Source organism: Enterococcus sp. HMSC061C05 (genome assembly GCF_001814765.1).
Taxonomy (GTDB): Bacteria; Bacillota; Bacilli; order Lactobacillales; family Enterococcaceae; genus Enterococcus_B; species Enterococcus_B lactis.
Genome location: NZ_KV817736.1, coordinates 43,441 through 101,111, shown reverse-complemented (window position 1 = coordinate 101,111; position 57,671 = coordinate 43,441). Strand labels below are relative to the sequence as shown.

The 57,671-nt window shown below is 38.2% G+C and carries 54 protein-coding genes, 1 riboswitch and 1 other annotated feature (1 of these 56 running past the window's edge); of the genes, 40 read left to right on the top strand and 14 right to left on the bottom strand.

Features of this window, described 5'->3' with window-relative positions:
* The 3 genes from aspS to HMPREF2988_RS05565 all read left to right on the top strand — a co-directional run.
* Positions 1–332 carry the final stretch of an aspartate--tRNA ligase gene (gene aspS / locus HMPREF2988_RS05575; protein ID WP_002315647.1) on the top strand. The gene continues 1,438 nt to the left of window position 1, outside the view, so the window shows 332 of its 1,770 coding nt (coding positions 1,439–1,770); its start codon lies off the left edge, out of view; its stop codon occupies positions 330–332.
* Positions 333–440: 108 nt separating this feature from the next.
* Positions 441–1,316 (top strand): YitT family protein, encoded by an 876-nt coding sequence (locus tag HMPREF2988_RS05570; RefSeq protein ID WP_002291388.1) that lies wholly within the window; start codon positions 441–443, stop codon positions 1,314–1,316.
* A gap of 266 nt (positions 1,317–1,582) precedes the next feature.
* Positions 1,583–3,466 (top strand): acyltransferase family protein, encoded by a 1,884-nt coding sequence (locus tag HMPREF2988_RS05565; protein WP_002314148.1) that lies wholly within the window; start codon positions 1,583–1,585, stop codon positions 3,464–3,466.
* Positions 3,467–3,534: 68 nt separating this feature from the next.
* Here HMPREF2988_RS05565 and HMPREF2988_RS05560 read toward each other — a convergent pair whose 3' ends face one another.
* Positions 3,535–3,819, bottom strand: coding sequence for a GIY-YIG nuclease family protein (locus HMPREF2988_RS05560; protein WP_070770148.1), 285 nt, complete (start codon positions 3,817–3,819; stop codon positions 3,535–3,537).
* Entirely contained in the window at positions 3,809–4,543 is a 735-nt protein-coding gene (locus tag HMPREF2988_RS05555; RefSeq protein ID WP_002328908.1) for a tRNA1(Val) (adenine(37)-N6)-methyltransferase, read from the bottom strand. The genes HMPREF2988_RS05560 and HMPREF2988_RS05555 overlap by 11 nt, the downstream gene beginning before the upstream one ends.
* A gap of 128 nt (positions 4,544–4,671) precedes the next feature.
* Here HMPREF2988_RS05555 and HMPREF2988_RS05550 point away from each other — a divergent pair, with 128 nt between their 5' ends.
* The 4 genes from HMPREF2988_RS05550 (at position 4,672) to HMPREF2988_RS05535 (ending at position 12,952) form a co-directional block, all read left to right on the top strand.
* Complete coding sequence (locus tag HMPREF2988_RS05550) at positions 4,672–5,295, top strand: lysophospholipid acyltransferase family protein (protein WP_002309961.1); 624 nt, start codon at positions 4,672–4,674, stop codon at positions 5,293–5,295.
* A 187-nt stretch (positions 5,296–5,482) separates the two neighbouring features.
* Complete coding sequence (locus HMPREF2988_RS05545) at positions 5,483–6,604, top strand: exonuclease SbcCD subunit D (protein WP_002315649.1); 1,122 nt, start codon at positions 5,483–5,485, stop codon at positions 6,602–6,604.
* A gap of 6 nt (positions 6,605–6,610) precedes the next feature.
* Positions 6,611–9,739 (top strand): AAA family ATPase, encoded by a 3,129-nt coding sequence (locus HMPREF2988_RS05540; protein ID WP_070770147.1) that lies wholly within the window; start codon positions 6,611–6,613, stop codon positions 9,737–9,739.
* 18 nt (positions 9,740–9,757) lie between these two features.
* Positions 9,758–12,952, top strand: coding sequence for a DEAD/DEAH box helicase (locus HMPREF2988_RS05535; RefSeq protein WP_024635137.1), 3,195 nt, complete (start codon positions 9,758–9,760; stop codon positions 12,950–12,952).
* Between the two features lie 145 nt (positions 12,953–13,097).
* Here the strand turns inward: HMPREF2988_RS05535 and HMPREF2988_RS05530 are convergent, their stop codons facing one another.
* Entirely contained in the window at positions 13,098–13,805 is a 708-nt protein-coding gene (locus HMPREF2988_RS05530; RefSeq protein ID WP_002309968.1) for an HAD family hydrolase, read from the bottom strand.
* Positions 13,806–14,569: 764 nt separating this feature from the next.
* Between HMPREF2988_RS05530 and spxA the strand changes: the two genes are divergently transcribed.
* The 4 genes from spxA (at position 14,570) to pepF (ending at position 19,035) form a co-directional block, all read left to right on the top strand.
* Positions 14,570–14,968: a transcriptional regulator SpxA gene (gene spxA, locus HMPREF2988_RS05525; protein WP_002296384.1), complete on the top strand. Its 399-nt coding sequence runs from the start codon at positions 14,570–14,572 to the stop codon at positions 14,966–14,968.
* A 330-nt stretch (positions 14,969–15,298) separates the two neighbouring features.
* The gene (locus HMPREF2988_RS05520) at positions 15,299–15,952 is read left to right on the top strand and encodes an adaptor protein MecA (RefSeq protein ID WP_002315653.1); all 654 of its coding nucleotides are present in this window, start codon (positions 15,299–15,301) and stop codon (positions 15,950–15,952) included.
* Positions 15,953–16,049: 97 nt separating this feature from the next.
* Positions 16,050–17,048, top strand: a complete 999-nt coding sequence (locus tag HMPREF2988_RS05515) for a competence protein CoiA (RefSeq protein ID WP_070770146.1) — start codon at positions 16,050–16,052, stop codon at positions 17,046–17,048.
* A gap of 178 nt (positions 17,049–17,226) precedes the next feature.
* Complete coding sequence (pepF, locus tag HMPREF2988_RS05510; RefSeq protein ID WP_002315655.1) at positions 17,227–19,035, top strand: oligoendopeptidase F; 1,809 nt, start codon at positions 17,227–17,229, stop codon at positions 19,033–19,035.
* A gap of 71 nt (positions 19,036–19,106) precedes the next feature.
* On the opposite strand, the gene HMPREF2988_RS05505 is transcribed toward pepF, so the two are convergent.
* Positions 19,107–19,784 (bottom strand): ClpXP adapter SpxH family protein, encoded by a 678-nt coding sequence (locus HMPREF2988_RS05505; protein WP_002315656.1) that lies wholly within the window; start codon positions 19,782–19,784, stop codon positions 19,107–19,109.
* A gap of 117 nt (positions 19,785–19,901) precedes the next feature.
* A complete protein-coding gene (locus HMPREF2988_RS05500; protein WP_002315657.1) occupies positions 19,902–20,477 on the bottom strand; it encodes a CYTH domain-containing protein in 576 nt (191 codons plus the stop codon).
* A gap of 130 nt (positions 20,478–20,607) precedes the next feature.
* On the opposite strand from HMPREF2988_RS05500, the gene HMPREF2988_RS05495 reads away from it, so the two are divergent.
* From HMPREF2988_RS05495 to mgtE, 4 genes are read left to right on the top strand one after another with little or no spacing between them, the layout of a single operon-like run.
* Positions 20,608–21,315, top strand: coding sequence for a GTP diphosphokinase (locus HMPREF2988_RS05495; protein WP_002309982.1), 708 nt, complete (start codon positions 20,608–20,610; stop codon positions 21,313–21,315).
* Positions 21,290–22,087, top strand: a complete 798-nt coding sequence (locus tag HMPREF2988_RS05490; RefSeq protein WP_002315658.1) for an NAD kinase — start codon at positions 21,290–21,292, stop codon at positions 22,085–22,087. Before HMPREF2988_RS05495 ends, HMPREF2988_RS05490 begins: the two co-directional genes overlap by 26 nt.
* A 1-nt stretch (position 22,088) precedes the next feature.
* Entirely contained in the window at positions 22,089–22,988 is a 900-nt protein-coding gene (locus HMPREF2988_RS05485) for an RluA family pseudouridine synthase (protein WP_002315659.1), read from the top strand.
* Between the two features lie 17 nt (positions 22,989–23,005).
* Positions 23,006–24,367: a magnesium transporter gene (gene mgtE, locus HMPREF2988_RS05480; protein WP_002315660.1), complete on the top strand. Its 1,362-nt coding sequence runs from the start codon at positions 23,006–23,008 to the stop codon at positions 24,365–24,367.
* A 59-nt stretch (positions 24,368–24,426) separates the two neighbouring features.
* On the opposite strand, the gene HMPREF2988_RS05475 is transcribed toward mgtE, so the two are convergent.
* Positions 24,427–25,068 carry a copper homeostasis protein CutC gene (locus tag HMPREF2988_RS05475; RefSeq protein ID WP_002309986.1) on the bottom strand — a complete coding sequence of 214 codons (642 nt, stop codon included), beginning with the start codon at positions 25,066–25,068 and terminating at the stop codon, positions 24,427–24,429.
* 108 nt (positions 25,069–25,176) lie between these two features.
* On the opposite strand from HMPREF2988_RS05475, the gene HMPREF2988_RS05470 reads away from it, so the two are divergent.
* The 4 genes from HMPREF2988_RS05470 (at position 25,177) to HMPREF2988_RS05455 (ending at position 30,065) form a co-directional block, all read left to right on the top strand.
* Positions 25,177–26,043, top strand: a complete 867-nt coding sequence (locus tag HMPREF2988_RS05470) for a methyltransferase domain-containing protein (RefSeq protein ID WP_002315661.1) — start codon at positions 25,177–25,179, stop codon at positions 26,041–26,043.
* 220 nt (positions 26,044–26,263) lie between these two features.
* Positions 26,264–26,767 (top strand): tRNA (uridine(34)/cytosine(34)/5-carboxymethylaminomethyluridine(34)-2'-O)-methyltransferase TrmL, encoded by a 504-nt coding sequence (trmL, locus tag HMPREF2988_RS05465; RefSeq protein WP_002328916.1) that lies wholly within the window; start codon positions 26,264–26,266, stop codon positions 26,765–26,767.
* 48 nt (positions 26,768–26,815) lie between these two features.
* Positions 26,816–27,475: a histidine phosphatase family protein gene (locus HMPREF2988_RS05460; protein WP_024635131.1), complete on the top strand. Its 660-nt coding sequence runs from the start codon at positions 26,816–26,818 to the stop codon at positions 27,473–27,475.
* A gap of 19 nt (positions 27,476–27,494) precedes the next feature.
* A complete protein-coding gene (locus tag HMPREF2988_RS05455; RefSeq protein WP_070770145.1) occupies positions 27,495–30,065 on the top strand; it encodes an SF1B family DNA helicase RecD2 in 2,571 nt (856 codons plus the stop codon).
* Positions 30,066–30,296: 231 nt separating this feature from the next.
* On the opposite strand, the gene HMPREF2988_RS05450 is transcribed toward HMPREF2988_RS05455, so the two are convergent.
* Complete coding sequence (locus tag HMPREF2988_RS05450; protein ID WP_070770144.1) at positions 30,297–31,259, bottom strand: diacylglycerol/lipid kinase family protein; 963 nt, start codon at positions 31,257–31,259, stop codon at positions 30,297–30,299.
* Positions 31,260–31,798: 539 nt separating this feature from the next.
* A riboswitch (PreQ1 riboswitch) is annotated at positions 31,799–31,845 on the top strand.
* A gap of 12 nt (positions 31,846–31,857) precedes the next feature.
* On the opposite strand from HMPREF2988_RS05450, the gene HMPREF2988_RS05445 reads away from it, so the two are divergent.
* Positions 31,858–32,361 carry a QueT transporter family protein gene (locus tag HMPREF2988_RS05445; protein ID WP_002315666.1) on the top strand — a complete coding sequence of 168 codons (504 nt, stop codon included), beginning with the start codon at positions 31,858–31,860 and terminating at the stop codon, positions 32,359–32,361.
* 55 nt (positions 32,362–32,416) lie between these two features.
* On the opposite strand, the gene cbpA is transcribed toward HMPREF2988_RS05445, so the two are convergent.
* Positions 32,417–33,061, bottom strand: coding sequence for a cyclic di-AMP binding protein CbpA (gene cbpA / locus HMPREF2988_RS05440; protein ID WP_002315667.1), 645 nt, complete (start codon positions 33,059–33,061; stop codon positions 32,417–32,419).
* 161 nt (positions 33,062–33,222) lie between these two features.
* Between cbpA and rpmG the strand changes: the two genes are divergently transcribed.
* The 5 genes from rpmG to HMPREF2988_RS05415 all read left to right on the top strand — a co-directional run bounded on the left by rpmG (position 33,223) and on the right by HMPREF2988_RS05415 (position 36,375).
* Entirely contained in the window at positions 33,223–33,375 is a 153-nt protein-coding gene (gene rpmG, locus HMPREF2988_RS05435; protein ID WP_002294578.1) for a 50S ribosomal protein L33, read from the top strand.
* 20 nt (positions 33,376–33,395) lie between these two features.
* On the top strand, positions 33,396–33,566 hold the full coding sequence (gene secE, locus HMPREF2988_RS05430) for a preprotein translocase subunit SecE (RefSeq protein WP_002309994.1): 171 nt from the start codon (positions 33,396–33,398) through the stop codon (positions 33,564–33,566).
* Between the two features lie 100 nt (positions 33,567–33,666).
* Positions 33,667–34,212: a transcription termination/antitermination protein NusG gene (gene nusG / locus HMPREF2988_RS05425; RefSeq protein ID WP_002294580.1), complete on the top strand. Its 546-nt coding sequence runs from the start codon at positions 33,667–33,669 to the stop codon at positions 34,210–34,212.
* A gap of 65 nt (positions 34,213–34,277) precedes the next feature.
* Positions 34,278–35,183 carry an alpha/beta fold hydrolase gene (locus tag HMPREF2988_RS05420; protein ID WP_083314604.1) on the top strand — a complete coding sequence of 302 codons (906 nt, stop codon included), beginning with the start codon at positions 34,278–34,280 and terminating at the stop codon, positions 35,181–35,183.
* Between the two features lie 91 nt (positions 35,184–35,274).
* Complete coding sequence (locus HMPREF2988_RS05415) at positions 35,275–36,375, top strand: lactate oxidase (protein ID WP_070770142.1); 1,101 nt, start codon at positions 35,275–35,277, stop codon at positions 36,373–36,375.
* A gap of 92 nt (positions 36,376–36,467) precedes the next feature.
* Here the strand turns inward: HMPREF2988_RS05415 and sdaAA are convergent, their stop codons facing one another.
* Both sdaAA and sdaAB read right to left on the bottom strand, forming a co-directional pair.
* Positions 36,468–37,340: an L-serine ammonia-lyase, iron-sulfur-dependent, subunit alpha gene (gene sdaAA / locus HMPREF2988_RS05410; RefSeq protein WP_002309997.1), complete on the bottom strand. Its 873-nt coding sequence runs from the start codon at positions 37,338–37,340 to the stop codon at positions 36,468–36,470.
* Positions 37,341–37,352: 12 nt separating this feature from the next.
* Positions 37,353–38,021 carry an L-serine ammonia-lyase, iron-sulfur-dependent subunit beta gene (sdaAB, locus tag HMPREF2988_RS05405; RefSeq protein ID WP_002315670.1) on the bottom strand — a complete coding sequence of 223 codons (669 nt, stop codon included), beginning with the start codon at positions 38,019–38,021 and terminating at the stop codon, positions 37,353–37,355.
* 343 nt (positions 38,022–38,364) lie between these two features.
* Here sdaAB and rplK point away from each other — a divergent pair, with 343 nt between their 5' ends.
* The 6 genes from rplK to HMPREF2988_RS05375 all read left to right on the top strand — a co-directional run bounded on the left by rplK (position 38,365) and on the right by HMPREF2988_RS05375 (position 42,982).
* Positions 38,365–38,787 (top strand): 50S ribosomal protein L11, encoded by a 423-nt coding sequence (gene rplK, locus HMPREF2988_RS05400; protein WP_002291638.1) that lies wholly within the window; start codon positions 38,365–38,367, stop codon positions 38,785–38,787.
* Positions 38,788–38,890: 103 nt separating this feature from the next.
* Positions 38,891–39,580, top strand: coding sequence for a 50S ribosomal protein L1 (rplA, locus tag HMPREF2988_RS05395; protein ID WP_002291636.1), 690 nt, complete (start codon positions 38,891–38,893; stop codon positions 39,578–39,580).
* A gap of 78 nt (positions 39,581–39,658) precedes the next feature.
* Positions 39,659–39,786 (top strand) — a sequence feature (ribosomal protein L10 leader region).
* A 203-nt stretch (positions 39,787–39,989) separates the two neighbouring features.
* Entirely contained in the window at positions 39,990–40,493 is a 504-nt protein-coding gene (rplJ, locus tag HMPREF2988_RS05390; protein ID WP_002291634.1) for a 50S ribosomal protein L10, read from the top strand.
* A gap of 52 nt (positions 40,494–40,545) precedes the next feature.
* Entirely contained in the window at positions 40,546–40,914 is a 369-nt protein-coding gene (gene rplL, locus HMPREF2988_RS05385; protein ID WP_002291633.1) for a 50S ribosomal protein L7/L12, read from the top strand.
* A 106-nt stretch (positions 40,915–41,020) separates the two neighbouring features.
* Positions 41,021–41,710, top strand: a complete 690-nt coding sequence (locus HMPREF2988_RS05380; RefSeq protein ID WP_002291632.1) for a TVP38/TMEM64 family protein — start codon at positions 41,021–41,023, stop codon at positions 41,708–41,710.
* A gap of 81 nt (positions 41,711–41,791) precedes the next feature.
* Complete coding sequence (locus HMPREF2988_RS05375) at positions 41,792–42,982, top strand: MFS transporter (RefSeq protein WP_024635125.1); 1,191 nt, start codon at positions 41,792–41,794, stop codon at positions 42,980–42,982.
* Between the two features lie 55 nt (positions 42,983–43,037).
* Here HMPREF2988_RS05375 and HMPREF2988_RS05370 read toward each other — a convergent pair whose 3' ends face one another.
* Positions 43,038–44,570 carry an ABC-F family ATP-binding cassette domain-containing protein gene (locus HMPREF2988_RS05370; RefSeq protein ID WP_070770141.1) on the bottom strand — a complete coding sequence of 511 codons (1,533 nt, stop codon included), beginning with the start codon at positions 44,568–44,570 and terminating at the stop codon, positions 43,038–43,040.
* 233 nt (positions 44,571–44,803) lie between these two features.
* On the opposite strand from HMPREF2988_RS05370, the gene nagB reads away from it, so the two are divergent.
* The 5 genes from nagB to HMPREF2988_RS05345 all read left to right on the top strand — a co-directional run bounded on the left by nagB (position 44,804) and on the right by HMPREF2988_RS05345 (position 50,732).
* Entirely contained in the window at positions 44,804–45,505 is a 702-nt protein-coding gene (nagB, locus tag HMPREF2988_RS05365) for a glucosamine-6-phosphate deaminase (RefSeq protein WP_002287787.1), read from the top strand.
* Positions 45,506–45,763: 258 nt separating this feature from the next.
* On the top strand, positions 45,764–46,477 hold the full coding sequence (locus tag HMPREF2988_RS05360) for an MgtC/SapB family protein (RefSeq protein ID WP_002290559.1): 714 nt from the start codon (positions 45,764–45,766) through the stop codon (positions 46,475–46,477).
* Between the two features lie 178 nt (positions 46,478–46,655).
* Entirely contained in the window at positions 46,656–47,795 is a 1,140-nt protein-coding gene (locus HMPREF2988_RS05355; protein WP_002290560.1) for an AI-2E family transporter, read from the top strand.
* Positions 47,796–48,175: 380 nt separating this feature from the next.
* Positions 48,176–49,912: a DUF2264 domain-containing protein gene (locus HMPREF2988_RS05350; protein ID WP_070770140.1), complete on the top strand. Its 1,737-nt coding sequence runs from the start codon at positions 48,176–48,178 to the stop codon at positions 49,910–49,912.
* On the top strand, positions 49,899–50,732 hold the full coding sequence (locus HMPREF2988_RS05345) for a hypothetical protein (protein ID WP_070770139.1): 834 nt from the start codon (positions 49,899–49,901) through the stop codon (positions 50,730–50,732). Before HMPREF2988_RS05350 ends, HMPREF2988_RS05345 begins: the two co-directional genes overlap by 14 nt.
* 126 nt (positions 50,733–50,858) lie before the next feature.
* Here HMPREF2988_RS05345 and HMPREF2988_RS05340 read toward each other — a convergent pair whose 3' ends face one another.
* The 3 genes from HMPREF2988_RS05340 to HMPREF2988_RS05330 form a co-directional block, all read right to left on the bottom strand.
* Positions 50,859–52,646: a glycoside hydrolase family 35 protein gene (locus tag HMPREF2988_RS05340; RefSeq protein WP_070770138.1), complete on the bottom strand. Its 1,788-nt coding sequence runs from the start codon at positions 52,644–52,646 to the stop codon at positions 50,859–50,861.
* Positions 52,647–52,661: 15 nt separating this feature from the next.
* Positions 52,662–53,825, bottom strand: a complete 1,164-nt coding sequence (locus HMPREF2988_RS05335; protein WP_024635121.1) for a glycoside hydrolase family 88 protein — start codon at positions 53,823–53,825, stop codon at positions 52,662–52,664.
* 126 nt (positions 53,826–53,951) lie between these two features.
* Entirely contained in the window at positions 53,952–54,659 is a 708-nt protein-coding gene (locus HMPREF2988_RS05330; RefSeq protein ID WP_002315678.1) for a GntR family transcriptional regulator, read from the bottom strand.
* A gap of 278 nt (positions 54,660–54,937) precedes the next feature.
* On the opposite strand from HMPREF2988_RS05330, the gene HMPREF2988_RS05325 reads away from it, so the two are divergent.
* The 4 genes from HMPREF2988_RS05325 to HMPREF2988_RS05310 are packed head-to-tail and all read left to right on the top strand — an operon-like array spanning position 54,938 to position 57,598.
* Positions 54,938–56,422: a BglG family transcription antiterminator gene (locus HMPREF2988_RS05325; RefSeq protein WP_070770137.1), complete on the top strand. Its 1,485-nt coding sequence runs from the start codon at positions 54,938–54,940 to the stop codon at positions 56,420–56,422.
* Positions 56,412–56,819 (top strand): PTS sugar transporter subunit IIA, encoded by a 408-nt coding sequence (locus HMPREF2988_RS05320; protein WP_024635120.1) that lies wholly within the window; start codon positions 56,412–56,414, stop codon positions 56,817–56,819. Before HMPREF2988_RS05325 ends, HMPREF2988_RS05320 begins: the two co-directional genes overlap by 11 nt.
* Positions 56,816–57,130, top strand: coding sequence for a PTS fructose transporter subunit IIB (locus HMPREF2988_RS05315; protein WP_070770136.1), 315 nt, complete (start codon positions 56,816–56,818; stop codon positions 57,128–57,130). Before HMPREF2988_RS05320 ends, HMPREF2988_RS05315 begins: the two co-directional genes overlap by 4 nt.
* A gap of 15 nt (positions 57,131–57,145) precedes the next feature.
* Positions 57,146–57,598: a PTS sugar transporter subunit IIA gene (locus tag HMPREF2988_RS05310; RefSeq protein WP_002290571.1), complete on the top strand. Its 453-nt coding sequence runs from the start codon at positions 57,146–57,148 to the stop codon at positions 57,596–57,598.
* The last annotated feature ends 73 nt before the right edge of the window (positions 57,599–57,671 follow it).

Genomic DNA, 57,671 nt, shown 5'->3' with positions numbered 1-57,671 from the left:
ACGGTTATGAACTAGGTGGAGGTTCTATCCGGATCCATACTCGGGAACTTCAAGAAAAAGTGTTGAAAACTTTAGGCTTTACAAAAGAACAAATGGAAGAACAATTTGGTTTCTTGCTAACAGCTTTAGATTACGGATTCCCTCCACATGGCGGCATTGCATTAGGATTGGATCGTTTTGCAATGTTATTAGCAGGGGAAGACAATATTCGTGAAGTCATTGCCTTTCCTAAAAACGGAAAAGCAGCCGATGTGATGAGTGATGCACCAAGTATGGTTTCACCTTTACAATTGTTCGAATTGAATATTGATGTAACCAATATAGAAGAATAGCCGATAAAAAGGCAAAAAGGATTTGTCGAATCTGCTTCTTTTGGCAACCTTGATTTAATTGAAAAACACTTTATAATGAAGCCATAACATATAAAGCGGGGCTTTTCCATGAAAAAAACATTCGAAAATTGGGCTTACCATGATTACACGACCAAACTTTCGGTATCAATCGTTTATGCGTTGATCGCATCTGTCGCATTGAATTTCTTTTATCAACCAGGACATATTTATTCAAGTGGTATTACTGGCCTGGCTCAGATTTTGACGACTTTGTCAAAATCACTGATAGGGTTCGAGGTGCCGGTATCAACCACTTTGTATTTACTGAATATACCTTTGTTCGTCTTGGCGTGGTTCAAAATCGGGAAGAAGTTTACAATTTTCACTTTTATCACAGTCACTTTGACCTCCCTTTGTATCCATATTTTACCGGAAACAGTCTTATCTACCGATCCAATCATTTGTGCGTTGTTTGGTGGGGCTGTGATGGGACTAGGGATTGGGTTAGCGTTGAGAAATGGCCTATCATCGGGTGGTCTAGATATCGTGAGTATCACGATTCGTAAAAAAACAGGAAAGTCGATTGGTTCTATCTCGATCTACTTCAATGCATTGATCGTTTTTGTTGCTGGGATTCTATTTGGCTGGCAATATATGTTTTACAGTACGTTGTCTATTTTCGTCAGTGGAAAAGTAACTGATGTCGTTTATACTAAACAAAAGAAAATGCAGGTAATGATCGTAACGAAACATCCAGAAAAAGTAGTGAATGAAATCCAAAACTGTATGCGTAGAGGAATCACGATCATCAATGAAGCAGAAGGTGCTTATAAACATGATAAGCAGACAGTATTGATGACGATCGTTACACGTTACGAACTGCCTCTACTCAGAGAAGCGATGAAAGCTTCTGATCCGCAAGCTTTTGTAAGTATCGCGGAAAATGTCCAGATACTTGGGCGTTTCTACGAGGATGGCATTTAGATCGAGTTTGACAAAAATTCATGAAATACTACTGTAGACAGACATTCGTTTGTCTGCAGTTTTTTTCTACCAAAGGACGGATCAGCAAATAGAAACTACTTTTTTATTTGAAATTTTCTTAAAGTTGAAAAAAAGCATGTTTATTTTTTAAAATTTATGGGATGATAGAAAAAAATAGTAGAGAAAGGACACGATTCTACTTGCTATTTTCACTTAATACCCGTATATTACGAATGAAAAAAGTTTATGAAAAGTTGGAATATTGAATGGAAAAACAAAAAAGGTTAAAAAACAGCCGCTACATCACTGGGTTTGATGGGCTCCGTTCATTAGCTGTGGTTGGTGTTATATTCTATCACCTTCTGCCAACTAGTATGAAAGGCGGCTATTTGGGCGTTCCGATTTTTTTCGTCGTATCTGGTTATCTGATCACGGATCTGCTAAGGCAGGAATGGGAACAAAATGGAAAAATCAATATTTGGCAATTTTATGTCAGAAGAATGAAGAGACTCTATCCGGCACTCGTTTTTATGCTTGTTACAGCTTCGGCTTATATCACCTTGTTCCAGCGAGGATTGTTGAATAATCTTCGAGGAGTTGTCGTCAGCAGCTTACTGTATGTCAACAATTGGTGGCAAATCAATAACGGTTTATCTTATTTCGACCGATTTGCTAATGAATCACCGTTTACACATATCTGGTCTTTAGCGGTAGAAGGTCAAAACTATTTGGTTTGGCCAATCTTGTTTGTATTGTTGATGGTATTTGTTCGTAAAAGAAAATGGATCTTTTATACCGTGTTAGGTACATCTTTCCTCTCTGCGATCTTGATGATGATTTTGTATACACCAGGGGGCGATCCAACCCGTGTTTATTATGGAACGGACACCCGGCTGTTTTCTATATGGTTGGGAAGTGCGCTCGCTTTTGTTTGGCCAAGTACTCGTTTGAAGAAAAACATCCCGAAACAAGCAAAAAGTATCCTGAATATCGCTGGAGGAATCTCACTGCTGGCACTGATTCTTTGCTTCTTCTTTTTAGATGATCATTACAATTTCATCTATTATGGAGGGATGCTCCTAGTGAGTCTGTTATGCGTAGTACTAGTTGCAGTGACAGCACATCCTGGAGCAAGCTTGAATCGTTGGCTGACAAATCCAGTATTTACTTGGATTGGCAAACGAAGCTACGGGATTTATCTGTATCAGTTTCCAGTTATGATTTTTTATGAAGCAAAAGTGACTGATATTGCTGATCATGTTCTGTTCCATACTTTAGTGGAAATTACATTGATTTTAATCATCAGTGAACTTTCTTATCGATATGTGGAACGTCCGCTAGCACGTTTTGACTATGGTCGTACATTCCAAGTGATGAAAGGATGGTTCAGCAAACCGATCATCAGTAAGAGCAAACCATGGGTCGTTCCAGGCACATTACTTGTAGCAATTGCATTCGTTGGTTTCGTTACGGCACCGAAAAATGCTGTAACGGCCGATCAAAAACAATTGCAGGCAAAGATCGCTGAAAGTAAAAAATTAGCAGAAGAAACCAGAAACAATTCAGAAAATACCACTAGTTCAGTTGACCAAGCGATTCTTGATAAGTACGAGTTGTCTAAGGCCCAAGGAAACAAGGCACAAAAATTAGAGCTAACGGCATTTGGTGATTCAGTTATGCTAGATGCTGCAACTGATCTACAAGAGCTTTATCCAAAAGTAGTGGTAGATGGCGATGTGGGGCGACAATTATACGCCAGTGTACCGTATATTGAAAAATTAAAGGAACAAGATTTATTGAAAGACACTGTTCTAATTGGATTAGGAACGAATGGCTCATTCTCTGAAGCTCAGTTTGATAGCGTGATGGATGCAATCGGTGATCGAAAAGTATACTGGGTCAATGTCCGAGTACCGACGAAACGTTGGCAAAATGACGTGAATGCGATGCTTGAACAGATGACGAAAAAATACGACAATATGACGCTGATTGATTGGTATAGCTACAGTAATGACCATAGTGACTGGTTTTATGATGATCAAGTCCATCCAAATCCTGAAGGGATGACACATTACATTCACTTAGTCAGTGAAGCCTTGCTAGGAGGAAGTTCAAGTACGAACAGCAGCGAGACAAACGTATCAGAATAATAGCTACAAAAAACTTCAGGCAAAAACAGTTGTTTTTGCCTGAAGTTTTTTTATCGTGTTTTTAACAGTTATCTATTTTCAGGAAGCAAAACGGTTGAGTGTGTCTTCAAATAATGTTCTTTTTGTTTTCGGGTGAGTTTTTTGAATGCAGCTTCTGCTTTTGTTGCTTCGCTTCTTGAAGAAAATACTTCTGCATGGATCATCTTAACAGGTCTTCTTTTTTGATGACGTGTATATTTAGCGCCAGTACCATTGTTATGTTCCCCTAGTCTCCTAGAAAGGTCTGTTGTGTACCCACCGTAAAATGTCTGATCTTTACAGAATAATACGTAAAAATAATGTTTATTTGCCATAGAGCATCTCACGAATCTCTGCTGTGTATTCCCCGTCTGCATCGTAAGTGATCAATGGCGGAGCGACTTTGAATCCATCTAATTTACCATCTTTGATTCCTTCAACTAACAAAATATTTGCCTCTTTTCCAGCTTTTGGGTAAACAAATTGGATCCGTTTAGGTGCAATCCGATGATTTTGCATAATTTGGATGATCTCTAAGAATCGTTCAGGTCGATGGACCATAGCGAAACGCCCATTTGTTTTTAGTAACTTACTTGAATTGTCGATCACTTCTTCTAATGTTGTATGGATTTCATGACGGGCGATTGCTAGGTGTTTATTAGGGTTCGTTTTATTTGTTGGCAGCCCTTTGAAATAAGGTGGATTGCAGACGACTAAGTCACAAGAATTATGCCGAACGACGGATAAGCTGTCTTTCAGATCGATGGTGTGGACTGTCATCTGTTCATCTAGATGGTTCAGCGCGATGCTGCGTCTTGCCATGTCTGCTAGGCGAGGCTGAAGTTCGATAGCATCAATAGCTGCTTGAGTTCGTTTGCTTAAAAACAGGCCAACTGCACCATTACCTGCGCAAAGGTCAACAATCTGTCCTTTTTTAGGCACACGAGAGAAATGAGCAAGTAGCACAGCATCTAAAGAAAAAGAAAATACTTGGGAACTTTGGATAATTTTGATATCTTCTGCGTATAATTGGTCGATTCGTTCGTCTTCGTGAAGCATGGATTCCCTCCAAAATGAAAAAAATAGTCGTTTGTATTATACTATTTTTATTAAAAAGAACCAAGGTGGCTTGTCAAACCTCTGTTTTTTATGCATACTATGACCATAAGAAGGGAAAGGAAGAGACTATGTTTTATCGATTTATGCGAGGGGTAGTTCGAGTACTATTAGCTTTAGTCAATGGAAATGCCCGTTATGAGAATAAAGAAGTATTACCGCAAGATGAGAATTACATACTAGTTGCCCCCCATCGTACTTGGTGGGACCCATTATATCTAGCGGTAGCTGCAGCACCGAAGGAATTCAGCTTTATGGCAAAAGAAGAACTGTTCAAAAATCCGGTTCTGCGATTTATATTAACTCGATCCAATGCTTTTCCAGTTAAAAGAGAGAATCCAGGACCAAGTGTCATTAAAACACCTGTAAAGATTTTAAAATCGACAAATTTGAGTTTAATCATGTTCCCCAGTGGGACAAGGCATGCTACAGAACTTAAAGGCGGGATGGCGTTGATTTCCAGAATGTCTAAAGCGAAAATCGTGCCAGCCGTATACCAAGGTCCACTGACACTTGGGGATTTGTTCAAGCGTAAGAGAGTGACAGTGCGTTTCGGTGAACCAATCGACCTATCAGATATCAAGAAAACGGATAAAGAAGGAATGGCGGAGATCGAACGACGAACACAAGCGGCTTTTGATAAATTGGACAAAGAAGTGAACCCAGATTTCAAATATGAAATCAAAAAAAAATAAAGTGATAAGTTTAGGAGTGGGCGGTCTTTTTGAATCTCCTGTTCTGTTCAGACTTTTCGATGAAAAACGAGGGAGAGACGTCAAGTCTGCCCTCTTTTTGCTTTCCAACGTGCAAAATAGAAGACGGGTGTCATGTAATGGATCAAAGTGTTATAATGATTAGAAGGACATTTTTTGGGGTGATTGGATGCGTTTTTTACATACAGCCGATTGGCATATCGGAAAAAAACTACAAGGTTATGACTTGATTGAAGACCAACGTCATGTATTATCTTCTATACTGAATATCGCGAAAGAAGAAAAAGTAGAGGCAATCGTGATTGCAGGAGACTTATATGATAGGAGTGTGCCGGCTGTCGATGCCGTAGCATTATACAATGAATTGATGGTTGATTGGAATTTAAAGGAAAGAATCCCAATTTTTGCTATATCAGGAAATCACGATAGCAGTACGCGACTTTCAGCTGGTACGCCATGGTTCAGTTATTCAAACTATTTTTTGCGAACGCAGCTAGCAGAAGCTTTCGAACCAGTCGAGTTTAACAACATACAATTTTTCTTTCTTCCTTACTTTGAACCAATTGCAGCCAGATTATATTTTGAAGATGACAGTATCCGCACGATCCAGCAAGCGGTAGCAAAAGTGATAGATAAAATGGAAGAGCTGTTCGATTCAGGGAAAAAACACGTATTGATTAGCCATTTTTTTGTAATGGGAAGTGTAAAATCTGATTCGGAAACGAAAATCGAAGTAGGGGGTCTGGATTCGATCCCAGGCGAACTGCTTGCACCGTTTGATTATGTAGCACTAGGACATTTGCATAATCAAGCTGCTTTAAGGCAAGATAATGCTCGCTACAGTGGCTCGCCGTTGAAATTTTCTCTATCTGAGATCAACCAGAAAAAAGGCGTATGGATCGTTGATCTGGCAACAGACCTAGAGTTGAATTTTAGGGAGATCGAACCACTGCATGATATTGAAGAAATAACAGCAAGTTTTAAAGAATTGTTGGATCCTGCCTTCTATCAGTCCGTCAATCGGGAGAATTATATCCATATCTATCTCACGGACAGAACGATCATCCCGAATATGATGAACCAGCTTCGGCAAATATATCCACGTATTTTGGGGATTGAACGGGCAAACGGCCGAGCAGAACAAACAAAGCGCAAACGAAAAGTACTAGAAATGAAAGATCCTCAAAAATTAGCAGAAGCATTTTTTAGTGAAATGACGGAAGAACAGCTAACGGCAAACCAAGAAAAATGGCTCGGAGAAACGTTGCAAGAAATCATGGAAATGGAATGATCAAGAATGAAACCGAAAAAATTAAAACTTAAAAATTTTGGTCCTTTTATCAATGAGACCGTTGATTTTTCACGATTGACAGAAGCACCGCTTTTTTTGATCAGCGGGAAGACTGGAGCAGGAAAAACGACGATTTTTGATGGGATCACTTTCGCACTTTTTGGTGAAACTTCCGGAAGACTTCGTTCTGGAAAAGAGATGCGTTCCTTGTTTGCTACACCAGAAGAAGAAACAAGCGTGACTTTTTCTTTTGAACATCAGCAGATGAACTATGAAATCGAACGAAAACCAGAACAAGTTTTAGCGAAACGAAAAGGAAACGGAACAAAAAAACAGGCAGCTAAAGTAACGTTGACCATTTTTGATGGGAAAGGAAAAGAAATAAAACAAATCACAAAACGTACAGAAGCAGACCAGTTGATCAGAGAACTGATGAATCTCGATGCGAAACAGTTTTCCCAAATCGTTTTACTGCCCCAAGGAGAATTCCGTAATTTTTTGGTTTCATCAAGCAGTGAGAAAGAGACTGTTTTACGTCATTTGTTCGGTACTCAGCTTTTCCAACAGTTTAATGAGCGATTAAAGGAAAAAGCAAAGCAACAGCAACAAAAACTAGATCATTTAGAGCAAGAACTTCATCTTTTGCAAAAAAGATTTGTTTTAGTCAAAGAAGAGGAAGCAGCAGCAGGGTTTGAAGCCGTTCTTTCCCAATGGACAAACCATCAGGCCATACTAGAAAAACAAATCACTGAAGAAAAAGAAGTTTTAGCAGACTATCAGGAGAAACAGAAACAATTAGAAAATTCCTACTATCGTTTTGAAACCTTGAAAAAAAGCTATGAAGAAAAAGCGACATTACTAAATAAGCAAAAGAAATTAGCCGCTCAAAAAGACGAAATAGAGGAAAAGAAACGATGGATTGGGTATTATGAATTTACACAACGCTTAATTGAACCAATCCAGCACCTGAAAGAAATAAAAGCTGAAAAAATAGAACTGTCACAAAAAAGCAGTGAACAAACAAAGAAACTAGCGATGACTACGCAGCATTATGAAGAGTGGCAAAAAAATGAAACAGACCGCATACATCGGCAAACAAAAATCAAAGAAGCTGCTCAACAATTGCAAAACAAACAGATGATGGTACCGATTGTCGAAGCCTTGCGTAGTAAAAAACAAGAAGCAGAACAATTAAAACATTCATTAGATAAAGAAGAAACGAACGCCGAAAAGCTACATCAAAAACAGGCTATTTATCAGGAAAGAACTCGAATTCTTCAAGAAATCTTATTGGATCAGGAAAAACTGCAGGAAGATCGTCTTGCTTTTGGACAGTTAAAACATCTAGATGAAAAACAGCAGGAAATAGAACAACAAAAAACAAAAAGTATCGAATCACTCGAACAGATAAGAGAAGAGCTCAAAAAAGCAGCCGAAGAAACAACAAAAAATAATCAGCGATTGAAACAACAGATAGAACAAGCAGAACAGCTGAAAAGCCAATGGGCAAAGCAGCAAATTGCTCGTCTTCAGCTTTTTTTGCGTCCGGGGGAACCATGTCTGGTTTGTGGGTCGACAGAACATCCCGTACAACAATCAAAACATGAACAGCCAAATAAAGAAGATATCTTGAAAGTAGAGCAACAACTGGCAGAAGCTGAGTCAGCTGTAGAAAGAACCCAGCAAATCATTGCCAAAAATGAAGCATATGAAAATAATCTTCAACAGCAATTATCTGATTTAGAACAAAAAATCATGGAAACGAATATACAACTAGCTGGACAAGAAAAACACTTACAACAGGCTTTGCAACAGGCATTTCCTGCGATAACAGAACAAAAAACAACAATTGCTCTTACAGTAATCGAACAATCTTTAGATAAACGAAAAAGCAAGATAGCCAATGCAAGAGCAGAGCTGGAAGAAATAAGCCAACAAGTAGAAAAGCTTGAGCAGCAATTAGCTGACTACAAGCAGCAACAGACAGCAAAAAATAATCAGCTTCAACAACTGCAAGGCGAAATCAAAAGTTTAGAAAAACAATTACAAGATACGGATAGCAACTGTTTAGAAGAAGAGATACGACAACTTGAAAAACAGTTAGAAGAAGACTCAAACCAACTCGCTGCTGAGCAGAAAGCAGGAATGCAATTGTTGCAAGATCTGCATATGCTTCGGACACAACTTGATCTTCAACAGGAACAAATAGAAATAATAGATGAAAAAATAGAAAAAGAACAGCAAAGAATAGCTGAAAAGCTGGAAAGCCAATCGTATTTTTCAACAACTGAGGAAGTCTGTGCATTCGCACAACAGCAAGCACAATACGAAGAGAACCAGCGCATAATCACTACTTATCATGAAGCACAATTAGTGACAGCTGACCGACTACGTCAATTAGAAAATATCCAGCTGACGGAGATAGTTCCAGATACAAAAGAGATCAGCCAGCAATTGGAAGAGATAAGAGAGATGATCGAAACAAAGCAAGAAAAGATATACAGTTTACAAGAACAAAAAATCAATAACCAGAAAATCTACGATGAATGTCTTTCGATTTATCACACAAGCCAGACGCAATTAGATGAACTTACGCAATTACAGCAGCTTTCGCAAACATTCAACGGAGAAAATCCTAAGAAGACTAGTTTAGAACGGTATGTGCTTCAAGTTTATCTACAAGAAGTGTTACAAGTAGCAAATGATCATCTCCAACGTTTAACGAAAAATCGTTATCAGTTTGAACTAGCGGATACGATCGGCAGTTATCGAGGGAAAACCGGATTAGAAATCAATATCTATGATGATCAGGCAGGCATGTCTCGAAGCGCGCATACGCTGTCTGGCGGTGAAAGTTTTATTGCAGCACTTTCTTTAGCATTAGCCCTTGCGGATGTGATTCAGACACAAGCTGGTGGGGTAGCAATCGATGCATTGTTTATTGATGAAGGTTTTGGGTCATTAGATGAAGAAGCTTTGGAAATGGCGATGGAAGCTTTAGAAACGATTGAAAGTGAAGGAAGAATGATCGGGATCATTAGCCATGTAAGAGAATTGAAAGAACGAGTATTACAGCAAATAAGAATTGATACAGAAGGTAGCGGACAAAGCAAAATACGCTATCAACTTGGATAAAAAGGGAGATTGGTAACTATGAAATGGAGTATTCCGGAAAAAGTCATTGCACGTGGGCGTCAATACTTGCAAGAAGGCCGAGTGTTATCGGTTGTCCCTGACCAAGAAGAAAACGTGTGGCATGCAGAAGTCTTGGGCAGTGAATTGTATATGGTTGATTTGGATGGGACAGCAAAAGAGATAGATTACTGCCAATGTCCATATTGGGAGGAACATAAATATTGTAAGCATACAGTTGCTGTGGAACTTTACTTACGGTCGAAAAATCTATCTCGTATCATGAAAAAAGACCAGCCGATGTTAGAACCGGTAAAAACAACAAGTGAAGGAGAAATCATTGCAAAAGGTTTTTCTCGTCTAAAAATACAAAAAAATCCTCAAGCGGTGCAACCCTTGATTATTGAATACCAAGTAGAAACGATTGAGACAAATCAGTATCATCCAGAGCTTTCTATTTTGGCGCTTTACTTACGTATCGGTTCTTTGGCATCGCCGAAAAAAACATATATCGTAAAAAACATCTATGATTTTTTACAGGCTTACACAGAAAAAGAAACCTACACAGTCAATAAGCAGTATCAGTTTCGTCTAGATAAACGGGCTTTTCAAAAAGAAGATCAAAAAATACTCGCTCATCTTGCAGGAAGTGCCCAAACGCATCAATTATTAGGCACGAATGGCTTGCAAGTCAAAGGGAAACTAGACAAAAGATACCTGCTTCTCCCAGTAGAACAAGCCCGCTTCCTGCTAGAACAGATGAATCAGACGACACGTTTGCATCTGCAGATAAATGAACAAAACGATCAAGGAATCCAATTTTCCGATCAAAACAAGCCTTTATCATTCAAAGTGGAAAAACAGGGAGAAGACTATTTATTGCAAGCATTGAATGATTTTGATTTTTTCTTTATGCATTATCAGTGGGGGCTTATCCAGGGAGTATTCTATTCTCTAACGAAGCATCAACAAACAGTTTATCAAACTTGGAAACAATTGATTCGCCGATTGGAGAAACCAGAAGTAGTATTCAAGAAAAAAGAACTACCGGCCTTGTTTAAAGAAATCATTCCTCTTCTTTCGGAGATCGGAGACGTAGTGGTTGCCTCTGAAGTAGAAAAGGAAGTAGCAGATATTCCAGTCGAATTTATTTTCTTTTTTCGAAAAGCCAAAGGAAAAATCCAAGCTCGAGTCGATTTCGTCTATGGCGAAGTCATCTATTCGACCGATCCAAAACATGAGGTCTCGGCCAATCAGGACTTTCAGGTGCTGCGTGACAGAGCTGAAGAAAAACGAGTCCTTGATTTATTCAGGATGTATCGCTACCAGAAAAATGAAACTGGCTATGAGCGTCCATTGCCAAGCGGGGAGGAACTATATGCCTTTTTCCGTACAGAACTATCTGTCTTTCGTCAGTTTGGTGAAGTCAGACTTGGCAGAAAGTTGCGGGAGTTGTATTTAGATGCACATAAACATCAACCGCAAATCGAAGTAACCGAGACTGGTTCATGGCTTGATATTCGGTTCGACGTATCGGGGATAGAAGAGCAAGAGATTGATCATGTACTGCAAAGCTTGTTGCGAAATGATGCTTTTTATACATTGGAAAATGGACAGGTTCTTTCTTTTGATTCAGAGGAATTCCAACAAACAAGTCAAGTATTGCAACAATTACGGGAGTCAATACGTTCAGAAGAAGGGACGATCCATGTACCTAAGAATCAAGGACTGATCATTCAAAATCAATTGGAAAAAAGCAATGCTACTTTTAGCGAATCGTTTCAAACGATGGTCCAAGATCTCATTCATCCAGAAGGGTATCAGGCGCAACTTCCCAAAGGATTGAATGCAAAGATGAGAGAGTATCAGAAGCAAGGGTTCCGGTGGTTGAAGATGTTAGGCCATTATCAGTTTGGCGGTATCTTAGCCGATGAAATGGGACTTGGGAAAACACTGCAGACGATTGCCTTTTTACTTTCGGAAAAAGAAGAACGGGAAAGCTTTTCTGCTTTGATCGTAGCGCCGGCCAGCTTAATCTACAACTGGCAGGCAGAGGTAAAAAAATTCGCTCCTTCTTTGAGTATCCAAGTAATCAATGGGAATAAAAAAGAACGGGAAGAATTGCTGGCTAAAGACACAGATATTCGAGTGACCTCTTATGCCAGTTTGAGACAGGATTTAGCTGATTACCAATCACAAAAAATTGATTATTTGATCCTTGATGAGGCGCAAATGGTCAAAAATAGTAGTACGAAAACTGCTCAAGCATTGAGAGAATTAGCTGTGCCTCAGCGATTTGCATTAAGTGGGACACCAATCGAGAATAATTTAGAAGAATTGTGGTCATTATTTGCAACAATCATGCCAGGATTTTTCCCAACCAAAACAAAATTCAGAGAACTTGCCGCAGAAGAAATTGCGCAAATGATCCGACCGTTCATTTTACGGCGAGATAAACAAACTGTGTTGAAAGACTTACCAGAAAAAACAGAAATGAATCTATATTCTGCACTGACAGAAGAACAAAAGACCGTTTATTTAGCTTACTTGCGTCAAATGCGTGAAGAAATCTCGTCAATGGATTCTGAAGCATTCAAGAAAAACCGGATCGGGATACTAGCAGGTCTGACAAGGTTGCGTCAAATTTGTTGCGATCCTCGTCTGTTTATTGAAGATTACCAAGGCGGTTCTGGCAAACTCGAACAAGTAAAAGATCTATTAGTCGCTGCCAAAGAGAACAAACGCAGAGTTCTGCTGTTTTCTCAATTTACAGGTATGCTTACTATCTTACAAGAAGAGTTAGCCGAGCTGGGGATCTCAACATTTTATTTAAGAGGCAGTACAAAACCGCAAGATCGATTAAGTATGGTAGATGCATTTAATGCAGGCGAAAAAGATGTTTTCCTGATTTCTTTAAAAGCCGGGGGAACGGGACTGAATTTGACAGGAGCAGATACGGTCATCTTGTATGACCTTTGGTGGAACCCTGCAATTGAAGAACAAGCTGCTGGTCGTGCGCATCGAATCGGACAGAAAAATGTGGTAGAAGTGTGGCGTATGATTTCTGAAGGAACGATTGAAGAACGAATGGATTCGCTCCAACAAGAAAAACGCGAACTGTTCCAAAAAGTGATCCAAGGAAATGAAGAACAGCTGACAAAACTGACTGAAGAAGATATCCGCATGATCTTAAGTGTAGGAGAGATTGAGAAGTAAGAGATTCGAAACAATCGTTCAGTAATGGATAAGAAGATTTTTCGAAAAAAGCAGGTGTTTAGTTGATTTAAGAAATAGCAAGGAAGTTGGGTTTCTGTTTTATCCCGATTTCCTTGCTATTATTTTTTGTTTTTATTTATAGGCGTTAAGCAAAGATTGTCTTCATTGTTTCTAACAGCTGATCAAAAGAAGAAATTTCGATATCGCAAATAGGGGTCTGGTCGATTTTGCGTTCTCGATGGTTGAACCAAAGTGCTTGCCAGTCGGCACTTTTTGCACCTAAAACATCATTGTCATAATTGTCGCCAACATATAGAGTCTCTCCTGGAAGCATATGAAATTCTTTCTCAGCAAGCTGAAAAATCTCTTTTTCTGGCTTTTGGAAACCTGTTGCTTGAGAAACCAACATGTTGTGGGAAGGAATCCAATTGTTCAATTGAAGTTGTTTTAATTTTTTTGTCTGATGGTCAGTCGGTCCATTTGTGATAATTCCTAATGGGACATTTTTTTCCTTCAAGAAGTCAAGTGTTTTTTTGACCTCCTCATGCAAACAGATATTATCAAGTTCTTCCTCGTAAATTTTTTGAAATAGGAGACCTTCTTCTTCTGTGATGTGAGGGTAGTCTAAATCTTTTAGTGATTGGCTGATTCGATGTGCTCGCATATATTCTAGCGTCCACTCTCCTGCCATTACTTTTGGAAAGTTTTCATCACTATGATGACGGAATCGGATATATAGTGGATGCATATCTTCATCTGAAACAAGCGGCACGACTCTTTTTACCGCATTTCGAAATGGCTGCTGCTGATCATACATTGTATCATCAACATCAAACACAACTGATTTAATCAAAATTTTACACGCCTTTCGGTTTTCATTGATTTTTTCACAAATCCTTGACTATTGTAACAGAAAAAATCATCTAAAAAAGCTGATAAATAAAGGTTTTTCTTACTATATTTCTGTTTCCTTGACAGAATAAGGTTTTTAGATTTCAGTTTTTTTCACTAAAAATCATGAAACACGTCAATAGGTTTGATGAACAAATTAATCATTATTGTGTAACTCGGTTGGTTTATTTTAATGCAATCTCTGAGGAATTTTCGAAAGGTTTATTTTTTTAATACAGTCTCAGTATAACTATTCAAACATAAAATAACGTTATTTAGTTTATTTGTTTATAGTAAATTTTATCTAGTAATCATTGCTTTAAAATATTGCGCTTATATAACAGAGAAAATAAGCGTTATAATAAAGAACAATATTATCTAAAATGACAAGAAACATTACTATCAAAGAAATAAAAAACATAAAAAATCTTAAGAAATCGGTTTCATTTGTGTTTTTAGATAAAATAATAGTACAGTTTTGTGTGCTGTTTCATTGTCTTCTAAAATTTGAATTAGATTTGAAAACTCTAATTTTTAAATGTTGAAAAAAGCAAGAACGCTGGTTTTACTGTATATTAACCTTAGATAACTTTCATTTTTTTAAAAAAATTATGAAAAAAAGGTAGCTATTTAAAAGTTGATTATGTATAATAGAAACAGATGGGAGATTATTATGATCTTCTGTTACAAAAAAGTGATTCTTATCACGAAAAGGAGTGGTGCACGTTGTTAACATTATATACTTCCCCAAGTTGTACTTCCTGCAGAAAGGCTCGTGCGTGGTTGCAAGAACATCAGATTCCATTTGTTGAACGTAATATTTTTTCAGAACCATTGAACAGTTCTGAATTAAAAGCGATTTTACAAATGACAGAAGACGGAACAGAAGAAATCATCTCGACACGTTCCAAAGTATTCCAAAAACTGAACATGGATTTAGATGATCTGCCGTTACAAGAACTATTGGAACTTGTGCAAAACAATCCTGGATTGCTTCGCCGTCCAATCATGATTGATGATAAACGTCTACAAGTTGGTTTTAATGAAGACGAGATTCGTCGATTCCTGCCGCGCGATGTACGACAATTAGAATTGCGTCAAGCACAATTGATGGCTGGATTATAGAAGATAAAATGAAACTTGGAAAAACTATTACGAGGATAGTTTTTCCAAGTTTTTTTGTTTTTATAAATAGCGTTCTTTATTGTGGGCACAAAAAAGGGTGTGAGAGTGATCATGGTATGAAAAACAGAAGTGATTGATTAGCTAAAAAGTCGGCTATATAGTATTCATCTCCCAAAAATGTTATAGTTAAATAAGATAGCTTGAACGATTGGAAAAATCTGCTGGTTTTATTAAATTCACTTAACAGCGGGATTTTTTTTCTTTACATTTAAGCTGATTTCGCTACAATGAATCTATATTGAACATTGCGGCAAAGTGAGGTGTAGCAAAATGGAAATGGAACATATTAATGAAAATACGATCCGTGTACTGATAGGTCATGAAGATTTAGAAGAACGGGGCGTTTCATTTTTGGATTTACTTGGCAATCACAAAGAAATCGAAAATTTCTTTTATAGTATTCTGGAAGAAGTTGATATCGAAGAGGAGTTCCGAGGAAGCGAAGCTGTCACTTTCCAAGTTTTGCCAAAAGGAGACGGATTAGAACTGTTTATCAGTAAAAACCTGCCAGATGAAGAAGTTTCTCAATCAGAAGATTCTGCTGTGGATTCAGAAGACGTGAGCGAATTTCTCCGTCAGCAAATTATTGGTAGCGATCCGGAAGAAGAATTATCTGGAAGCGCCCTAGAAGAACAGGAAAGACAAGCAATTTTTGCTTTTGAAGATTTTGAGCAAGTGATCCAGCTGGCAACAGATGTTGAACTAGAGTCTGCTTGGACTGATTTGTACTTATTCGAAGAGCGTTATTACCTAGTCGTTCATTTCTGGATGGAGAATCTCAACCAAGCGGATGTAGAGAATCAGATTGCTCGAATTTTGGAGTTTGCAGAAAAGAGCGATCGTACACCAGAAACATTGAATGAATATGGAAAGTGTCTGATGGCGCGTAATGCTATCGAGCGTACGAAATTTTATTTTGTATAAATCATCATTATAGTAAGAGCCATATCGATCATATATCGATATGGCTCTTTTTCGTGTAAATAAATTGTTAGACGTAAATAAGTTCAGAGGGAGAAAAATGCTGCTTGCGATGAATGAATATCATGAATGCTGTTCTGCTAAATATGCAGAAAAAGAGAAAACGTATTATTGTCGTAGTTGTCGGAAAAGAGTGGTTTTGAAAAGGGGAAAGAAAAAATGTGCTCATTTTGCCCATCGAAAAACCGACAACTGTTCGGTTTTTAGTGAGGGGGAATCAGAAGAACACTTGCAGTTAAAGGAATATTTTATGGATTGGCTGGGACAGTCAGCAGAACCTGCATTTTTGGAAGCCTATTTGCCAAGATTGAGGCAGAGACCAGATATTTTATTGGCTAATCTAGCATTAGAAATCCAATGTTCTAGATTGTCTCATCAGAGATTTGTTGAAAGAACCAAAAGTTATTTGAACAACGGTTACCAAGTATGGTGGATACTTGGTCATTCTTTTCTTGGACAGCGGCAATTTTCATTGATAGAAAAAAGTTGCTGCTATTATAATAGAAAAAGGGGGGTACATTGCTGGAAAGCTGACCTTAAGAACCAAAAACTTTATTTATATCATCATATTACAGAGACTGTATCAGGTCACATTTCTTTTTTCAGTAGCTGCTGGACTTTTTCTGGTAATGATCTTAAAAAAATATTTACTAATAATGAGATCAAAATAAATCAGATGAAGAAAACAGACAGGTTAAGCGAGGATGGGAAGAAGTGGCTGGCGCGCCAGCTGATTTACAAACAAAAAAATACAGTATCCATACAAGAACAGTGCTACTTGCGTCACAAGCACCTTTTGTATCTATCACCGTGGATCTATCAAAACAGTCGGTTTTTCTTTTATTTACGAGAACAGGTTTTTCTTTATCGAATGTTGTACGAAGAATCCTTAAAACAACAGAAAGTACCTGATTTCAGCTCATGGTTTTGCCAAGTAAAAGAATATAAAATGCAGTGGCTTTTCCCTATGATTGAGGAAGAGATGGTCTATCGGCAATTTTTTGATGAATGCACACATTTATCCTCTTGGAAAATATAGTAAGTATAAAAATAGAACAGGAATCGGTTTTCTATGTAAAACAAGTTTCAGTTGTGCTAAAATTGATAGAAGCAGACACATAGATTAGTAGAAAAATCAGACGCTGTAACATGTGGATGTTAGACGAGGATCTATTTTGATAGACCGAGACAAAAGGATATAAAAAGGAGTGGATTTCATGGAAGTAAAGCAGTTGCCAAAACGCGAAGAATTGCCTGAAAATTTAACTTGGGACTTGACCAAGATCTTTTCAAGCGACCAAGAATTTGATGAGAAATATCTAGAATTATCAGAAAAGTTGAAAAAATCTGAAAAATACAAAGGAACACTTGATCAAGGGGCTTCTCAATTTCTTGATGCGATTGAATTTGTGTTGAGTGTTTATCGCCAAACTGAAATCATTTATGTCTATGCGCACCTTAAAAACGATCAAGATACTGGGAATACAGAATATCAAGCGCTTTATGCAAGAGCAAGTAGTTTGTTTTCAAAGGTTAGTGAAGCTGTTTCCTGGTTTGAACCAGAAATATTGCAGTTATCAGATGAACGGATTTGGCAATATTTCAAAGAAGAACCGAAGTTAGAAGTCTATCGTCACTATATCCAGCAAATAGTAGATAATCGTGCCCATGTTTTATCTGCCGATCAGGAATCGCTTCTTGCAGGAGCAGGTGAAATCTTTGAGGCTTCAAGTGATACATTTGCTGTTTTGAATAATGCAGATTTAGTTTTCCCAACGATCGAAGGAGAGAATGGTGAAAAAGTCCAATTATCTCATGGCGTGTACGGTCAGTTGCTAGAAAGCACGGATCGAAGTGTTCGCGAAGCCGCATTTAAAGGGTTGTACAGTGTTTATGAACAATTTAGAAATACGTTTGCTTCTACTTTAAGTACGCATATAAAAGGACATAATTTTAAAGCAAAAGTTCGTAATTACAGCTCTGCCAGAGAAGCATCTTTGAGCAATAATCATATTCCTGAAAGTGTATACGACACTTTGGTAGCCGTGGTAAACAAGCATTTGCCTTTGCTGCATCGATATATGGAATTACGGAAACGTTTATTAGAAGTGGAAAAACTGCACATGTACGATCTTTATACACCGGTCTTAGGAGAAGCTCCAATCACCTTTACGTATGAAGAAGCAAAAGAGAAAGCTTTGGAAGCACTGAAGCCAATGGGTGAAGAGTACATGACTATTGTAGAAAAAGCATTCTCTGAACGTTGGATCGATGTTGTCGAAAATAAAGGAAAACGAAGTGGTGCCTATTCTTCGGGAAGCTATGACACAAATCCATATATTTTATTGAATTGGCATGATACATTGGATCAGCTGTTTACGCTTGTCCACGAAATGGGACATAGTGTCCACAGTTATTTCACACGGTCGAACCAACCTTATGTATACGGTGACTACTCCATCTTTTTAGCAGAAATTGCTTCGACAACGAACGAAAATATCCTAACAGAATATTTATTGGAAACAGAAAAAGACCCTCGTGTCCGGGCTTATGTGCTCAACCATTACTTGGATGGATTTAAAGGAACAGTTTTCCGCCAGACACAATTTGCTGAATTCGAGCACTTCATGCACACGGAAGATGAAAAAGGTGTGCCATTGACTAGTGAATATCTAAGTGATAGTTATGGTAAATTGAATGCAAAATATTATGGTCCGGCAGTCGAAGAAGATCCAGAAATCAAATTTGAATGGTCACGGATCCCGCATTTTTACTATAATTACTATGTCTTCCAATACTCGACTGGTTTTTCTGCTGCTTCAGCGTTGGCGAAAAGAATACTCAGTCAGGAACCAGATGCGCTAGAGAACTATTTGGCTTATCTAAAAGCTGGTAACAGTGATTATCCTGTTGAAGTGATGAAAAAAGCAGGAGTAGATATGACACAGGCTGCGTATATCGAAGATGCAATGTCGATGTTTGAACAACGACTAAACGAATTAGAAGAATTGATTGATCGTTTATAAGATTTTTGATTTTTTCGAATAGAAACGAAAAAAATACGTCGGCTCTCTTGTAAGGGAGTCGACGCATTTTTTTAATTAGAAAGCAAGTGTAAATGGCTAGTTCGTGAATGGAACTGAGAATCATTTGTATGTAAATGTTCACCATTAAAAACTTGATACGAGTTATCTGTTGTTTTACACAGCTCTTTGATTCTCCAAAGGCTGCTTGTGCCTTCTACTTCTACTAAAACACCAAAATCACGATCGCAAGCGTAATTGTAAACGACTGCGGAAGGATGTTTCGTGATGCCCATTTCCCGAGCAATTTTTTGATCGGAAAAGAATACTTCTTTAACAAAGTCAGATTGCCGATCTTCTTTAAACATATTCAAATCGCCGCCAATCTCTTCAAATATCGATTCAGCAAGTGCACGAGAATATGGTATGTTATTGCAGCCGACTGCTTCTTGCAGTTTGATCAAAAAACGGCGGCCTTTTTTCTTTCCTTGGAATTGAGCCGCTTTGCAGTCTAATGCGGCAGAATAAGTCGTTGAGAATAAGTGGTTACGTTTCTCAAGATTGTTTTGAGAAATTCCTTTTTGTTGCATGACATCCCCAATTGTCTGCAAATTGACCAAAGGAAGAAAGCGAAATTGCATCTTTTCTTTTGATGGTGTTCCGTACTCTTCTTCAATAAATTGTAATAACTGTTGCTCCATTTCGAAACAATATTCCCCTAAAGGATTAACAAATAAATAGATTTCGATCATATGAATCTCCCCCAAAATAGATTCTATACAACTAGTGACTAGATTCTTTCACATCCTATAACTTAACAGAAAAAAGTAAAAAAATGAACTCAAGTGCCTTGTGAAAATGAAAGGTTTCTAATTTTTAGCCTCAAGCATACGTTGGATCTTGTTCTTAGCAGGACGATAAGGCAAAGAAAAACGTTTTAAAAAATTTATAAAAGCAATTTTTCCTGCAGAAGCATCCCCTACCTCTAGTTCTAGTTCAAAATCATGAAGATTGTCTCCCCAGCTTTCATCGATAGCTAAAAGTCCTTCTTCAATAGGGAACTCAGCCCGTTTTGTTGTAAGCTTTCCTGTTTGGATCAATGAAGCAGGATCGATATTCAAATCAGAAAGTTTTTGAAAAACTGCGCCCGAGCGAGGCAAACGTTTTTGAAAGATGAATGCTTCTGCTTCTTCTGTTACAAAGGTATCCGTCGTTTCGAGACGTCCTTCCTCAGCAGGTGTTTTTAATGTATATTCAGCTTGATGACCAACGAAACGGATTCGTAGGCCGCAATTTTGTTTCTTCAGCTGTTCATCAACGGTATCGAAGTAAATATTAGTCTGTACACGGAAATCTTTATCTGTTAATTGATAGTGAGCGATGAATATCTCGTACTCTTGCTTTGTCAGCATAGATTTATATTCGATTTCAAGCATTTGCGTCATTTGATCGACTCCTTTTTGTCTATTCTGCCTAATTTTCTTTTTTTGGTCAATGCATAAATCAAGAGTACGAAAAAACTTTGCATATATGGTAGAATAAACAATGAATGTTAATGAAGTAGAGGTATCAGCTATGGAACGAGATTGGGAAGCATTTTTAGCACCATATGAACAAACTGTATCAGAATTGAAAGTGAAACTGCGGGGAATCCGTAAACAGTTTCGTGAACAAAATCGTCATGTTCCAATTGAATTTGTCACTGGGAGAGTCAAACCAGTTGACAGCATCGTAACAAAGTCACAGTTACGTCATATTCCGATGGGACGCTTAGAAGAAGAAATGTCTGATATTGCCGGCTTAAGGATCATGTGTCAGTTTGTAGAAGATATCCATCAAGTTGTTGAGATTATCCGTAAAAGAAAAGACATGAAAGTTCTTCAAGAACGGGATTACATCACTAATAAGAAAGCAAGTGGCTACCGTTCGTATCATCTGGTGATCGAGTATCCTGTACAGTTGATCAGTGGTGAGAAGAAAATTTTGGCGGAAATCCAAATACGGACCCTTGCGATGAATTTCTGGGCAACGATCGAGCATTCACTGAATTATAAATATCAAGGCGTTTTTCCAGAAGAAATGAGTGAACGACTTCAGCGTGCGGCAGAAGCTGCGTATCAGCTGGATGAAGAGATGTCTAGTATCCGTGAAGAAATCCAAGAAGCACAGCGATTGTTCTCCCATGGAAGAGGAAAATCAGATGATGTCTACTATCGAACGCTTTTGAAGAAAGAAAGCGAAAGAGAGGAGGCTGGGGATGAAAGTAGCGATCGTTCACAATAAAGAAGCAAAGACCATAGAAGTGGCTGAGCGCTTGAACACACTATTAGAACAAGCTGGGATCCAGCGAGATGATCATGAACCAGAGTTGGTCATCTCAATTGGTGGAGATGGCACATTATTATCGGCATTTCATCACTACAGTCATTGTCTGAATGACGTGCGTTTCTTAGGCGTGCATACAGGTCATTTAGGGTTTTATACTGATTGGCGAGATTACGAGTTGGAAGAACTAGTAGACAGCTTGCGAACAAATCGGGAACAAAGTGTCAGCTATCCCTTGTTGGATGTTCGGATCAGTTATTTGGATGAAACGCCTGATCAGCATTTTTTAGCACTAAATGAATCAACGATTAAACGGGCCAATCGTACGATGGTAGCCGATGTATACATTAAAAATGAATTGTTTGAAAGTTTCAGAGGAGATGGGTTGACGATTTCTACACCCACTGGTTCGACTGCCTATAATAAAAGTGTCGGCGGCGCAGTGATCCATCCTAGTATCAATGCCTTTCAATTGGCTGAGATTGCTTCGCTGAATAACCGAGTGTTTCGTACTTTGGGTTCTCCGATCGTGATTGCCCATGATGAGTGGTTGGAAATAAAATTGGAAAATACAGAAGATTATCTTGTAACGGTTGATCAATTGAATGTCGCAAAAGCCGATATCCGTTCTATTTATTATCGAATAGCAGAAGAACGGATCCATTTTGCTTCTTATCGACATATGCATTTTTGGCATCGCGTGAAAGATGCCTTTATTGGTGAGGATTAATATGCAGTTTACATGGGATTATGAGAAAGATCATTCTCAGCAGGTAAAATATTTTTTAAAAGAAAAAGGGATCTCAAAAGGTCTGTTAGCGAAAATAAAATTTCAAGGCGGTCAAATCAAAGTCAATGATCAAGTAGAAAATGTCTTGTTTTCTCTAGCCAAGGATGATAAGGTAACCATTGTGATTCCTGCTGAAGGAGAACATGAAACCGTACTTTTGGACGAAACGCCGATCGATATCGTGTATGAAGATGAACATGTTCTGGTAGTAAACAAACCAGCAGGCGTTTCGTCCATTCCTGCCCAATACCATCCAAATGGGACAATGGCAAATCGTGTAAAAGCTTATTACAAAAAACAAGGGTACGAAAACCAAGTAATTCATGTAGTTACACGACTAGACCGTGATACGTCTGGCTTGATGCTTTTTGCCAAGCATGGGTTTGCGCACGCAAAATTAGACACGCAACTTCGTGAAAAGAAGTTTGTAAAAAAATATCAAGCATTAGTCAGTGGAATGCTTTCCAATTTATCGGCACATGGACATATCGATTTGCCGATTGCCCGAGATTATTCTTCGCTACTGAAGCGAATGGTCTCTAATGAAGGACGTTCTGCACAGACGGAGTACTGGATAGAGAAGCGACTAACAGAAATCGCGTTAGTTGATATCCAGCTGCATACAGGAAGGACACATCAAATAAGAGTTCATTTTTCCGCCATTGGCTGTGCACTGCTCGGTGATGATATGTATAGCGGACGAATGGATCTGGGAATAAAAAGACAAGCCCTTCATTGTTATGATCTGCGTTTTTACCACCCATTTACAGAAGAGCTGCTAGAGTTCAAGCAGCCTTTAGCCGCAGACATGGAGGCAGTTGTGAGACGGTTTGAAGAATAAGGCGAGGTGAGATTGGTTTGGATGAAAATCAAGAATTAGAGGAAAGATTTGCCCAGTTGACTCAAGATTTAAGGGAAAATAATATTCAGGCATTCAGAAACAGTTTTTTAGAGATGCATATCTATGAGCAGGGGCAATTCTACCAATCTCTTACAGAAGAGAACAGGCAGCTGATCTATTCCTATCTGTCGCCTAAAGAATTAGCGGATATGTTCGATGTGATTGAAGAAGATAACGAACATATGAAAGAATATCTGGATGAGATGCGTCCTAGCTATGCAGCAGATATGCTTTCTGAGATGTATACAGATAATGCTGTCGATTTGCTTAATACGTTAGATAAAAAGCAAATTGCTAAATATTTAAGTTTGATGTCTGCAGACGATGCCAGTGAAATCAAGGAATTGCTCCATTACGAAGACGAAACAGCTGGTGCAATCATGACTACTGAATTTGTTTCGATCGTAGCAAATCAAACCGTTCGCTCTGCGATGTATGTGCTGAAGAATGAAGCAGATGTTGCTGAAACAATCTATTACATCTATGTCGTTAATCAAGAAGGTCAACTAGTGGGGGTTATTTCTCTACGCGACCTAATCGTGAATGATGATGATGCTATGATTTCTGATCTGATGAGCGAGCGGGTGCTTTCAGTTCATGTAGGCGACGACCAAGAAGATGTGGCACAAACATTCAGGGATTATGACTTCTTAGCTCTTCCTGTCACCGATTATGATGATCATTTGTTGGGAATCGTCACAGTCGATGACATCATTGACGTTATTGATGATGAAGCTGCCAGCGATTATTCAGGACTTGCCGGGGTCAATGTGGAAGAAATCAATGAAAATCCAGTAAAGGCAGCATCTCGACGTTTGCCTTGGCTAATCACTCTGTTGTTTTTAGGTATGTCTACTGCTTCTTTGATCAGTCATTATGAAGACTTGGTAAGTGAAGCGAGCATTTTAGCGGTCTTCATTTCACTGATCACAGGAACAGCTGGTAATGCTGGAACCCAGTCGCTGGCTGTGGCTGTCCGTCGACTTGCAATCTCTGATGACAAAGATCACGGGTTTGTCCGACTTGTTTTGGCTGAAGTCTTGACCGGCGTCGTAACAGGAGCTGTTACAGGGATTACGATTTTTCTGATCGTGGGCTTTTGGAAACATAATTTTATCTTAGGATTTGTGATAGGGATGGCCATGCTGTTTGCGATAACAGTGGCGAATCTTGCAGGTAGTTTGATTCCGATGCTGATGGATCGTCTAGGATTTGATCCAGCGGTAGCAAGCGGTCCATTTATCACGACCTTGAGTGATTTGACAAGTGTACTGATTTATTTCAATATTGCCTCTTTATTTATGGGCTATTTTATGTAAAAAGCAAAAACATTGGCAACAAGTATACTGCTTGTTGCCAATGTTTTTTGTTTATAAGATTATGGCTGAAGTTCAACGATTTTAGTTCCGTGGACTTCACTCACGTTTAATTCTTTAGCTACATGTGCTGCATTCGCTGCTGTTACGCCACCACCGGGCAAAATGATCAAACGGCCATCTGCATAGTCAATCAATTCTTTGAGCCGTGGGAAATGTTCTTCAATCGTTTGATCAGCAGGGCCGCCATGCGTCAAGATACGGTCAACACCGTGCGCTGCTAGCCAATCGATTGCTTCAAATTGCCGTTCTTCAGGAATACTATCAAAAGCCATATGGAAGGTGATCTGTACGCCTTCTGCGGTTTCGATCAATAGTTCCAATGCTTCTTCGTCTAGCCATCCTGAGGGAGTAAGACAACCAAAAACTACGCCATCCGTCCCTAATTTTTTTGCTTCAATCAAATCAGTATGCATAATTTTCAATTCGATATCGTTATAGACAAAATCGCCCCCTCTAGGACGGATAATCGTCATTACAGGGATATTTTTTTCCCCTGCGTAACTTAATGTTTCTTCGATCACACCAGTACTTGGGGTCGTTCCGCCGACCGCTAAGTTGTCACATAATTCGATTCGGTTAGCTCCTCTGGCAATTGCCAGAGGAATAGATGTGTAGTTTTCAGCACAAAATTCTTTGATCATCTGATCTTCTCCTTTGTCTTTCGCTTTCTTCTAGGCATTGTATCATATTTTTACCAGTTGCCAAAGTGAGCATCTAACGGTAAGATAAAACAGAAATGAGGGGGAACTATGTTAAAAAAAATTGACCGAGGACGACAGTTTTTGGCAGAAAAACATCAGCTGTTCCGCTGTCCAGTTTGCCAAGAAGAGGTAGAAAAGTCTGATAATGGCTTGATATGCAAAAAGAATCACCGTTTTGATCTGTCCAAAAAAGGAACACTTTACTTTTTATCCCACGCGGTTAAAACAGAATATGATCAAGAAATGTTCGTTCCAAGGCGTAGAATGATCCAATCAGGCATGTACCAGCCTGTTATTGAGACTATTGCACAGCATCTGCCTAATGAAGTCTCGCTATTAGATGTCGGCTGCGGAGAAGGAAGCTTCTTGAATGAACTTTCAAAATTGAAAAAGATTCAAACTGCTGTTGGATTTGATATTTCAAAAGAAGGGGTCTATGCAGCTACGGAACAATCTGTCGAGGCATTTTGGTGTGTAGCGGATTTGACCAATTTGCCATTTGCTGATCAGACATTTAACACGATCTTAAATATCTTTTCGCCTTCTCATTACCAAGAATTTCAACGTGTACTGTCAGAAGATGGAGAGGTGCTGAAAGTAGTGCCGCAAGAAAATTATTTAAAAGAACTGCGCCAGGCTTTTTATCCGAATCAACCTGAAAAGCAAAGTTATTCCAATGATCGTGTAGTCGCAAAGTTTACTGAATCGATGAAACTAACTGAACGTCAGCGTGTGACCTATGAATTTGAGATACCAGAAGAAAATCGAAAAGATCTTTTAGCAATGTCGCCCTTAGAGTGGCAAGTGGAGGAAGAAATCAAAGCAGACTTGTACAAGAATCCTTTGAATAAGATTACAATTGACATAGAATTATTAAAAGGAACTAAGAGAAAACGGTTTTCTAGTAGTTTTTAAAGAGTAGAGGTTGCAAAAGTAAGTTGAGGGTGTTATAGTAGCAACAAGTTGTTTTTTCATTGGTTTTTATCAGGTTCCTGTTCTGATAAAAGTTAGTGAGAAGAGCTTCACTAACGTAACGACTCGCAGTGACTGACACCGAGTTGATACGTTTTTTTTTATGCAAAAATCAAATTGTCAGAAAATAGAAACGAACATAAATATGAGAGGAATGATCCTGATGAATCATATCGTTTTATTCGAACCGTTAATACCTGCAAACACCGGAAATATTGCCCGTACGTGTGCGGCCACGAATACGCCGCTTCATTTAATTGAGCCCCTAGGTTTTTCAACGGATGACAAACATCTGAAACGAGCAGGGTTAGATTATTGGAATGATGTAAATATTACTTATCACAGTGATTTAGAAGCTTTTTTAGCATTTTTAGGTGATCGTAAACTACACTTGATCTCAAAATTTGCTCATAAGGTATACAGTGAAGAAAATTTTGCTGATGGAGAAGAGCACTTCTTTTTATTTGGAAAGGAAACAACTGGCTTGCCAGAAGCGTTTATGCGCGAAAACGAGGAAAAGTGTTTGCGCATCCCTATGAATGATGAGCATGTTCGTTCATTGAATTTATCGAATACAGCTGCAATGATTGTGTACGAAGCACTTCGTCAGCAAGGATTTCCTAATTTAGAATTAACGCACCATTATGAAAATGACAAGCTGGATTAGACAGTTTATTATAGAGTAAAATAAAAGAAAGACAGGAGTTTGCTGCGTATGGAACTATATTTTACCCGACATGGGAAGACACAATGGAATCAGGAAAGACGTTTTCAAGGGAGCAATGGCGATTCTCCGCTTTTGCCTCAAAGTTATGAAGAAATCAAAGCATTTGGGAAAAAAGTAAAATATGTTCCTTTTAAAGCAATTTATTCCAGTACAGCAAAACGAGCACGCGATACAGCAGAAGGTATCAATAAAGAGCTTGCTCGTCCGGTAGAGATTTTTTATACAGATAAACTGCGAGAACTAGGGCTAGGTACTTTAGAAGGACAATCAATCGATGAAATGTATCAGAAATACCCAGAGAATCTGCCGAATTTGCGTAATCACTTAGATCTATATGATCCTTCTCCTTTTCATGGAGAAACGATTGAATCAGCAATCACACGTATTGAAACTGTTGTAGCGGATGCGGTTGCTCAACATAAAAACGGACCTCTTTTATTCGTAGGTCATGGGGCCTCATTAACTGCTGCCATTCAATGGATGACAGGGAAAGAGCTAAGTGAGTTGCGGGAAATGGGCGGTTTGTTCAATAGCAGCCTGACGATTTTAGAGACTGAAGAGCCTTGCAAATTATTGCCGTATGAACTGAAAGTATGGAACCAAACAGATTTTTTAGGAACTGAAACAGCACCAGAACCTTTACTATAGAAGAAGGAGGCGGCTTCCGATGCAGCCAGAAGAAATGCCTTATTTCGTTGGTACAGTTGCCGCGATTTTTTTTCAAAATCCTAGTAATTTTTACAAAGTGCTTTTGGTACACATCAGCGAAACCACAGCTGATTACCGTGAAAAAGAAATTGTAGTTACCGGAAGCTTTGGCGATATCCAAGAAAATGAGACCTATCGTTTTTATGGAGAACTAGTGGATCACCCTAAATACGGAAGACAGCTTAAAGTCGAAAGATATGAGCAAGAAAAACCAACAACTGCGAATGGGATCGTAGCTTATCTTTCCAGCGAAAAATTCCCTGGGATCGGTAAGAAAACAGCAGAGAAAATCGTCGAGTTGCTGGGAGAAGATGCTATCGAAAAAATCATTGCTGATCCTTCGGTATTAAAACAAGTCTCTGGTTTAACGAAGCCAAAAAGAGAAATGCTTGCTGAAACGATTCGTCTAAATCACGGGATGGATCAAGTAATCATGGGATTGAATCGTTATGGATTCGGTAGTCAGTTAGCCTTCAGTATTTATCAGACCTATAAGAACGAGTCTTTGGATATCATCGAAGAAAATCCGTATCAGCTAGTCGAAGACATAGAAGGAATCGGGTTCAAACGTGCAGATAATCTAGCCGAACAAATCGGTATTGCAGCAGATTCACCTAGAAGAATCCGAGCAGCCATCTTGCATCAGATTTTTCAGCATGCTGTTCAAACAGGAGATACATACGTACCGGCGGAAACATTGCTTCAGCAAACCATCCGTATTTTAGAAACAAGTCGTCCAATCGAAATTCTGCCTGATCAGGTTGCTACTGTGATTATCCAGCTTGTTGAGGAAGGAAAAATCCAACAAGAAGAAACGAATCTTTACGAAAACAGTTTGTATTTTTCTGAATGGGGAATCGGCAATTCCATCCAACGTCTGCTCAGCCGTAAAAAAGAAATCCATTATCCTGAAAAAGAAGTGCAGAAAAATATTCGGCGTATCGAAAAAATATTCGGTATACAATATGGACCCTCGCAAGAACAAGCAATCGCTGAAGCCATCCGTTCTCCTCTATTTATTTTAACAGGAGGACCAGGTACGGGGAAAACTACTGTGATCAATGGGATCGTTAATCTTTTTGCAGAGTTGAATGGTCTGGAATTGGACCCGTCAAAATATACCCAAGAAATTTTTCCTATTCTGCTTGCAGCACCCACTGGCCGGGCAGCTAAACGAATGAACGAGACAACAGGTCTGCCTGCCAGCACAATCCATCGTTTACTTGGGCTGAATGGACGAGAAAAAACACCTTCAGTCAGCACGAAAGAATTAGAAGGCGGACTTTTGATCGTTGATGAGATGTCTATGGTCGATACATGGCTGGCTAACACATTATTCAAAGCGATTCCGACGAATATGCAGGTTATCCTAGTAGGAGATAAAGATCAGCTTCCTTCTGTCGGTCCTGGACAAGTGCTACATGATCTTTTGGAAATCGAACAAATTCCTAAAATGGAACTCAATCAGATCTATCGACAAGGTGATGGTTCTAGTATTATTCCTCTTGCCCATGAAATCAAAGAAGGGCGTCTACCAAAAGATTTCACAAAGAATCAAAAAGATCGTTCCTATTTCCGAAGCGACGCGTATCAAATTGAACCCTTGATCTCTAAAATTGTGGAAAAGGCGAAAAATAAGGGATTCCGTGCACAAGACATCCAAGTATTGGCACCAATGTATCGGGGTCCTGCAGGGATCGATGCGTTAAATAAAATGATGCAGGAGATATTCAATCCAGGGAGACCTGGGAAAAAGGAAGTGCATTGGAACGACACCGTTTATCGGATAGGAGACAAAGTACTCCAGTTAGTCAATACTCCCGAATTGAATGTATTCAATGGGGATATGGGAGAAATCACGGGGATTATCTTGGCAAAAGATTCGGAAGATAAAGTGGATGAATTAGTTATCCAGTTTGATGCAAATGAGGTCACTTATAAAAGAAACGAGTGGAATAAAATTACTCTTTCTTATTGTTGCTCGATCCATAAATCACAGGGCAGTGAATTCAAAATGGTCATTTTGCCCATGGTTCATCAATATCAGCGCATGCTTCAGCGTAATCTACTCTACACGGCGGTTACTCGGAGTAAGGAACTGTTGATTTTGTTAGGGGAAGAGCAAGCGTATGCCACTTGTGTAGCGAATGAATCGGCAAGCCGAATGACTACGTTGAAATCAAGAATCATCGATAATGAAAAAATGACTATCACTCTGCGGACAAAATTAGCAGCTTATGAAGATTCTTTGATTGGAAATGATCCATTTGAAGATGGGACCTATACGAAAGAGTCGCAGGACATAAAAGAACAATTACCTATAAAAGACGACAGTGGAACGAATGAATCGAAAAACCAAGTAATGGAAACAGTGGAACCAGATCTGTTTTCTTCATCGATTGTGGAAGAAAAGAAAGAAGAGATAGAACCTGCTGTTCCTAAGGAGTTCGTTCTTACTGCAGAAGCGATTGATCAGAAATTAGTAGATCCAATGATTGGTATGGAAAACATTACACCGTATACATTATAAAAGAATCTGACGATACGTATGCGCTATTTATTGGCAATAATGATCACTTAAAAAGCGGATGTGACACGACTTGTGCCTCATCCGCTTTTTGAAATTATTCTTGGTGAGTTGGAGTGAAATTGTAGGCTCTTCTTGGTAAACGGTGTTCAAAAGCCAGTTTCTCGGTATGAAGACAAATTTTTGCAAAAATGCGAGCAACCGTTTCCGCAAAATTTTTCTTTATACTCGAAATTACTTGAAAAATAACTGGTTTTTTGTAGAAAATTGCAGATCAAAAGGACGAGGAGCGACATCTTCTCCATCTTCTTGACCATATTGCGGCGTTGTTGAAACGATTCGTAATCTGTTTGTTGTGTAGTGATGGAAATATTTCGATTTCAATTGTTTTTTCTGCATAAGTAAAAGGATAAGCCATATGATTTTAAAAATATTGATTCGTTCGACCATGACAAAATCAATGACTGGTTTAGACGCATCTGCAGTTGGAGCAATTGCGATTCCTCCTCCAAAAAAAGGATGCTTCGTTGCTGTACATAAAAATGCATTTGAAAAACTTAACTGCTTTCCTCCTGCATCCACTAGAATTGGAAATCCTTTTTGAGTAAATAAAGTCCGGAGAATAGAGAACAAATACGAAAAAGAACCTAAGTTGTATTTGTTCAATCGCTCTTTTGTAGAAGAATGATTTGTCGCGTGGACGATAGCCGCATCTAACCCAATACCGAAATTATTAACAGCTATTCCTTTTTTTTCACTTATTTTTTCTTCATAAGCCATTATATGGACTTTATCTGGTGATTGAGCTGCTAAAATCAGCTGAAGTGCTTTTTTAGGATTCTTGGAAAGTCCCGCTCCTCGAGCAAAATCATTTCCAGAGCCTGCTGGAATATAAGCAACAGGAAATTCAACTTCCATCTGATAGAAAGTATCAAGTACCTGATGCAAGGTACCGTCTCCTCCTACGATGATCAAAAGAGGGAAAGTTTCGATTGTTTCCTGTTCTTCTGTCCAAGGTACTAATGTTTCTTTTGCCAGAATTTCAGCAATCTCCGCATCATGTCCTTTGTATTCACTGTAATGAAGGGTATAGTCGACATGTTTATTTTTTAATACCGGCAAGATTTTTTCTGCTACTTTATGGCCGTTTCCACTGCCTGCCGATGGATTGATCAATAAATGATAATGGAATTTCATATTTTCCTCCTGCTATTCAATAAAACAAGATATTTTAATCATCCTGTTTGCTGGTTAACCAATAATTAGCAAGCTTTTTCTATTTTTGGAATGAAAGAAACTTGTTTTTTACAAAAAAACATCTGTTACAAAATTAATTCTTGGTTATTATAGCAGAAGACTAGGAGAATGAAAAAGGTCTGGAGACCGAAAAACACAAAAAAGCCTAGCAAGCGCATCATCCATTACTTACGTAAGGAGAAGTTCCAAGGTTCGGTATGTCCACTTAGACCTTCAGCTGCCTGCTAGACTATTCTCTAGTAAGAGGTTGCTCAAATTCCCACATCCTTTTTTATTTATTTAAGTTTCACAACAATTCTGTTCGTGCAGAACCTACTTCGTCTGCTTTACTGGGAATTCTTATGACCCCTTACACTTATCTTATACCATATTTTGAGACTTTTAGCAAACGTTTACATTTTGCTTGTTTACTTTTTTCAAAAGTAGATAAGACAGATTGAAATAAATGAAAAGTCTGTTATAATTATTGTTTGTTTCACATAATCGCGGTTCATCAACCATCCCGCGTTAAAAAAACTAGGAGAAACGAGGAGAGAAAATGCAAAAAACGAAAAGCAGACAACGGTTGTCCGTAATCGTTGTAAATGGTATCGTCATGGCTCTTTATCTAGCGTTAACTATTTTAGTTGCGCCTGTATCCTCAGGGCCGATCCAGTTTCGTATTTCAGAAAGTTTGAATCATTTAGTTGTCTTTAACCGTAAATTACTTTGGGGAGTTTTGGGCGGGGTCATCGTCTATAATGCCTTCTTTGGATTTGGTATCATGGATGTGGTTTTCGGTGGTGGCCAAACATTGCTTTCTTTAGGTCTGACAGCTTTGTTGCAAAACAAAGTGAAAAATGTAAAGATGCGTTTAGTATTGAACACGATCTTCTTTACCATCAGCATGGGATTGATTGCTTATATGCTAGTTCCGACAGGTGGCCAAGCATTTTGGACAACCTATGGTACACTTGCATTAAGCGAGTTCATCATCATGGCTGTTTCAGCACCACTGATGTATTATTTAGATCGTTCGCTTGATTTTGAAAAGCGTGTCTAATTGTAAAAAAACGACAAAAGAAAGCAGCTGAGCTGTATTTCTTTTGTCATTTTTATTATGCTTCTTGGTTTTGCAAATTTTCGATTTCTACCACTTTATAATTCTTTTTCTCTAAGTGGTTGACGATCGTTTCACATACTTTTGGTTCAGTGTTCGCCGGCAGCGTAATCAATGTACGTCGGATGTATTCGTCTTTTTCAATATCAAGAGTAATGCAGCTGGCAATGCTACTGTGTTTTGAAATGATTTTTGCGATAGCAGCCAGATCTCCTTGCTTTCCTGTAGAAGCAATTGTCAGCACATAGCTTCCTTGTTCTACGCTCCAAGATTGAGAGAGCATATTAAGTAATGTGCTATGTGTCAAAATACCATAAAAATGATTTTCACTGTCAAGGACAGCAATATAAGGTAGCTCTTTGATCGTAAAGAATACTTTGAAGAAAGAAGTATCCAGATAAATGAACTTTGTGGCATTTTTCAAAAGATGAGTGACAGGAAGCGTCATATCACCGCCGTTTGCTTTATGACGATAGATGTGCATTTTGTAAATATTTCCACGGAAAATATTCCCTGAAGAATCTAAGATCGGCACACAACGGTATCCGGAAGTTTCTAAAATTTTTAATGCTTCTTCTAATGTACTAGTCTCTGTAACGGTTGTCAGATCTTTTTTCTTATATACAAGTGTTTTTAATAGCATCGCTATACCTCCAATTGTCTCATTTTAGCTTAATTTCAAATTAATCATATCATAATTTTATCTAAAACAATAGATAGTTTATTTCACAAATTGACAAGTAAAAAGTTACGTGATACTGTTATTAAGTATAAGTCTGATTCTCAGCAAGGGGGCAGAAGTAAATGGCAAAGAAAAAAGCAGCACTCGCTTGTTCCGTTTGTGGGTCTCGTAACTACACAAAATCAGTCAGTGAAGGAAAAAGCGGCGAACGTTTAGAAATCAACAAATTTTGTAAATATTGTAATCAATATACATTACATAAAGAAACGAAATAAACAGCAAAGGAGGATGTCTCATGAAATTTCTAAAAAGCGTAAAAGATGAAATCAAACAAGTAACTTGGCCAAACAGAAAACAACTTCGTAAAGATACGTTGGTAGTTATCGAAACTTCTATTCTTTTCGGGTTGATGTTTTACGTAATGGATACAGCAATCCAAAGTTTATTTGGCTGGATCTTAAAATAACTCGCTAGCCACAATGTGCTTTTAGTGCTATAATGAAGCGAAAGAAAAACTTCGGGTGTACTGAGGTTTTTTTATTTTACAATGAAATGAGGAGCCTTCAATGGAATCTTTTGAAAAAAACTGGTATGTCTTGCATACATATTCAGGATATGAAAACAAAGTAAAAGCAAATATCGAATCTCGTGCGCAAAGTATGAAAATGGCCGACTTTATTTTCCGTGTCGTTGTTCCTGAAGAAAAAGAAACAGAAGTCAAAAATGGGAAAGAAAAAGAAATCGTTCATAAAACATTTCCAGGATATGTTCTTGTTGAAATGATCATGACAGACGCTTCCTGGTATGTTGTCCGTAACACACCAGGCGTGACAGGATTCGTTGGTTCACACGGAGCTGGAAGCAAACCAGCACCACTACTTCCAGAAGAAGTCAATCATATCTTGCGTTCTATCGGCATGAGTCTACGACAAAATGATCTAGAAGTAGAAGTTGGCGAAGTTGTGAAAATCATCGAAGGCGCATTTGCTGGATTAGAAGGACAAGTAACAGAAGTTGACGGAGAAAAAGAAAAATTGAAAGTCAACATCGATATGTTTGGTCGTGAAACAAGTACAGAACTTGATTTCGATCAAGTAGATAAAATCGATTAATGATTAATAAAGAGACTTGAAATGTCGATCATACGATTGACCTTTCAAGTCTTTCTTTTTTCTATATGGAAAGGAAGAGGCGAATGACAAATCGAATCAAAAATGTATGCAAACATGCGGCTACAGCAGCTTTAGTGCTTATCAGCTTGTTTGCGATAAGTGGTTGCCAGACGACGAAGACGAATACTACTGCAGTTTCTGATAAAGAAAAAACGGTAGAATCCAGTAAAGTGATAGAAAAAACCACTATTCCAACACTTTTTTTCCATGGCTACAGCGGGACAGAAAATTCCTTTAAAGGGATGTTGCAACGTTTGGAAAAAAATCAAAAAGCAGTAAAAGAATTAGTTTTAATAGTAGGAGCAGATGGACAAATACAAGCAGAAGGGGACTTGTCTGGAAAAGCAGACAATCCGATGGTCCAAGTATTGTTTGAAGATAATAAAAACAACGAGTGGAACCAAGCAGAATGGATCAAATCTTGTCTTTTGTATCTGAAAGAAAACGAGGGCATAGACAAAGTCAACATAGTGGGGCATTCCATGGGAGGGGTTAGTGCATTACGCTATTTAGGAACATATGGACATGATACGTCATTGCCGCAAGTTCAGACATTTACGGCAATTGGTGCACCTTTTAATGATTTTGTCGATGACAGTGGGCAATCTCTGACAGAGGAGTTAGCAAAGGGGCCTGCTGTTGTTTCTAGCCGCTATCAAGATTATCAGCAAATGATCGGAAATATGCCTACAACTACTCGATTTTTCCTGATTGCCGGACAATTAGATGAAGCAGACTTGAGTGATGGGACAGTACCGTTAAACAGTGCATTAGCTGTCTATGCGTTGTTGAAACAACACGGAAATGAAGTAGAAGAAAAAATAGTAAAAGGCGAAAATGCCGCTCATAGTATGCTTCATGAAAACCAAGAAGTAGATCAGCTTGTTAGTCGATTTGTTTGGAATGAATAGCAAGAAAAGGATCCGAGAGTAAATGTTTGCTTACTTTTTGTAAGGATAGTATGATTTATATGTAATCAAGAAGATGAAAGAAGGATCTACTATGACTTATCATACAAGTAATGAAGAACATCCAATCGATATCGTAAACATTGCCTCACTAGAAGGTCTTGTAAAAGAGCGCATGGAAGCAGGAGCTTTTGGCTATATTCGCGGTGGTTCTGAAGATGAGTGGACGATGAAAGAAAATACGACTTCTTTTAATACAAAAAAAATCATGCCACGGATATTACGCGGAATCGACTCAGCAGATTTGCATACATCAGTTTTTGGAATTGAATTAGACACACCGATTATCCAAGCGCCATCAGCGGCCCAAGGATTGGCACATGAAAAAGGGGAAGCTGATACAGCTAAAGGGGTAGCTGCTGCTGGATCAATCTTTTCCATCAGCACTTATGCAAACACGACAATCAAAGATGCAGCAGATGCAGCGCCAGGTGCACCGCAGTTTTTCCAATTATATATGAGTAAAGACGATGGATTCAATGAGTTCATTTTGAAAAAAGCAGTAGAAGCAGGGGCTAAAGCCATCATTTTAACGGCAGATTCAACGCTCGGTGGTTACCGTGAAGAAGATGTGATCAATCAATTCCAATTTCCATTACCAATGCCTAATTTAGCTGCTTATAGCGAACAAAGTGCAAGTGGGAATGGCGAAGGAAAAGGAATTGCAGAAATTTATGCAGCTGCAAAACAAGGCTTGACACCAGATGACATCAAAACAATCAAAGAAATCACCAATCTTCCAGTCATCGTAAAAGGAATACAATCGCCAGAAGATGCAGTCATCGCTATCTCTGCAGGGGCAGATGGTATCTGGGTATCTAATCATGGGGGTCGACAATTAGACGGAGGTCCTGCTTCCTTTGAAGTATTGCCAAAAATTGCCGAAGTAGTCAATAAACGTGTACCAGTGATTTTCGACTCTGGCGTCCGTCGAGGAGAACATGTCTTTAAAGCTTTGGCAAGTGGTGCTGACTTAGTTGCGATTGGCCGACCAGTGATCTATGGATTGAATCTAGGTGGGGCAGAAGGGGTAACTTCTGTTTTTGAACACCTGAACAAAGAATTGTCGATCACGATGCAACTTGCAGGAACAAAAACGATTGATGAAGTAAAAAATACGAAATTGATGGATTAATAAAAAAACGAAGAGAGGCCTAACTGTGCGTCTCTTCGTTTTTTTGTGATGGAAATAACTAATCTCTTAATACTCGAAACTAGGCAGCTTTTTTACGACCTCTTATTTAAAATCTCTTCTGTAAGTCGCTTAGCAGTTGGCGTAACAGCTAAGCCGCCTTCTGCTGTCTCTTTGAAAATCGATGGCATTTGTCGTCCGACTTGATACATCGCAGCAACGACTTCATCCGGTGGAATGACACTTTCGATACCCGCTAATGCCATGTCAGCAGAGATGAAAGCTTGAGAAGACCCTAAAGCATTACGTTTGACACAAGGTACTTCAACTAAACCTGCAACAGGATCGCAAATCAGTCCCATCATATTTTTCAATGTGATGGCTACTGCTTGAGCTGCTTGATGAGGAGTCCCGTTTTTTGCGCAAACCAAAGCTGCCGCCGCCATTGCACTTGCAGAACCAACTTCTGCTTGACAACCCCCTTCTGCGCCACTAATAGAAGCGTTGTTCGCGATTACTAACCCGAAAGCGCCAGCAGTAAACAAAAATTCCAATTGCTGTTCATGTGACAAACCAAGCCGATCTCGGACAGCCATTAATACACCAGGAACAACCCCCGCACTTCCAGCAGTCGGTGTAGCACAAATCAATCCCATTTTTGCATTGACTTCGTTAACAGCTACAGCGTTGCGTACAGCCTTTAAGATCGTTTCTCCGCTCAAAAAATCTGCCTCGTTCAAATAATCATCTAATTTTTTTGCATCGCCACCGGTAATCCCTGTGACGGAGGTGACACCTTCTTTTCCCTCGTTGATCGATTGTTCCATTACTGAAAGATTTTTTTCCATAATCGCAATGATCTGACTACGGGAACGACCGCTCATTTCCATTTCAACTGCAATCATCAATTCTGCTACACTTGAATAAGCTTTCGCTTGGTCTACTAATTCTTCAATCGATAAAAACATTTTTTCAGCTCCTTAATCGAAATAGTTTACGCTGTCGATATTTGGCAGATGTTTGAGTCTTCTTACTGTTTCTTCAACTTGAGGATTATCTACTTCAATGATCATGATGGCACTTTCGCCTTTTGATTCCCGTGTCACTGTCATAGTACCGATATTCGTATTGGTTTCAGAAAGTATACCAGTCACTTTAGCGATCATCCCTGGAACATCTTGGTGAACAACGATCAAGGTAGGTGTTCCCATGCTTAAAGAAATTTTGAATCCATTCAATTCAGAAATCTGGATATTGCCACCGCCGATCGAAATGCCAGTAACTGAAAGCTTTCGTGTTCCTTTTTTTAGAAGCATCTTTACAGAATTCGGATGTTCGGCTTTTTCACTCTTAGGAACAAACAAGACTTCCATGCCTGCTTCATATGCCAATTTCAAAGAATCAGCTAAACGTTCATCATCAGGTTCCATTCCTAATAGACCGCCAACTAATGCAATGTCTGTTCCGTGCCCCCGATAGGTTTTTGCAAATGATTCATATAGATAAATATCTACAGAATCAGGTTGCTCGCCAAATATACTGCGTACGATCTTCCCAATTCTAGCTGCTCCAGCTGTGTGGGAGCTACTTGGACCAATCATCACAGGTCCAATAATATCAAAGACACTTCTATACCTTAAATCTTTCATTTTCTCCACCTCATTTTGTTATGTAGGAATCTTTGTACAAGGGTCTAAAAAAACCGCGTTATTGTTTGCTTTCATCTGTTGAACCATGCTAGCGCAAGTGTAACATAAAAGAAGAAATGGGAACGAAAAATTGTTGTTTTTTTAGAATAAATTTAGCGTTTATTCAAGCAAAATGTAAAAATAGCAGAAAAAAATCTTGAAAAAACAAATAAATTTGCTATACTGTACCAGTGTGCATTGTTTTGCACATTATTTGTCTGGATTTTTTCAGATCAGATAAAACGTGGGAGGAGAAATATGCATCTCCAATTAACCACATCACGGACTTAAGGAGGTATGTCTCGTGGCAAAGAAAGTAGAAAAAATCGTTAAATTGCAAATTCCTGCAGGGAAAGCAACTCCAGCTCCACCAGTAGGTCCTGCACTAGGTCAAGCGGGTATCAATATCATGGGATTCACAAAAGAATTCAACGCTCGTACAGCTGATCAAGCAGGTTTGATCATTCCGGTTGTTATTTCTGTATACGAAGACCGTTCATTCACATTCGTTACAAAAACACCGCCAGCTGCTGTTCTATTGAAAAAAGCAGCTAAAATCGAAAAAGGTTCAGGTGAACCAAACAAAAATAAAGTTGCGAAAGTTTCTAGCGATCAAGTAAGAGAAATCGCTGAATTAAAAATGGAAGACCTAAACGCAGCTAACGTTGAAGCAGCAATGCGCATGGTTGAAGGAACTGCACGAAGCATGGGGATCACTGTAGAATAATCTCTACACCCTAAGACAGCAGCTTCTCAGTTGGCTCTATATTGAAAGATATAGAACACGTGGGAGGTACAACCGTTATAACCACAATCAAGGAGGAACCAAAATGGCTAAAAAGAGCAAAAAAATGCAAGATGCATTAAAAAAAGTTGATTCAAGTAAAGTTTATCCTGTTGCCGAAGCAGTAGCTTTAGCAAAAGAAACAAACATTGCAAAATTTGATGCAACAGTTGAAGTTGCATACCGTTTGAACGTAGACCCTAAAAAAGCAGACCAACAAATCCGTGGTGCTGTTGTATTACCAAACGGAACTGGTAAAACACAAACTGTTTTAGTTTTTGCTAAAGGAGACAAAGCAAAAGAAGCTGAAGCAGCTGGTGCAGATTTCGTAGGTGACGACGACATGGTTCAAAAAATCCAAAACGGATGGTTTGACTTTGACGTAGTTGTTGCAACACCTGATATGATGGCTACTGTAGGTCGTCTAGGACGTGTATTAGGACCAAAAGGCTTAATGCCAAACCCTAAAACTGGTACAGTTACAATGGATGTAACAAAAGCAGTAAACGAAGTGAAAGCTGGTAAAGTAACTTACCGTGTAGACAAAGCTGGAAACATCCATGTACCAATCGGAAAAGTTTCATTTGATGATGAAAAATTAGTTGAAAACTTTGCAACAATCCATGATGTATTGCTAAAAGCTAAACCATCAGCAGCTAAAGGTCAATACATGAAAAATGTAACGATCACAACAACATTTGGACCTGGTATCCATGTTGACCAAGCTTCTTTCTAATCAAATATTAGAACGTTGATTGATCCAACTGAAAAATAATTCTTGACTCAACTAGTTTAGCATGCTAAGCTAGTTGAGGTTAATAATTAACTTGTACCGAAGACAGTAGGTGGCTCCAAGCCTTAATTTCCTACCGAGGACGTTTATTGAATATATTCAATAGTCCCTCTATGTCTGCGGTGGCATAGAGTTTTTTATTGTGAATCACTATGAACGAAGTGAAGAGATGATGAACAATACTGGTTGAGCAAAGCGAAAGGAGTTTCCTTTCGAGCAAAGCGAGTAGAATCACTATGAACGAAGTGAAGAGATGATGAACAATACTGGTTGAGCAAAGAAACTATACAAGTGATTTGCCTTTTCAGTTCAAAAAACTCTTCCATCAAAATTCAGGAGGTGAAACTCAAAAATGAGTGAAGCAATTATCGCAAAAAAAGCAGCAATCGTTGATGAAGTAAGCGAAAAATTTACAGCAGCTGCATCAGTAGTAGTCGTTGACTACCGCGGATTAACAGTTGATGAAGTAACACGTTTACGTAAACAACTTCGTGATGCTAACGTAGAAATGAAAGTTATCAAAAACTCAATCCTTTCACGTGCAGCTAAAAAAGCTGGCCTTGAAGGCATGGACGAAGTATTCACTGGACCTACAGCCGTTGCATTCAGTAACGAAGATGTAGTTGCACCAGCGAAAATCATGGACGAATTTGCTAAAGAAGCAAAAGCATTAGAAATCAAAGGCGGTATCATCGAAGGTAAAGTATCTTCATTGGAAGAAATCACAGCATTGGCAAAATTGCCAAATCGCGAAGGACTTCTATCTATGTTGCTATCTGTACTACAAGCGCCAGTCCGCAACGTGGCTTACGCTGTCAAAGCAGTGGCAGACAAAGAAGATGGAGATGCAGCTTAATTGCCGCATAAAGTATTAAATAAAAAAGAACATTTAAACGGAGGAAATTATAATGGCATTGAACATTGAAAACATCGTTGCTGAGTTAAAAGAAGCAACTATCCTAGAACTTAACGACCTAGTTAAAGCTATTGAAGAAGAATTTGGCGTATCTGCTGCTGCTCCTGTAGCTGTAGCTGCTGCTGGTGGCGCTGCTGCTGCTGAAGAACAAACAGAATTCACTGTAGAATTAACTGCAGCTGGAGACCAAAAAGTTAAAGTTATCAAAGCAGTTCGTGAAGCAACTGGCTTAGGCTTGAAAGAAGCTAAAGCTGTAGTTGATGGCGCTCCTGCACCAGTTAAAGAAGGCGTATCTAAAGAAGAAGCTGACGAATTGAAAGCTAAACTTGAAGAAGTTGGCGCATCTGTAACTGTTAAATAATTTTTTAACTATTTAAAAGCACTGAGATCCTATCTTGGATTTCGGTGCTTTTTTGTTTTTATGTTAAACTATTATTTAATGAATATAGTTTTTTTCAGGAGGTAATATGAAAAAGAAAAAAATCCGATTGATTTTGATCACGTTGGGAATCGTTCTGATACTGATGGTGGGCTATCGGTTGTATTTGGAATACCAGACAGATATACAATTATTTTTGAACCCGAAAGCAAGTAAAGCACAGCTACTGGCTCATATCCGTTCTCACGGATTTTTCGCAGGGCTTCTTTTAGTCGTATTAACGGCAGTGATGTGTGCTGTTCCCGGTATCCCTACTTCGGTTATTGGTGTCATTGCCGGATTGAGCTTTGGTCCGTTCATTGGGGCAGGTATCAATGTTTTAGGGAATGCTCTGGGCAATATCTCCGCTGTGTTTTTGATGCACCGATTGAAGTTTTTAGACAAGAAAACTGAAAAAAATCATTGGGTGCGATCCATTCGGCAAATGAGACATCCAAAAATAGGCGTAATGTTAGGTTACATGATACCGGTGATCCCATCTTCTATGGTCAATTTTGCTGCAGATGCGATGAAACTGCCTCTTCAGCAAATCGTAATGTCGATCGTGATTGGAGTCATCCCTTCATCTGTGTTGTATGCGTGTGGGGGAGAAGCTCTGTTTCACGGATATAACAAAACTGCAGTCACGTTGGTTGCAAGTGTTACTGTGTTAGTAGGGTTAGTTGTCTTCATTTATAAAGATCGCAAGAAAAAACAAGGAAAACAAAGACAAAAATAATAAGTATGGCGAATAGTTGTATTTTTCTATTTCCAATCTTTTCCATAAGTTGTAAACTAAGATAGGAAATGGGGGAAATCAATGGAGAGTAAAGAAAAAACATCTTTAACAACATCGCTTATTTTATTATTATCAATCACTTGCGGCGTCGTTGTTGCTAATATGTATTATATCCAGCCGATTGGAACAAAAGTAGCAGCTAGTTTATCTGTTAGCACAAGTGCAGTCGGGATATTGACAATGCTGACCCAGTTAGGCTATGCACTAGGGCTACTGTTTTTAGTTCCTTTAGGGGACGTGGTGGATCGTCCAAAATTAATTATACGAATGGCAGCGTTATCTGCTATCTCGCTGTTGGCCGCTTTTTTTGCGCCTTCGTTTACGTTATTTGCATGCGCTTCTTTTTTAATAGGATTACTTTCGATCGTGCCGCAAATCATCATTCCTTACGGTGCGGTACTAGCGGGACCAAAAGCAAGAGGAAAAGTCATGGGAACATTGCTTAGCGGTTTACTCGTGGGGATTTTGCTTTCTCGGACGGTATCTGGTATTGTTGCCAGTCTTTTTTCTTGGCGGATGATCTATTTATTTGCTTTATGTGCAGTCGGGATTCTTACACTTCTGCTTTACTGGAAGATGCCGCGTTCTGTTCAGCAAAGTAGTACATCTGTTTCATACCTTGATTCACTCAAAAGTTTGCCGCATTTAGTTGCCTCTCAACGTTTATTAAGAGAAGCGGCAGTCAGCGGATTTTTTATGTTTGGCACATTTTCGATCTTTTGGTCTACGTTGATTTTTTATATCAGCAGTCCCGCTTACAATTGGGGGACTTTTGAAGCAGGGATATTAGCGATTTTTGGGTTGTCTGGAGCAGTCGCTGCACCTATCGTGGGACGACTGGCAGATTCTTATTCTGAAAGAAAAATTGTATATATGGGACTTGTTATGCAAACAATAAGTTTTATTGCTTTATTGGTTGGCGGAAGCCATTTGGCCATTTTGCTTTTAGCTATTATTTTATTAGACGTCGGGAATCAATTTGGTCAAGTCGCCAATCAAACACGAGTACAAGGACTAGGAGAAGCAGCAAGCAACCGAAATAATACTGTATTTATGTTTATGTACTTTATTGGAGGTGCGGCTGGTTCATTGCTAGGGACGACCATGTGGCAGCAGTATGGTTGGTTAGGTGTAACGGTTAGCGGACTTGTTTTTCAGGGATGTGCGTTTTTCTTTCAATTCGTTGTTTTTCGAGAGAAAAAAGAAAACTGAACAACAAAAAAACTGATGATCATGCTATCATCAGTTTTTTTGTCTTTTTGTCTCATTATTTTGGCTCGATCTCAATAACTCGTTGAACAAGATCTTGATAAAATTCTTGTTCATGAGAGACGATGATCACCGTTCCTGGAAATTTCTGAATGCCATCTTGTAAGCTTTCTTTCGTTTCTTGATCAATATGGTTCGTCGGTTCATCGAGAATCAGTAAATTACCTTGGTTCATTGTCAACTGTGCAAGTTTCACCTTGGTTTGTTCTCCACCACTTAATGTAGTGAGAGGTTCGCTTGCTAATTGATTGACTAGTCCAGCTTTAGCTAATTGGCGACGTAATTCTTTGATAGTTGCTTTTGGAAATTGACTACTTAAGTATTGTAGTGGTGTTTCTAATGGATTTTCCCAGTACAGATCTTGTGAAAAGTAATTGATTTTTGTGTTATCTGGGAAGTGGAAATCGCCACTTATTTTTTCGATCTCACCAATCAATGTTTTTAACAAAGTAGATTTCCCAATCCCGTTGAAGCCTCGAATGGCAATATTTTCACCAAACCGGATGGTCAAATTGATTGGTGCAAGTAGCGGTCGATCATAGCCGATGACTAAATCAGTTGTTTCCACTGCCAACGTCGTGACAATAGGAGAGAATGGAAAATCAAAGACAGCTTTACTTGCTGAAGCGGGAGGTGTCAGCCGTTCGATTTTATCTAATTGTTTTTGTCGGCTTTTTGCCATCGTTGATCGGGAACCGGCTTTGTATTTCCGAATATAAGCTTCGGTCTTTTCGATTTGTTTTTGTTGAGCATGATATTGGCGCAAATAGCTTTCGCGATTTTGTTCCTTTTGTTTTAATGCTTGTTTTAGATGGCCAGTATACTTAGTAATCTTTCCAAACTCGATGTCTGCGATATGGGTGGTGATCTGATCAAGAAATTCTTGGTCATGGGAAATCACGATATACGCACCGTCAAAATCCTGAAGAAACTGCGTCAGCCATTGGATATGCTGATCATCTAAGTGATTGGTTGGTTCATCTAAGATCAGAACATCTGGGTTTTCTAAAAGTAGTTTTGCTAAAATCACCTTTGAACGTTGTCCACCACTTAGATTTTTCAACAGTGAATCTAAACCTAAGACATCGATCCCCAACCCGCTGCTCATCTCAGCAACTAAGGTGTCGATTTGATAAAACACTCCTTGGTCTAATTCCGTTTGGAGTTTCCCAGCTTTTTCCAGCAAGGAATCATCGAAGGTCTCGCTATATGTTTGGTAAAGAAAAGCAATTTTTTCTTCCTTTTCGTATTCTTTTGCGTACGCAATTTTTAGAAATTCTTCGATCGTTAATGTTTCATCGACTTCTACATATTGATCGAGGTAACCTTTATGAATATTTTTTTGCCAATGGATCTGTCCGTCATCTGGCAGGATCTCACCAGTGATGATTTTAATCAATGTACTTTTGCCGGCTCCGTTTTGTCCGATCAGCCCAAGATGTTCGCCAGCGTTTAATTGCAGATCGACTCCTTCATAGAGGATTTTATCGCCGAACTGCTGGGTGATGTTGTTTAATGTCAGTATACTCATAATAACTCCTTTTTCATAAAAAAACTGCAGACATAAAGCGTCCACAGTGAATCAAGTGCTTGGTTTTCATGCAACATGGATTGTTTGATTGAACCATCTTATGAAACCTAACACGGATGCCCTTTTGTTGTCAAGAAAATGAAAAAAATAGAATTTGGTCTATACTGATTATTGTAAAAAGAAAAAAAGAATGCTATAATTGGGCTATACCAAAACACAAAGGAGCAATCACTATGGAAATCATTCGTGTAAAAAACGCTGAAGAAGGCGGAAAAAAAGCATTTGAAATCATCAAAGAAGGTATGAACAAAGGTGCAAAAGTATTAGGATTGGCAACAGGAAGCACACCAGTTACTTTATATAAAGAAATGACTTCAAGCGATTTGGATTTCAGTGAAATGACTTCTGTAAACTTAGATGAGTACGTTGGACTAGGTGGTTCAGATGAACAAAGCTACCGCCATTTCATGGATGTCCAATTATTTGATAAAAAACCATTCAAAGAAACATTTGTACCAGATGGGAAAGCAGAAGATCTGGAAGCAGCATGCAAAAAGTATGATCAAATCATCGATGCTCATCCAATCGATATCCAAATTTTAGGAATCGGGCAAAATGGACATATCGGTTTCAATGAACCTGGTGCTTCATTTGACGGAACAACTTCAGTAGTTGATTTGACAGAATCAACGATCAATGCAAACAAACGATTCTTTGATAAAGCAGAAGATGTACCAACAAAAGCTGTTTCAATGGGAATTGGCTCGATCATGAAAAGTAAAGAAATTGTCTTGATGGCGTTTGGCGAAAGCAAAGCTGATGCAATCAAAGGGATGATTGAAGGACCTGTAACGAATCATTTACCAGCAAGTGTATTGCAAAACCACGACAATGTCGTTGTGATCATCGATGAAGAAGCAGCAAGTAAATTGTAATTTACCAAAGAGGCTGGGACAGAAGCGTTTAACTCCAAGAAATAAGAAGGAATTCACGAAAATTGCTTTTCAAATTTTTGTGAATTTCAGCTTATTTCCAAAGGAGTTGCTTCTGCTTCCGCCGTTTACACATGTTTAGAGCGTGAGACAAAAGTTTTTCTTTACTTTTGTCCCACGCTCTTTTTCGTAAGAGGTAAAAATTGCACTTTTTTTGTCTGCTCCTTTCAGACATGATATATTGGACTGGAGGGTGTTTAGATGAATGATATGGTATTGACAATTCCAGAGATTATTTTACGTTTAGGGATCGCTATGCTATTTGGCGGAGCAATTGGCTTTGAGCGACAATATAAAAATCGTCCAGCAGGGATGCGTACACATATTTTAGTTTGTATGGGAGCATGTATCATTGCATTGATCCAAGTCGAGATTGCTAGTGGAGCATTAAGAGATGCTTTAGCGTATCCACAGCTTGCTGGAACGATCCGTTCAGATGAAGCAAGGCTGATTGCTCAAGTAGTGAGTGGCGTCGGTTTCTTAGGTGCTGGAACGATCATCGTCACGAAACAATCAGTGACGGGACTAACGACTGCCGCTTCTTTATGGGCTATTGCCGGATTAGGGATCGCCATCGGCATGGGTTACTATTCCATTGCGATCATCAGTTTTATCGGGATTGCTATTGCACTCACAGTAGTGAAACGCGTGATCCATGTACCTACAACTAAAAAGTTAGAAATCCAATTTATCCATAGAAAAGAAACCAAAGATTTTCTTACCGATTATTTTGAAGAGAAAAATATCGTGATCGAAGATGTGAATTTTGATGTGAAATTCGTTGATGACTATCGTGTATATAAAAATATATATACGATCGATCTTCCTAAAGGACTCACTTATGCCGATGTGATCGAGGAATTGTCCGTGCACAAAAATATCACAAAGCTGCATTTAGTCAGTATTGCGCAATAAACGATCTGCCCAAAACGATTTTTATTTTGGGCGGATCGTGTTTTTGTTGAAGTACTCTTCTGATCAGTAAAATACCTTTCCTTTTTTATTTTGTTTTTTTTAAGCAAATGAAAATCTCAGCGCGTAATTCTTTGTTAAATGATAAAATAGAAGTATCAAAGGAATTTGGAGGAGAGGTATGCAATCACGTTTTAAACAATCAAAATTATTTTTCTGGACAGTGGAGCTAGTACTCACGATCGTCGGCGTGTATTTTATTTTACAAATGCCGAATATTTTTAGTCCAATATTGAAAATGCTTTCGGCTATTTTTTTGCCGTTGCTTGTGGCTGGTTTTATCTATTATATGTTCGATCCAATCGTTGTTTTTCTCGAAAAGCATCGGATTCCGAGAGTGTTCGGTTTTTTATTGACATTTTTGGTCGTGATCATTTTAGTTGTTTTGACTGTCATGAATGTAGTGCCTCAGTTAGTGGAGCAGACGATTCAATTGACTCAGAGCCTGCCAATCTATGCAGATGAAACAAGCAAATGGTTAAATGAATTGGCGCAGCGAGAAGAGTTTAAAAATTTCAATTTGGAAGAACAATTAGCATCAGCGAATTTATCTCTCAGTAATTTGTTCAATATCATATTGGTCAGCTTATCTGCAAGTGTCACTAAAATCATTTCATTCATGATGCAATTTTTTATTTTGTTATTTACCGTTCCATTTATCTTGCTGTTTATGTTTAAGGATGGACACAAATTTATTGATGCGTTGTCTCATTTTTTTCCGAAAGCGATTCGTAAAGAGTTGCGCCAAACAGTGAAAGAATTAAATGAAACATTGTCTGCCTATATCAGCAGTACGATCTTAGATGCTTTGATTATTGGTGTGATGAGCTTTTTGGCAATGAGAATATTCAATCAGCCTTATAGCTTATTGCTTGCGGTCATTTGCGGCATCACGAATATTATCCCATATGTCGGCCCTTTTATTGGAGCAGTACCAGCAATCATTGTCGGTTTGTTTATCTCTCCATTTCAAGCTTTGTACATGGCGTTGTCGATTCTAGTGATCCAACAATTAGATGGAAATTTGATCAAGCCGTTGTTGTTTGGGAAATCAATGAATATCCATCCACTGACGATCATCTTGGTATTGATTGGAGCAGGAAGTGTCGCAGGAATATTAGGCATGCTGATTTGTATACCTGTCTATGCAGTCATTAAGACGATAATATTAAATATCCGGAAAATCTATTTATTGAGAAGAATGGAACATGTTTCTGAAAAGTTAGATAGTCCAAAAGTGCTGGAAGAAACAAGTGAATAAGCCTATTTAAAAGGGGATCTTAGCGTTCATTTTATTTAGATGTATGCTGAGATTCTTATTTATATGATCCAGTGGATGCTTTTTTATAACCTAACCGTTCCGTCCTGTTTAGGGTGGACGAATTAACAAATCATGGGGTAAATATTGTTTACTGGAAATGGCTCAAAGGTATATTAGATTTCTTTCATTTTAGATAGAGTAAGTAAAAAGAAGAAATCACAAGAAATGCTTCCAAGAGAAAACAATACTAAGTGTGCTAACATATTAAGTTTTGATTATCCTGCTTTCTCACTCATTTCATTTTCATCTCACTCAGAAGTCTCTCCTGAAACCGATTTTCTACCATGGTATCCTAAAGAAAAAGAATTCGGAGGGTTGTCATGAATCAGTTAAAACAAAATCTATTTTTGACGCGGCGCGATTTCGAAGAAGCACTAGAGGAGATGATTCTGCCTTTAAAACAGGGACTATTCAATAGTGAAAAACCAGGAGTACGTCTAGGGAGTAGCGGCGCTGTTTATGACGAGAAGAGAGCAGAGATGGAGGCATTTATTCGTCCATTATGGGGACTGGCACCTTATTGGATGAATAATGGGACGAAAGATGAGTTGAAAGACATCTATCGAAAGAAAATCTTGAAAGGGATGAATCCAAAAGATTCATTTTATTGGGGAGATATTAACGATTATGATCAATATATCGTAGAAATGGCAGCGTTATCTTTGAATCTGTTATTGAATCGAAACTATTTCTTTGATGAACTGTCAGGCACTTCCAAAAAACAGATGATTCATTGGCTAAAACAAGCCTTAGATAAAAAAATACCTAAAAATAATTGGACATTTTTCAAAATTTTGATCCGAATCGCTTTAAAACATTGTGGTGAATCATTAGATAAAGAAAAAATGGAAGCAGAATTACGCTTTATTGACACGATGTATGTAGGAAAAGGCTGGTATATCGACGGTAAATCTTCGCAAAAAGATTACTATGTTCCTTTTGCTTTTCATTATTATGGATTGATTTTTGCCAAATTAATGAAAGATGACTTTCCTGAATGGTCAGAAAAATTCATCTATCGTGCAAAAGAGTTTACGAAGGACTATATTTATTATTTCGATTCCGATGGAGAAGCGTTACCTTATGGACGAAGTCTCATCTATCGATTTGCACAAGGTGCTTTTTTTTCTGCATTGATTTTTGCAGAAGTGGAAGCAATCCCTTGGGGTCAGATAAAGACGCTTCTTTCCAACCATATGAAGCAGTGGATGACACACGATATCTTTACTTATGACGGACGGCTATCCATTGGGTATCATTATGAGAACCTTGTGATGGCAGAAGGTTATAACGCACCGGGGTCTCCCTATTGGGCATTAAAAGTATTTTTATTACTAGCAACAAAAAAAGAACATCCGTATTGGAAAGCCAAACCTGAACCAGTCAATACCAAAGAGAAAAGATTGATTGATAATGGAAATATGCTTTTGTGTCAGGCAAAAGAAGGAAAACATGTACTTGGTTATCCATATGGTTTGATGATTGATGGCCAAGCGCATGCCCCAGCGAAGTATAGTAAGTTTGTCTACTCTACTAAATTCGGCTTTAGTGTGCCAAAAGCGGGAATCACATATGGAGAAGGGGCATTTGATAATACATTAGCTCTTTCAAGAGACGGTGAATATTTCAGGACAAAGAAAAAGGTACGAAGTAGTGAAGCAACAGAGACTTCTGTTATGTATGAATGGCAACCATTCCAAGAAGTGCTGATCCAAACAGAAATTTACCCATTTGGTGAATGGCATGTTCGATTCCATGAGATATATACGACGATTCCTTTAGAGATAAGAGAAGGCGGATTTAGTCTTTTGGTAAAAGAACCAGAAATAACTTTGGCGAAAGACTGTGCAAAAATAAAAGAAACGCATGTGTCTCAAATCATTGCAATCGAGGGGTATGAAGAAGCAGGGATTCAGGTGCTAGAACCAAATACTTCTGTATTCTTTCCAAGAACCAATCTTCCCTATTTGAAAAAGAAAATCGAACCTGGTACCCATCGCTTTATTTGTTTAGTTGGCGGAATAATAAATGGAGGAGAAAAAAATGATCCAAATTGATCTAAAAAATAAAAATAATCAAGCAGTTATTGGCAAAATCGATCACGAGAAAAAAGAAACCGCATTTTCTGCAAATGGAGAAGAAATAGCAGTTTTAGCAATCAAAAATCACACATATGAAGTAGGAGACAAACTGGTCATAACGAAAGAGAAAAATGATCACTATTTTGTTGTGCAATTAGATGAAACATTGGCACCGACACTTCTTTATATTCCAGAGAAGAAATGGGAATATGTGATTCCGCTAGAAGAAACGAAAGCTTCAGTAGAGACGGGATTTCGTTCAAAAAGACATCACATATATGTTCGTAAAGCCTATGATTTTGAAGTGGAAAGCTATCGGAATGTATCTACAAACCCTCATGATCAAAAATTGTTCAGTGGAGCATATCCACATGCATATGCTAATGTAGAGACGAGAAATGATGTGACTTTTTTTGCTAAAAATGCGATTGACGGAAAGTTTGGTAATCGCTCACATGGATCCTATCCATTTACTTCTTGGGGAATCAATCAGCAAAAAGATGCAACTTTGACGATCGACTTTGGACGCTCAATCCAAACCGATCGAGTAAATCTTTTGTTTCGAGGAGATTATCCACATGATAGCTATTGGACAGAAGTTTCTATTTGTTTTTCTGATGGAGAAACAATAAAAGTAGCAACAACAGATACGCTTGAATTTCAATCGTTTTACTTTCCTGAAAAAATGACGAGTTCAGTTACTTTGAAAAATTTGAAAAAAGCAGAAGATACGTCACCATTCCCAGCATTAACACAAATTGAGATTTTCGGACGAGAAGTAATCACTTGTACTTGATTAAGAGAAATAATGATAGAAAAGCTATTCACTATAAAAGGGAATCCGTTTTGAAAATCGAATAATGATTTTCGTAGGACTCCCTTTTTGTATAAGCTAATTTACAGGATGATTATTTTGAATCGTTCATGACAAATCTTTTTTTATTGGTTGATCTGAAAAAATCAATGTATCAATCGATATACCTTCTGTTTCAAAAATAATCACTTCATTTCTGCCTTTTTTTAGTACATCTTTTGGACAATATAGTGATAAAACAGGCCCATGATTCCAGTACCTCCCAAGATTGAATCCATTGATGATGACGACCCCCTTACCATATAAAGAACAATCGATATAAGTATCTGCTTCTTCAGCAAGATCAAACTCAAATTGATAAAAAGAAGGCTGTGACGGGTCTTTGCCAGCGGAATAGTCGATTTTATCTAGTTGAGCTTGTTCGAAAGTCAATGGGTAATGGCGGTATCCAAGATGGAAATGGATATCTTGCATAACACCATTGCGAATCCCTTTTGATTGGGAGGGACTATTCAATTTTGCACCGTAATTGACTCTTCCTAAATTCTCAACTAGAACATCTAATGCGATAGTGGGCTGATTTTTTTGTCCTTCAATCATCATTTCATCACCCAGTGTTTCTTGTGTTTGCGTTTGATTGTATTTGCCGTCAATATATATTTGTGCACGATCGTTTGTTTCGATTAAACGTAATTTATTTTTATGTCCGTAGTTTTTTAAGGTAAGTGAATATAATAAATAGCCGTAGCCATTGCTTGCTTGTTCCATTGTCAAAGGGTAATCTGTTTTGATTTCTTCACAAATCTGTTCTTTTATATGAAATAGAGAAACGCTTTTATTTACCGGATAAGTCCCTAGATTTTTTAACGTTTTTGTTCGGGGCTCTGCTTGCCAAACAGATGGACAAACTTCTTTGATGACCCTTTGAACTGCATAATATTTCTCAGTAGGTTGTCCAGCTTCGTTTAATAGTGCATCGTAATCATAGCTTGTGATTTGCGGAAGATCTGTATTGCCTCGAGCAGAACACCCATTATAAAAACCAAAATTTGTTCCCCCGTGGAACATATAAAGATTCAAGGAACCAATTTCTAACATCTCTTTTACTTCAGTTGCTAATTCTTCGGGATCACGCGTAATGATAGGTTCTCCCCATCGATTAAACCATCCATCCCAATACTCCATACACATGATCGGCCAATTTTTTTGATGATTCTGCATAAATTCTTTTAAGACTTGCGCATTTTCTTTTGAGTGGCTTCCAAAATTACCAGTCACAAAAATGTCTTCATCAATTAATGTACCAGCATCTAACACCTCTAGCCAAGCACCATCGGAGGTAAATAAAGGAACATCAATCGAATGTGCAAGCATCAATTCTTTTGTTTGGCGTAAATAAGATTTTTCCATTCCGTAAGAACCGTATTCATTTTCGAGCTGCATCATGATGACTGGACCACCTTGTGTGATCTGAAGAGGTGCAAGTTTTGGTAGAAGTACTTGATAATAATTTTTCAATTTTTCCATAAATCGAGGATCGGTAGAACGTACTCTTATATCAGGTTCTTTCAATAACCAAGCAGGTAATCCACCAAATTCCCATTCAGCGCAAATGTAGGCGCAAGGACGTAAAATTACCATCAAGTCTAATTCTTGAGCAATTTTTACAAATTGAACGATATCTTTGAATCCGGAAAAATCAAAGGAACCTTCTTGTGGTTCGTGAAGATTCCACGGAATATAAGTTTCAACCGTATTTGCTCCTAGTGCTTTTAAATTATATAAACTGTGCTCCCATTGAGAAGGGGGTATTCTGAAATAATGGATTGCCCCACTAATGATTTTTGTAGGAATACCGTCGACTAAAAATTCGTCTTTTATTTTAAATCTTTGCATGTCTATTCATTCTCCTTACCAGTAAGTGTTCCATTCAGGTTTTGCTAAACGCATAAGTGCTTCTAAATAAAAGTAGTCGCCCCATAGATTTGGCTCATCGACTCCTTTTCCTTCCGCATGAGCATAAACGCCATGTAAAAGCAATCCTTCATTTTCTGGATCATTTTTAGCAGTATAGTGTGTTCCTAATTGATAAATCATTCCTTTTGCTATTTCTTTTGCTTTAGGATACGCTTCCATTTTTTCTGCTTCTAATAATCCACATGCAGCAATCGCTAGAGAAGAACTGTCTTTATCTGATGGAAAATCATCATTGAAATCAAAATCCCAGTAAGGTACAAAATCTTGAGGTAAATGTTCTAAGAAAACATCGACGATCGCTTTGTAGTTCAATGGAAAAGGAACAGAATGCAAGTATCGCTCGTTTAGTGGAATCCCTAAAATCGCCCAACTTTGCCCTCTAGCCCAGATCGACTCATCACTATGACCTTGATGCGTTGCACCATGTGTTGGAACTCCTGTGTTTGAGTCAAAGTAATAGGTATGGAAAGTCGTGGCATCTTCACGAATCACGGTATGCAACAATGTCTGGTAATGCTTGAAAGCCACTTCTTTATAATGTGGGTCATTAGAAAGCGTACATGCTTGGAACAACAAAGGAAGATTGATCAAAGAATCAATAATCAAACGGTATTCGAGAGGATCACCGTATGCTCCCCAAGCTTGGATAAAATTCCCTTTGTTCTGAAATCTTGCCACTAAAATATTCGCAGCTTGTAAAAGCGATTCTTTACACAACTGACTATCCACGACTTTATACCCGGCTCCAGCAGATAAACTATAAAGAAAACCGATATCATGATGATCAAGGACGAAGTGTTGGTCTAAGCGTTTTTGAAAGCTATGGATATTTTCCATTGCACGTACTAGAAATTTCTCTTCTTTTGTCCATTCATAAGATAACCAAAGCATTCCCGTCCAAAAACCATTTGTCCAATCATCATTTTTTTTGATTCGATATTTTCCGTTTGTTGCACAAGCTGAAGGGAAATCTAACCCGAAACGAACCATATTTTTTTTGATACGCATCATGCACCATTCAAATTGTTCATCCAACCAATTTTTATCTACAAATGTTCCCAAGTCAATCAACATTTCCTTTTTTTGTTGAATATTCATAGTTACCTCCTCTTAAAATGTTAACATATTAACTTAAAAGTAGTATACCGTATTTAGGAAAAAAAAGCGAGTATTGAAGAGGATTTAAAAAAGTTTATTAGAAGAGAGCAAACAAAAAAGTGAAAGCTATTCCGCTTCCACTTCAATTTTTGTTTTAAAGTATTTCCAATGTTTATAACTGATGATATATTCTGCTACACTTTGATCTGCTAAGTAAGAGTGTTTGATTTGTTGGACAACAGGTTCTCGGAAACTTAGATTTAATAGATTAAGTAGTTCTGCATTCTCCGGGAAAACAATTTCATTTGTTTCCACAGAAGCAAGGGAAAAAAGATCAATCCCAAAATCTTTACGAACTTTTTCGTATATACTTGAATAGACAGAAATATCTTTTGCTATTGGTTCTTTCACTAATTTTTTTGGTAAGTGAGTGATGTGGACCAAAAAGGGTGTGTCTTCAAAGAAACGAACGCGTTTAATTTTATAGTAAGAAGCATTTGCTGGTAAGCCTAATTCCTTTAAAATATCCATTTCATTTTCTTCCTCAATCGAGAGTACTTTAACTTTTTCTTTATCTAAAGAATGTAGTTCGATATCAGAGAATTTCACACTTTGAGAAACTTTTGATTTTGAAACGAATGTTCCTTTTCCTTGGATACGATAGAGATAGCCTGCAGCAGTTAGTTCATTGAGAGCCTTGACTGCAGTAATTGAACTAACAGAATATTTCCGTTTGATATCTGCTTCTGAGTAAAATTTATCACCAGGAATAAAGTGGTGGTTTTTGATTTCTTCAAGTAAGTCTTGCTTGATTTGCTCGTATTTAGGAATCATACTAGAAGTCTTCCTTTCTTACAACATCATTATCTAATAGGATAACATGTTAACATATCCAAATCAATTAAAACCCATGAATTCTGCTGTTGCAGAAGTAAATAAAATTATGATGGTAGATGAAATTAGTGGAACTTTATAAAAATAATAGAAGTAAAATTGGGATAAAACATCACACTTTAGAAAGCGGATACAAAAATGTCTGATGCAATGGACAAATTTCAGTGAAACAGATGGAATAAAAATGGTTATGATAAAGATGCAAAGGGGGAAGGATCATGACTAGTCAAATGAATCGAGAAAATAAATTAGTGTTGCTCTTGTCAAAACAAAATCATTACATGACTTCAGAAGAATTAGCTGATTTATTAGATACCTCGACTAAAACGGTCTACCGCTTAGTAAAAAAAATAAATACAGAATTTCAAAATGGTCACTTGATTTTATCAGAAAAGGGGAAAGGGTATAAATTAGACTACGAAAAATTTATTGAACGAAACAAAGAAACAAGTAATCTATCGATTAGTCTATCGCCAAATGAACGTCAGAATCGTGTAATGGAGGAACTTTTACTGTCTTCACCAAGAGCAATCAGGATATCTGAGCTTTTTAATGCCTACGAGGTGGGTGATTCGGCAATTTCCAATGATGAGAAAAGTATCGCACAAAAGTTGAGGAAGTTTGATCTTCAATTGATTCGAAAAAATCGGACATTAGCCATCAAAGGTTTAGAAGAAGATATACGTAGAGGGCTTGCAGAAGTTATTTGGCGCATGAATATCCTTGATATCGATGAAATAAATGCTTCGAAAACGTTCAACTTCAATCGTTACGATGTCTTGTTCGTTTCAGATCAATTAAAGCTAATCGAAAAAATATTAGAAGGTGGACTTCCTTATCCTTACAATGTCAATATTTTTTCACATCTGTATATCTTGATCAGTCGCTCAAGGAAAAGGAGTGCTCCCGCCAGAGAAGAGGAACTAACCACGCAACAAATTGAATTCTTTGAAAAAGATAACCAAATTAAAAAAACAGCCGAAATCGTTATACAAAATGTTGAAAAATATCTGGCAACTTCGTTATCTGTGAATGAATCTTACTATCTCTATCAGTATCTAGTTTCCTCAAGAATGGAAAAAACAACAAAAGAAATAAAAAAATTTCCAGAAGAGGTAGAAAAAATCACTACTTACTATTTAGAAGAAGTAGGCAAACGAATCAATATGAAAGTGACAAATGAAAGTATTTTTATTGATCTAGCCAATCATATCAAACCAATGATCAATCGCTTAAAAAATCGTATCCACGTAAAAAATGGCTTGTTGGACCAAATTCAGCTGACCTATGAAAAAATCTATAACAGTGTGTCTGAAGTATCTAAAGAAGTCAGTCAGCACTTCAAATTACCTCTAATCAATGCAGATGAGATTGGCTTCATAACGTTGTATTTCGCACGGATGTTAGAAACACAACAATTACCGATTCAAACATTGATTATGTGTACGACAGGTATTGGAACTTCTGAATTGTTGAAAGCAAAAATCATCAAAAAATTTCCAGACTTAAATATAGTAGATGTCATTGCGACAAAAAACTATCGTACGGCTTTAGAAAAAAATCCGAACATCGAATTGATTTTGACAACTGTTGGAATCCGCTCACGATTAGGAGTCCATACATTACTTGTTAGTGCGATGCTAACAGCAGATGATCAATCACGAATCCAGAAAAAGATTGGGGAAATCTATAATGAAAGATGAGTTCATCGAAAGAATCGAAGTATCCGTTACTTCTCAACGAGAGGCATATCATTGGTTAGCAAGTTCACTTTACCCTGGAGAAGAAGAGAAAATAAGCATATTGATGGAAGCTTTTCTTATGCGTGAACAAAATGGAAATATTCAAATCGAAGAGGGGATCATTCTTCCTCATATTGAACATGAGTTGATCACTGAATCAAAAATCATCATTTTGTATCCCAAAAAAACCATTATTCAATGGAACGAAGCAATCGAACAAGTCGATTTGATTCTTTTTGTATTGCTTTCACCAAACGAAACTACGGAAAAAAAGAAGAAAATAGCAAATTTTATGAGATGTTTAGCGGACGAAACATTTATGCAAACATTAAAGAAAATAAGGAGAGATAAAAGATGAAAATCGTAGGAGTAGCCGCATGCACAGTTGGGATTGCCCATACGTATATTGCACAAGAAAAATTAGAAAATGCAGCCAAAAAAGCAGGACACGAGATGCATATCGAAACGCAAGGAACGATTGGTATCGAAAATGAATTAACCCCAGAACAAATAAAAGAAGCAGATTTCGTGATTCTGGCAATTGATGTAAAAATAAGTGGCAGAGAACGATTTGAAGGAAAACGTATCATTCAAGTACCGACAGAAATCGCCATCAAATCACCCAATAAACTAATCGAAAAAGGCGTTGAAGTCGTAAAACAAGCGTGAAGGAGTGGAAATGCCATGGAAGTAACAAACATTATCGATCCGAATACGATCAAAACAAACTTAGCAGGAACGACAAAAGAAGAAGTACTTGAAGAATTAGCAACTATATTGTTGGAAAATGCGTATATCACCGATGTAAAAGAATTTATGAAAGATATATATGCTCGTGAGAAAGAAGGGCAGACAGGTATTGGAAACTACATTGCAATTCCTCATGGAAAAAGTGCATCTGTCAAAAAGATCGGGGTAGCAATTGGAGTGACAGCTCGAGAAATCCCTTGGGAAACATTAGATGGTAAAGGGGTAAAAGGAATTATTTTGTTTGCTGTGGGCAATGATAATGAAGGGGCTAAAACTCACTTGAAGTTGTTATCTTTATTTGCAAGGAAACTAGGAAATGATGAAGTTGTTGAGCAATTGATCAAAGCAAAAGAGACAAAAGAGGTCATCGCAGCATTTGCATCATAAAAAGGAGGAAGAAAACATGAAGATCATAGGAGTAGCTGCATGTACAGTTGGGATTGCCCATACGTATATTGCA

What these genes read in the sequence shown, in the direction of transcription:
- sdaAB (WP_002315670.1), bottom strand. Translation starts at nt 38,021, where the DNA reads ATGAAAGATTTAAGGTATAGAAGTGTCTTTGATATTATTGGACCTGTG.
- HMPREF2988_RS05355 (WP_002290560.1), top strand. Translation starts at nt 46,656, where the DNA reads ATGCAATCACGTTTTAAACAATCAAAATTATTTTTCTGGACAGTGGAG.
- HMPREF2988_RS05475 (WP_002309986.1), bottom strand. Translation starts at nt 25,068, where the DNA reads ATGATCAAAGAATTTTGTGCTGAAAACTACACATCTATTCCTCTGGCA.
- HMPREF2988_RS05550 (WP_002309961.1), top strand. Translation starts at nt 4,672, where the DNA reads ATGTTTTATCGATTTATGCGAGGGGTAGTTCGAGTACTATTAGCTTTA.
- secE (WP_002309994.1), top strand. Translation starts at nt 33,396, where the DNA reads ATGAAATTTCTAAAAAGCGTAAAAGATGAAATCAAACAAGTAACTTGG.
- sdaAA (WP_002309997.1), bottom strand. Translation starts at nt 37,340, where the DNA reads ATGTTTTTATCGATTGAAGAATTAGTAGACCAAGCGAAAGCTTATTCA.
- HMPREF2988_RS05560 (WP_070770148.1), bottom strand. Translation starts at nt 3,819, where the DNA reads ATGGCAAATAAACATTATTTTTACGTATTATTCTGTAAAGATCAGACA.
- rplJ (WP_002291634.1), top strand. Translation starts at nt 39,990, where the DNA reads ATGAGTGAAGCAATTATCGCAAAAAAAGCAGCAATCGTTGATGAAGTA.
- HMPREF2988_RS05570 (WP_002291388.1), top strand. Translation starts at nt 441, where the DNA reads ATGAAAAAAACATTCGAAAATTGGGCTTACCATGATTACACGACCAAA.
- HMPREF2988_RS05540 (WP_070770147.1), top strand. Translation starts at nt 6,611, where the DNA reads ATGAAACCGAAAAAATTAAAACTTAAAAATTTTGGTCCTTTTATCAAT.
- cbpA (WP_002315667.1), bottom strand. Translation starts at nt 33,061, where the DNA reads ATGCTATTAAAAACACTTGTATATAAGAAAAAAGATCTGACAACCGTT.
- HMPREF2988_RS05370 (WP_070770141.1), bottom strand. Translation starts at nt 44,570, where the DNA reads ATGAGTATACTGACATTAAACAACATCACCCAGCAGTTCGGCGATAAA.
- HMPREF2988_RS05515 (WP_070770146.1), top strand. Translation starts at nt 16,050, where the DNA reads ATGCTGCTTGCGATGAATGAATATCATGAATGCTGTTCTGCTAAATAT.
- HMPREF2988_RS05495 (WP_002309982.1), top strand. Translation starts at nt 20,608, where the DNA reads ATGGAACGAGATTGGGAAGCATTTTTAGCACCATATGAACAAACTGTA.
- nagB (WP_002287787.1), top strand. Translation starts at nt 44,804, where the DNA reads ATGGAAATCATTCGTGTAAAAAACGCTGAAGAAGGCGGAAAAAAAGCA.
- HMPREF2988_RS05375 (WP_024635125.1), top strand. Translation starts at nt 41,792, where the DNA reads ATGGAGAGTAAAGAAAAAACATCTTTAACAACATCGCTTATTTTATTA.
- HMPREF2988_RS05455 (WP_070770145.1), top strand. Translation starts at nt 27,495, where the DNA reads ATGCAGCCAGAAGAAATGCCTTATTTCGTTGGTACAGTTGCCGCGATT.
- HMPREF2988_RS05500 (WP_002315657.1), bottom strand. Translation starts at nt 20,477, where the DNA reads ATGACGCAAATGCTTGAAATCGAATATAAATCTATGCTGACAAAGCAA.
- HMPREF2988_RS05345 (WP_070770139.1), top strand. Translation starts at nt 49,899, where the DNA reads ATGATCCAAATTGATCTAAAAAATAAAAATAATCAAGCAGTTATTGGC.
- HMPREF2988_RS05520 (WP_002315653.1), top strand. Translation starts at nt 15,299, where the DNA reads ATGGAAATGGAACATATTAATGAAAATACGATCCGTGTACTGATAGGT.
- HMPREF2988_RS05420 (WP_083314604.1), top strand. Translation starts at nt 34,278, where the DNA reads ATGGAAAGGAAGAGGCGAATGACAAATCGAATCAAAAATGTATGCAAA.
- HMPREF2988_RS05325 (WP_070770137.1), top strand. Translation starts at nt 54,938, where the DNA reads ATGACTAGTCAAATGAATCGAGAAAATAAATTAGTGTTGCTCTTGTCA.
- nusG (WP_002294580.1), top strand. Translation starts at nt 33,667, where the DNA reads ATGGAATCTTTTGAAAAAAACTGGTATGTCTTGCATACATATTCAGGA.
- HMPREF2988_RS05505 (WP_002315656.1), bottom strand. Translation starts at nt 19,784, where the DNA reads ATGATCGAAATCTATTTATTTGTTAATCCTTTAGGGGAATATTGTTTC.
- trmL (WP_002328916.1), top strand. Translation starts at nt 26,264, where the DNA reads ATGAATCATATCGTTTTATTCGAACCGTTAATACCTGCAAACACCGGA.
- pepF (WP_002315655.1), top strand. Translation starts at nt 17,227, where the DNA reads ATGGAAGTAAAGCAGTTGCCAAAACGCGAAGAATTGCCTGAAAATTTA.
- HMPREF2988_RS05555 (WP_002328908.1), bottom strand. Translation starts at nt 4,543, where the DNA reads ATGCTTCACGAAGACGAACGAATCGACCAATTATACGCAGAAGATATC.
- HMPREF2988_RS05350 (WP_070770140.1), top strand. Translation starts at nt 48,176, where the DNA reads ATGAATCAGTTAAAACAAAATCTATTTTTGACGCGGCGCGATTTCGAA.
- HMPREF2988_RS05380 (WP_002291632.1), top strand. Translation starts at nt 41,021, where the DNA reads ATGAAAAAGAAAAAAATCCGATTGATTTTGATCACGTTGGGAATCGTT.
- HMPREF2988_RS05490 (WP_002315658.1), top strand. Translation starts at nt 21,290, where the DNA reads ATGAAAGTAGCGATCGTTCACAATAAAGAAGCAAAGACCATAGAAGTG.
- HMPREF2988_RS05545 (WP_002315649.1), top strand. Translation starts at nt 5,483, where the DNA reads ATGCGTTTTTTACATACAGCCGATTGGCATATCGGAAAAAAACTACAA.
- HMPREF2988_RS05565 (WP_002314148.1), top strand. Translation starts at nt 1,583, where the DNA reads ATGGAAAAACAAAAAAGGTTAAAAAACAGCCGCTACATCACTGGGTTT.
- HMPREF2988_RS05330 (WP_002315678.1), bottom strand. Translation starts at nt 54,659, where the DNA reads ATGATTCCTAAATACGAGCAAATCAAGCAAGACTTACTTGAAGAAATC.
- HMPREF2988_RS05460 (WP_024635131.1), top strand. Translation starts at nt 26,816, where the DNA reads ATGGAACTATATTTTACCCGACATGGGAAGACACAATGGAATCAGGAA.
- rpmG (WP_002294578.1), top strand. Translation starts at nt 33,223, where the DNA reads ATGGCAAAGAAAAAAGCAGCACTCGCTTGTTCCGTTTGTGGGTCTCGT.
- HMPREF2988_RS05415 (WP_070770142.1), top strand. Translation starts at nt 35,275, where the DNA reads ATGACTTATCATACAAGTAATGAAGAACATCCAATCGATATCGTAAAC.
- HMPREF2988_RS05340 (WP_070770138.1), bottom strand. Translation starts at nt 52,646, where the DNA reads ATGCAAAGATTTAAAATAAAAGACGAATTTTTAGTCGACGGTATTCCT.
- HMPREF2988_RS05445 (WP_002315666.1), top strand. Translation starts at nt 31,858, where the DNA reads ATGCAAAAAACGAAAAGCAGACAACGGTTGTCCGTAATCGTTGTAAAT.
- HMPREF2988_RS05310 (WP_002290571.1), top strand. Translation starts at nt 57,146, where the DNA reads ATGGAAGTAACAAACATTATCGATCCGAATACGATCAAAACAAACTTA.
- HMPREF2988_RS05470 (WP_002315661.1), top strand. Translation starts at nt 25,177, where the DNA reads ATGTTAAAAAAAATTGACCGAGGACGACAGTTTTTGGCAGAAAAACAT.
- HMPREF2988_RS05320 (WP_024635120.1), top strand. Translation starts at nt 56,412, where the DNA reads ATGAAAGATGAGTTCATCGAAAGAATCGAAGTATCCGTTACTTCTCAA.
- HMPREF2988_RS05315 (WP_070770136.1), top strand. Translation starts at nt 56,816, where the DNA reads ATGAAAATCGTAGGAGTAGCCGCATGCACAGTTGGGATTGCCCATACG.
- rplL (WP_002291633.1), top strand. Translation starts at nt 40,546, where the DNA reads ATGGCATTGAACATTGAAAACATCGTTGCTGAGTTAAAAGAAGCAACT.
- HMPREF2988_RS05485 (WP_002315659.1), top strand. Translation starts at nt 22,089, where the DNA reads ATGCAGTTTACATGGGATTATGAGAAAGATCATTCTCAGCAGGTAAAA.
- HMPREF2988_RS05535 (WP_024635137.1), top strand. Translation starts at nt 9,758, where the DNA reads ATGAAATGGAGTATTCCGGAAAAAGTCATTGCACGTGGGCGTCAATAC.
- HMPREF2988_RS05335 (WP_024635121.1), bottom strand. Translation starts at nt 53,825, where the DNA reads ATGAATATTCAACAAAAAAAGGAAATGTTGATTGACTTGGGAACATTT.
- HMPREF2988_RS05360 (WP_002290559.1), top strand. Translation starts at nt 45,764, where the DNA reads ATGAATGATATGGTATTGACAATTCCAGAGATTATTTTACGTTTAGGG.
- HMPREF2988_RS05450 (WP_070770144.1), bottom strand. Translation starts at nt 31,259, where the DNA reads ATGAAATTCCATTATCATTTATTGATCAATCCATCGGCAGGCAGTGGA.
- rplA (WP_002291636.1), top strand. Translation starts at nt 38,891, where the DNA reads ATGGCTAAAAAGAGCAAAAAAATGCAAGATGCATTAAAAAAAGTTGAT.